This is a genomic window from Bacillus sp. AR13-1 (assembly GCF_008042285.1).
GTDB classification, from domain to species: Bacteria; Bacillota; Bacilli; order Bacillales; family Bacillaceae_G; genus Bacillus_A; species Bacillus_A mycoides.
Genome location: NZ_QNUA01000007.1, coordinates 343,800 through 401,470 on the forward strand (window position 1 = coordinate 343,800; position 57,671 = coordinate 401,470).

Annotated in this window: 62 protein-coding genes and 1 pseudogene (2 of these 63 cut by a window edge); 4 read left to right on the plus strand and 59 right to left on the minus strand. The window is 38.8% G+C overall.

The window, feature by feature from the left end; genetic code table 11:
* The 19 genes and pseudogenes from DN408_RS06175 to nuoA form a co-directional block, all read right to left on the minus strand.
* Positions 1-510, minus strand: partial view of a stage II sporulation protein SpoIIQ gene (locus tag DN408_RS06175; RefSeq protein WP_002143849.1) — the 5' portion only. 486 nt of this gene lie to the left of the window's left edge; 510 of the gene's 996 nt are visible here — the first part of the coding sequence; its start codon is at positions 508-510; the stop codon falls past the left edge of the window.
* Between the two features lie 162 nt (positions 511-672).
* Positions 673-1,377 carry an ABC transporter permease gene (locus DN408_RS06180; protein ID WP_033731102.1) on the minus strand — a complete coding sequence of 235 codons (705 nt, stop codon included), beginning with the start codon at positions 1,375-1,377 and terminating at the stop codon, positions 673-675.
* Positions 1,377-2,219, minus strand: coding sequence for an ABC transporter ATP-binding protein (locus DN408_RS06185; protein ID WP_147740012.1), 843 nt, complete (start codon positions 2,217-2,219; stop codon positions 1,377-1,379). Before DN408_RS06185 ends, DN408_RS06180 begins: the two co-directional genes overlap by 1 nt.
* A 178-nt stretch (positions 2,220-2,397) precedes the next feature.
* The gene (locus tag DN408_RS06190) at positions 2,398-3,405 is read right to left on the minus strand and encodes a LytTR family transcriptional regulator DNA-binding domain-containing protein (RefSeq protein WP_002143852.1); all 1,008 of its coding nucleotides are present in this window, start codon (positions 3,403-3,405) and stop codon (positions 2,398-2,400) included.
* A gap of 102 nt (positions 3,406-3,507) precedes the next feature.
* Positions 3,508-4,527 (minus strand): stage II sporulation protein D, encoded by a 1,020-nt coding sequence (gene spoIID / locus DN408_RS06195; RefSeq protein ID WP_002035202.1) that lies wholly within the window; start codon positions 4,525-4,527, stop codon positions 3,508-3,510.
* A 253-nt stretch (positions 4,528-4,780) separates the two neighbouring features.
* A complete protein-coding gene (gene murA / locus DN408_RS06200; protein ID WP_002068497.1) occupies positions 4,781-6,085 on the minus strand; it encodes a UDP-N-acetylglucosamine 1-carboxyvinyltransferase in 1,305 nt (434 codons plus the stop codon).
* A gap of 39 nt (positions 6,086-6,124) precedes the next feature.
* Entirely contained in the window at positions 6,125-6,829 is a 705-nt protein-coding gene (locus DN408_RS06205; protein WP_002139032.1) for a YwmB family TATA-box binding protein, read from the minus strand.
* Positions 6,830-6,880: 51 nt separating this feature from the next.
* The gene (locus DN408_RS06210; protein ID WP_002016201.1) at positions 6,881-7,117 is read right to left on the minus strand and encodes a DUF1146 family protein; all 237 of its coding nucleotides are present in this window, start codon (positions 7,115-7,117) and stop codon (positions 6,881-6,883) included.
* A 208-nt stretch (positions 7,118-7,325) separates the two neighbouring features.
* Positions 7,326-8,840: an NADH-quinone oxidoreductase subunit NuoN gene (gene nuoN / locus DN408_RS06215; protein ID WP_078178201.1), complete on the minus strand. Its 1,515-nt coding sequence runs from the start codon at positions 8,838-8,840 to the stop codon at positions 7,326-7,328.
* Between the two features lie 7 nt (positions 8,841-8,847).
* Positions 8,848-10,350, minus strand: coding sequence for an NADH-quinone oxidoreductase subunit M (locus DN408_RS06220; protein WP_078178187.1), 1,503 nt, complete (start codon positions 10,348-10,350; stop codon positions 8,848-8,850).
* Positions 10,347-12,209, minus strand: coding sequence for an NADH-quinone oxidoreductase subunit L (gene nuoL / locus DN408_RS06225; RefSeq protein ID WP_002130047.1), 1,863 nt, complete (start codon positions 12,207-12,209; stop codon positions 10,347-10,349). Before nuoL ends, DN408_RS06220 begins: the two co-directional genes overlap by 4 nt.
* A gap of 29 nt (positions 12,210-12,238) precedes the next feature.
* A complete protein-coding gene (gene nuoK / locus DN408_RS06230) occupies positions 12,239-12,553 on the minus strand; it encodes an NADH-quinone oxidoreductase subunit NuoK (protein ID WP_000100081.1) in 315 nt (104 codons plus the stop codon).
* Positions 12,546-13,070, minus strand: coding sequence for an NADH-quinone oxidoreductase subunit J (locus tag DN408_RS06235; protein ID WP_001012819.1), 525 nt, complete (start codon positions 13,068-13,070; stop codon positions 12,546-12,548). Before DN408_RS06235 ends, nuoK begins: the two co-directional genes overlap by 8 nt.
* Positions 13,067-13,486: an NADH-quinone oxidoreductase subunit NuoI gene (gene nuoI, locus DN408_RS06240; RefSeq protein ID WP_002016193.1), complete on the minus strand. Its 420-nt coding sequence runs from the start codon at positions 13,484-13,486 to the stop codon at positions 13,067-13,069. Before nuoI ends, DN408_RS06235 begins: the two co-directional genes overlap by 4 nt.
* Before the next feature lie 25 nt (positions 13,487-13,511).
* Positions 13,512-14,513, minus strand: a complete 1,002-nt coding sequence (nuoH, locus tag DN408_RS06245) for an NADH-quinone oxidoreductase subunit NuoH (RefSeq protein ID WP_002068471.1) — start codon at positions 14,511-14,513, stop codon at positions 13,512-13,514.
* Positions 14,513-15,613 carry an NADH-quinone oxidoreductase subunit NuoD gene (nuoD, locus tag DN408_RS06250; protein ID WP_033731107.1) on the minus strand — a complete coding sequence of 367 codons (1,101 nt, stop codon included), beginning with the start codon at positions 15,611-15,613 and terminating at the stop codon, positions 14,513-14,515. The genes nuoH and nuoD overlap by 1 nt, the downstream gene beginning before the upstream one ends.
* A 3-nt stretch (positions 15,614-15,616) precedes the next feature.
* Positions 15,617-16,721, minus strand: a pseudogene (locus DN408_RS06255) (NADH-quinone oxidoreductase subunit C).
* Positions 16,718-17,236 carry an NADH-quinone oxidoreductase subunit NuoB gene (gene nuoB, locus DN408_RS06260; RefSeq protein ID WP_002089729.1) on the minus strand — a complete coding sequence of 173 codons (519 nt, stop codon included), beginning with the start codon at positions 17,234-17,236 and terminating at the stop codon, positions 16,718-16,720. The pseudogene DN408_RS06255 and the gene nuoB overlap by 4 nt, the downstream one beginning before the upstream one ends.
* Positions 17,227-17,595, minus strand: coding sequence for an NADH-quinone oxidoreductase subunit NuoA (gene nuoA, locus DN408_RS06265; RefSeq protein WP_000179270.1), 369 nt, complete (start codon positions 17,593-17,595; stop codon positions 17,227-17,229). Before nuoA ends, nuoB begins: the two co-directional genes overlap by 10 nt.
* Positions 17,596-17,901: 306 nt before the next feature.
* Here nuoA and DN408_RS06270 point away from each other — a divergent pair, with 306 nt between their 5' ends.
* Positions 17,902-20,631, plus strand: coding sequence for an EAL domain-containing protein (locus tag DN408_RS06270; RefSeq protein WP_078178189.1), 2,730 nt, complete (start codon positions 17,902-17,904; stop codon positions 20,629-20,631).
* 17 nt (positions 20,632-20,648) lie between these two features.
* Here the strand turns inward: DN408_RS06270 and DN408_RS06275 are convergent, their stop codons facing one another.
* The 19 genes from DN408_RS06275 to DN408_RS06365 all read right to left on the minus strand — a co-directional run bounded on the left by DN408_RS06275 (position 20,649) and on the right by DN408_RS06365 (position 35,331).
* Positions 20,649-21,302 carry a DUF975 family protein gene (locus tag DN408_RS06275; protein ID WP_002016276.1) on the minus strand — a complete coding sequence of 218 codons (654 nt, stop codon included), beginning with the start codon at positions 21,300-21,302 and terminating at the stop codon, positions 20,649-20,651.
* A 44-nt stretch (positions 21,303-21,346) separates the two neighbouring features.
* Positions 21,347-22,132: a DUF975 family protein gene (locus DN408_RS06280; RefSeq protein WP_078178190.1), complete on the minus strand. Its 786-nt coding sequence runs from the start codon at positions 22,130-22,132 to the stop codon at positions 21,347-21,349.
* A 317-nt stretch (positions 22,133-22,449) separates the two neighbouring features.
* On the minus strand, positions 22,450-22,851 hold the full coding sequence (atpC, locus tag DN408_RS06285; protein ID WP_002016279.1) for a F0F1 ATP synthase subunit epsilon: 402 nt from the start codon (positions 22,849-22,851) through the stop codon (positions 22,450-22,452).
* 20 nt (positions 22,852-22,871) lie between these two features.
* Positions 22,872-24,281: a F0F1 ATP synthase subunit beta gene (gene atpD, locus DN408_RS06290; protein WP_002016281.1), complete on the minus strand. Its 1,410-nt coding sequence runs from the start codon at positions 24,279-24,281 to the stop codon at positions 22,872-22,874.
* Positions 24,282-24,526: 245 nt separating this feature from the next.
* Entirely contained in the window at positions 24,527-25,387 is an 861-nt protein-coding gene (gene atpG / locus DN408_RS06295) for a F0F1 ATP synthase subunit gamma (protein WP_002016283.1), read from the minus strand.
* 289 nt (positions 25,388-25,676) lie between these two features.
* Entirely contained in the window at positions 25,677-27,185 is a 1,509-nt protein-coding gene (gene atpA, locus DN408_RS06300; RefSeq protein WP_002016284.1) for a F0F1 ATP synthase subunit alpha, read from the minus strand.
* Positions 27,186-27,196: 11 nt separating this feature from the next.
* A complete protein-coding gene (gene atpH / locus DN408_RS06305) occupies positions 27,197-27,739 on the minus strand; it encodes a F0F1 ATP synthase subunit delta (RefSeq protein ID WP_002130060.1) in 543 nt (180 codons plus the stop codon).
* On the minus strand, positions 27,736-28,242 hold the full coding sequence (gene atpF, locus DN408_RS06310; protein WP_002016287.1) for a F0F1 ATP synthase subunit B: 507 nt from the start codon (positions 28,240-28,242) through the stop codon (positions 27,736-27,738). Before atpF ends, atpH begins: the two co-directional genes overlap by 4 nt.
* 129 nt (positions 28,243-28,371) lie before the next feature.
* Positions 28,372-28,590 carry a F0F1 ATP synthase subunit C gene (gene atpE, locus DN408_RS06315; protein ID WP_000052064.1) on the minus strand — a complete coding sequence of 73 codons (219 nt, stop codon included), beginning with the start codon at positions 28,588-28,590 and terminating at the stop codon, positions 28,372-28,374.
* A gap of 56 nt (positions 28,591-28,646) precedes the next feature.
* A complete protein-coding gene (gene atpB / locus DN408_RS06320) occupies positions 28,647-29,366 on the minus strand; it encodes a F0F1 ATP synthase subunit A (protein ID WP_000399874.1) in 720 nt (239 codons plus the stop codon).
* A 7-nt stretch (positions 29,367-29,373) separates the two neighbouring features.
* A complete protein-coding gene (locus DN408_RS06325) occupies positions 29,374-29,766 on the minus strand; it encodes an ATP synthase subunit I (RefSeq protein ID WP_002016288.1) in 393 nt (130 codons plus the stop codon).
* Positions 29,766-29,990: an AtpZ/AtpI family protein gene (locus DN408_RS06330; RefSeq protein ID WP_002089742.1), complete on the minus strand. Its 225-nt coding sequence runs from the start codon at positions 29,988-29,990 to the stop codon at positions 29,766-29,768. Before DN408_RS06330 ends, DN408_RS06325 begins: the two co-directional genes overlap by 1 nt.
* 26 nt (positions 29,991-30,016) lie before the next feature.
* The gene (locus tag DN408_RS06335; RefSeq protein ID WP_000232963.1) at positions 30,017-30,130 is read right to left on the minus strand and encodes a DUF4024 domain-containing protein; all 114 of its coding nucleotides are present in this window, start codon (positions 30,128-30,130) and stop codon (positions 30,017-30,019) included.
* 375 nt (positions 30,131-30,505) lie between these two features.
* Entirely contained in the window at positions 30,506-31,135 is a 630-nt protein-coding gene (upp, locus tag DN408_RS06340) for a uracil phosphoribosyltransferase (RefSeq protein ID WP_002034907.1), read from the minus strand.
* Positions 31,136-31,407: 272 nt separating this feature from the next.
* The gene (gene glyA / locus DN408_RS06345; RefSeq protein WP_002016291.1) at positions 31,408-32,649 is read right to left on the minus strand and encodes a serine hydroxymethyltransferase; all 1,242 of its coding nucleotides are present in this window, start codon (positions 32,647-32,649) and stop codon (positions 31,408-31,410) included.
* Between the two features lie 253 nt (positions 32,650-32,902).
* Complete coding sequence (locus DN408_RS06350) at positions 32,903-33,475, minus strand: TIGR01440 family protein (protein WP_002130064.1); 573 nt, start codon at positions 33,473-33,475, stop codon at positions 32,903-32,905.
* Positions 33,476-33,541: 66 nt separating this feature from the next.
* The gene (gene rpiB / locus DN408_RS06355; protein ID WP_000869917.1) at positions 33,542-33,985 is read right to left on the minus strand and encodes a ribose 5-phosphate isomerase B; all 444 of its coding nucleotides are present in this window, start codon (positions 33,983-33,985) and stop codon (positions 33,542-33,544) included.
* 96 nt (positions 33,986-34,081) lie between these two features.
* Positions 34,082-34,522, minus strand: coding sequence for a low molecular weight protein arginine phosphatase (locus tag DN408_RS06360; RefSeq protein ID WP_147740013.1), 441 nt, complete (start codon positions 34,520-34,522; stop codon positions 34,082-34,084).
* A gap of 311 nt (positions 34,523-34,833) precedes the next feature.
* Positions 34,834-35,331: a PTS sugar transporter subunit IIA gene (locus DN408_RS06365; RefSeq protein ID WP_002016294.1), complete on the minus strand. Its 498-nt coding sequence runs from the start codon at positions 35,329-35,331 to the stop codon at positions 34,834-34,836.
* Between the two features lie 387 nt (positions 35,332-35,718).
* Between DN408_RS06365 and DN408_RS06370 the strand changes: the two genes are divergently transcribed.
* Positions 35,719-36,105, plus strand: a complete 387-nt coding sequence (locus DN408_RS06370) for a DoxX family protein (RefSeq protein WP_078178191.1) — start codon at positions 35,719-35,721, stop codon at positions 36,103-36,105.
* A 167-nt stretch (positions 36,106-36,272) separates the two neighbouring features.
* The gene (locus tag DN408_RS06375; RefSeq protein ID WP_078178192.1) at positions 36,273-36,884 is read left to right on the plus strand and encodes a flavin reductase family protein; all 612 of its coding nucleotides are present in this window, start codon (positions 36,273-36,275) and stop codon (positions 36,882-36,884) included.
* A 428-nt stretch (positions 36,885-37,312) separates the two neighbouring features.
* Here the strand turns inward: DN408_RS06375 and DN408_RS06385 are convergent, their stop codons facing one another.
* From DN408_RS06385 to spo0F, 15 genes are all read right to left on the minus strand, one after another.
* Positions 37,313-37,591 carry a DUF3935 domain-containing protein gene (locus DN408_RS06385; protein ID WP_002016297.1) on the minus strand — a complete coding sequence of 93 codons (279 nt, stop codon included), beginning with the start codon at positions 37,589-37,591 and terminating at the stop codon, positions 37,313-37,315.
* An 81-nt stretch (positions 37,592-37,672) separates the two neighbouring features.
* Complete coding sequence (locus tag DN408_RS31920; RefSeq protein WP_002139014.1) at positions 37,673-37,804, minus strand: hypothetical protein; 132 nt, start codon at positions 37,802-37,804, stop codon at positions 37,673-37,675.
* Positions 37,805-37,823: 19 nt separating this feature from the next.
* Positions 37,824-38,372, minus strand: coding sequence for a manganese efflux pump MntP (locus DN408_RS06390; protein ID WP_002016298.1), 549 nt, complete (start codon positions 38,370-38,372; stop codon positions 37,824-37,826).
* 77 nt (positions 38,373-38,449) lie between these two features.
* Positions 38,450-39,490 (minus strand): L-threonylcarbamoyladenylate synthase, encoded by a 1,041-nt coding sequence (locus tag DN408_RS06395; RefSeq protein ID WP_002016299.1) that lies wholly within the window; start codon positions 39,488-39,490, stop codon positions 38,450-38,452.
* Positions 39,491-39,598: 108 nt separating this feature from the next.
* A complete protein-coding gene (locus DN408_RS06400; protein WP_002016300.1) occupies positions 39,599-40,057 on the minus strand; it encodes a GNAT family N-acetyltransferase in 459 nt (152 codons plus the stop codon).
* 49 nt (positions 40,058-40,106) lie between these two features.
* Positions 40,107-40,967 (minus strand): stage II sporulation protein R, encoded by an 861-nt coding sequence (gene spoIIR, locus DN408_RS06405; RefSeq protein ID WP_002130069.1) that lies wholly within the window; start codon positions 40,965-40,967, stop codon positions 40,107-40,109.
* Between the two features lie 244 nt (positions 40,968-41,211).
* A complete protein-coding gene (gene prmC, locus DN408_RS06410) occupies positions 41,212-42,063 on the minus strand; it encodes a peptide chain release factor N(5)-glutamine methyltransferase (RefSeq protein WP_078178193.1) in 852 nt (283 codons plus the stop codon).
* Positions 42,063-43,130 (minus strand): peptide chain release factor 1, encoded by a 1,068-nt coding sequence (gene prfA, locus DN408_RS06415; RefSeq protein WP_002113060.1) that lies wholly within the window; start codon positions 43,128-43,130, stop codon positions 42,063-42,065. The genes prmC and prfA overlap by 1 nt, the downstream gene beginning before the upstream one ends.
* A 476-nt stretch (positions 43,131-43,606) precedes the next feature.
* Positions 43,607-44,191, minus strand: a complete 585-nt coding sequence (locus DN408_RS06420; RefSeq protein WP_002016305.1) for a thymidine kinase — start codon at positions 44,189-44,191, stop codon at positions 43,607-43,609.
* 110 nt (positions 44,192-44,301) lie between these two features.
* The gene (locus tag DN408_RS06425) at positions 44,302-44,547 is read right to left on the minus strand and encodes a type B 50S ribosomal protein L31 (RefSeq protein ID WP_000643447.1); all 246 of its coding nucleotides are present in this window, start codon (positions 44,545-44,547) and stop codon (positions 44,302-44,304) included.
* Between the two features lie 443 nt (positions 44,548-44,990).
* A complete protein-coding gene (rho, locus tag DN408_RS06430; RefSeq protein ID WP_002016308.1) occupies positions 44,991-46,262 on the minus strand; it encodes a transcription termination factor Rho in 1,272 nt (423 codons plus the stop codon).
* A 503-nt stretch (positions 46,263-46,765) separates the two neighbouring features.
* Positions 46,766-47,731, minus strand: a complete 966-nt coding sequence (glpX, locus tag DN408_RS06440) for a class II fructose-bisphosphatase (RefSeq protein ID WP_002016310.1) — start codon at positions 47,729-47,731, stop codon at positions 46,766-46,768.
* A 183-nt stretch (positions 47,732-47,914) separates the two neighbouring features.
* Positions 47,915-49,204, minus strand: a complete 1,290-nt coding sequence (gene murA / locus DN408_RS06445) for a UDP-N-acetylglucosamine 1-carboxyvinyltransferase (RefSeq protein WP_002034893.1) — start codon at positions 49,202-49,204, stop codon at positions 47,915-47,917.
* Between the two features lie 347 nt (positions 49,205-49,551).
* Positions 49,552-50,409: a class II fructose-bisphosphate aldolase gene (locus DN408_RS06450; protein ID WP_002016312.1), complete on the minus strand. Its 858-nt coding sequence runs from the start codon at positions 50,407-50,409 to the stop codon at positions 49,552-49,554.
* 211 nt (positions 50,410-50,620) lie between these two features.
* Positions 50,621-50,989 (minus strand): sporulation initiation phosphotransferase Spo0F, encoded by a 369-nt coding sequence (gene spo0F / locus DN408_RS06455; protein ID WP_000398592.1) that lies wholly within the window; start codon positions 50,987-50,989, stop codon positions 50,621-50,623.
* Between the two features lie 202 nt (positions 50,990-51,191).
* On the opposite strand from spo0F, the gene DN408_RS06460 reads away from it, so the two are divergent.
* A complete protein-coding gene (locus tag DN408_RS06460; RefSeq protein ID WP_078178194.1) occupies positions 51,192-51,716 on the plus strand; it encodes a DUF2529 domain-containing protein in 525 nt (174 codons plus the stop codon).
* 32 nt (positions 51,717-51,748) lie between these two features.
* On the opposite strand, the gene pyrG is transcribed toward DN408_RS06460, so the two are convergent.
* The 6 genes from pyrG to DN408_RS06490 form a co-directional block, all read right to left on the minus strand.
* Complete coding sequence (gene pyrG, locus DN408_RS06465; protein WP_002016314.1) at positions 51,749-53,356, minus strand: CTP synthase; 1,608 nt, start codon at positions 53,354-53,356, stop codon at positions 51,749-51,751.
* 257 nt (positions 53,357-53,613) lie between these two features.
* Positions 53,614-54,144 (minus strand): DNA-directed RNA polymerase subunit delta, encoded by a 531-nt coding sequence (rpoE, locus tag DN408_RS06470; RefSeq protein ID WP_002016316.1) that lies wholly within the window; start codon positions 54,142-54,144, stop codon positions 53,614-53,616.
* A 165-nt stretch (positions 54,145-54,309) separates the two neighbouring features.
* Positions 54,310-54,939 carry a TetR/AcrR family transcriptional regulator gene (locus DN408_RS06475; protein ID WP_002034889.1) on the minus strand — a complete coding sequence of 210 codons (630 nt, stop codon included), beginning with the start codon at positions 54,937-54,939 and terminating at the stop codon, positions 54,310-54,312.
* Positions 54,940-55,003: 64 nt separating this feature from the next.
* Positions 55,004-56,143 carry an acyl-CoA dehydrogenase AcdA gene (acdA, locus tag DN408_RS06480; protein ID WP_078178195.1) on the minus strand — a complete coding sequence of 380 codons (1,140 nt, stop codon included), beginning with the start codon at positions 56,141-56,143 and terminating at the stop codon, positions 55,004-55,006.
* Positions 56,144-56,165: 22 nt separating this feature from the next.
* A complete protein-coding gene (locus DN408_RS06485; RefSeq protein ID WP_078178196.1) occupies positions 56,166-57,296 on the minus strand; it encodes an acyl-CoA dehydrogenase in 1,131 nt (376 codons plus the stop codon).
* 72 nt (positions 57,297-57,368) lie between these two features.
* A protein-coding gene (locus tag DN408_RS06490) for a 3-hydroxybutyryl-CoA dehydrogenase (protein WP_002016322.1) crosses the window boundary here: on the minus strand, positions 57,369-57,671 show its final stretch. It continues 549 nt past the right edge of the window; the window shows 303 of its 852 coding nt (coding positions 550-852); its start codon lies off the right edge, out of view; it ends in the stop codon at positions 57,369-57,371.

Here is a 57,671-nt window from a genome sequence, read left to right on the forward strand (position 1 = left end):
TACTTTCACACTGCCTAAGCTTTGATAAGATGCTGCTACACCATTTCCACTATCTACTGTTACAACATAACCAAGAAGTGAATCTTTTTCAGCTTTCGTTACTGTACCACTTAAAGCAGCTGTAACATCAAATTCTTTTCCGTTTTTCGCAGCAATGTCAATTCCTTTATTCGGGGAATATGTGTTGTTATAAAAGACAAGTGCTTTTTCTTGTTCCGCCTCTGATGCTGCATCTTCATAGAATTTCTTCTGTACTACTACTTCTGCATTTACTGCAGCTGGCATTTTCACTACTTCTGAAGATTTTGTTACTGGTACTGCCGGATCTTCCGTTTGTGTATACGGTGTTGCTTGATCTTGGTTCGGAGCTTTCTTTGGATTAGCTCCCTGGAACCATAGCGCAACCATTAAGATTACCGCTGCACAAGCAATGTATAGTGCCGGAAACACCCATCTTTTTTGAAATAAATGTACTACTTTTTGCGACTTTTTACTATTTCTTCCTCGCATTCCATCATCACCTCAGCAATCATTTTGAACAATATTCACTCATCCTATACAACCTATAACTAATTACTTTTCGACAAAATCTGTAAAAATATGTATAGGAATTGCAAAATTTCCGAGGAAATGATAGAAAAAGGAAAAAACTGAGCACTTTTGGCTCAGTTTTTAGTCTAATTGTTTCTTTTTATATACGATTAAACATACAATAAGCGAAATGATAAGCCAAACTGCAATATTTAATACATGCCCACCAATACTACTAAATCCTGCCCCACCTACTAAGCTGTTAATTGCTTTTACAATATGAGATGTTGGAAGATATTCAATCATCGTCTTAATTGTTTTATTTTCAACTAGTGACTCAAATTGTACAGCTAAATACATCGTCATTAAAATAGGCATTCCAATTAATGATGTTTGTGGTACAGAAGATGCAAGTAATCCGATCATTGTTCCAAGCACGATAAATAAAATAGTTCCACATAGGAATATCAATCCTACCAATGGAAGATTGATATTTAACTGATCTAAAATGAATAAATTTGCAATACAAATGACCATCGTCAGACCCGCTGTTAATAAACTCTTTCCAAGAAGAACTTCAACAGATGATGCTGGTGATAACATTAACACACGTAGTGTATGTTTTTCTTTTTCTTCTGCGATTACCATAGATTGAACAAAGCCTGCGACAAATAGGAAGGCCGTTATAGTAGTAGTGCCTAACATTTCCTTTCCCGCTCCAAATCTGCTAAATAAAAATGAAAATATAATTGGTAAAAATGCCATTAACAACACTTGTGAATTCGTCTTAAAATCTTGTACTTCTTTTCTAAAAATAGCTGATACACGTCTCATTGAAAATGTCATTATAATCCCCTCCCAGTAACTTCAATAAAGATATCACCTAAAGTTGGTTCGTGTGAATGAATGGATAGTAATTCTCCTTTGTTCATCCATTCTGAAATACGTTTTGCACCTAATTCGTCTTTTTTCACTGTTTCTTTTTGTTTATCTTTTAACACAACTTGTATTTGATCTTTCGCGTATTTTAATCGCAAGTTTTCTGGTGTATCAAGCACTACAATTTCTCCGCCGCATAGAAAGGCAATACGGTTACAAAGCGTTTCTGCTTCATCCATGTTGTGCGTCGTTAAGAAAATCGTTGTTCCTTCTTTATTTAAGTCTTTTAAGATTTTATGAATGTTTTGTACGTTTACTGGATCAAGTGCAGATGTTGGTTCATCTAAGAAGAGGATATCTGGTTTGTGAAGAATCGCTCTCGCTAGTGTGACACGCTGCTTCATTCCTTTTGATAATTTTTTCACTTGTGTTTTTTTATCATCCAATAAGTTCACTTGTGCTAACACTTCATCAATTCGTTCTTTTTTGCAATCGTATAAGTCACAAAATAATAGTAAGTTATCATAAATGCTAAGTCTTTCGTATAAGCCGCTATTGTCTGTTAAAATGCCGATTCGTTTGTAATCGATGCTGCTTGGTCCTGTAATGTCTTTCCCCAACACTCGTACCGTTCCAATACTATGAAGCAATTGAGAAGTTAAAATCTTTACTGTTGTCGTTTTCCCAGATCCACTCGGTCCGAGGAATCCAAAGATTTCTCCTTGCTTCACCTCAATATTTACATTTCGAAGGGCCGTTTTTCCATCGAAACTTTTCATTACATCTTTCATTTCAATTGCCAATGTCATTTCGTCATCCCCTTTGTTTTTCTTTTATAGATGAAAGTCGCTTTAGCGCTTTTCGTTTGTTTGTTTCGCTTTTCTTGACTCAATCATATGAAAAACAAAGGGTTTACGCAGTAAAATACCAGTAAAAGGAGTATTTTTACTGTTGAATGAATCGTATTTTGAGCTTATCGGAGCATTTTTATATCCCAATTACACCCTTTAACTCATCCATTCTTCCTTTTGAAAGCGGGATTGAACTTTTTCTTTCGTCATCCAAAATTAAACTAAAACTATTACGTGTCCACGTAATGACTTCTCGTACTCTTTGTAAATTAACGAGGTACGAGCGATGACATCTGAAGAACCCGAATCCTGTTAATCTCACTTCTAGTTCACTTAATGTTAATGCACATACGAAATCACCTTCGCGCACATGAATATGTGTCACTCCATTTTGTGTTTCAATGAAATGGATTTCCATCGGATCCAGTAAAATGATTTTATCATTCACTTTCGCTGGTATCCTTTCTAATTTCATTTGCGGAATCATTTGAATGACCTTTTCTTCGTCAACTTCTTTCACTTCTTCTTGCTCAATTTCTACCTTTTTCACACCATTGTTATTTAATATGTATACATCTTCTGTTAGCGAGAGCGCATCTGATAAAAAAGATGACGTAATAAAAATCGCCTTTCCTTGCTCCTTCATTTTCATAATCGCTTTTCGAATAATAATCGTACTCTCTGTATCTACATTTTGCTCCGGCTCTTCCAAAATAACTAAATCTGGATTATGAATCATAACTCGCCCGATATGAAGGCGACGTTTCTCTGAAAATGATAGTTTTTCTATTTTAACGTTCAACTTATCTAGGAGACCGACATATTGTACTACTTCTTCCATACTCATGTTAGATTCATAAAGCCCTAATATAAACTTGAAGTACTCCCTCACCTTCAAACGATCGTATGCTTCATCTTTCAAAAAACAAAAGCCGATGCGGGAATAATTCTTCTTTCCAATCGCTGTGCCTTCAAATAGTACATTGCCAGTTGAAGCTGCTTCTTCACCGATAATGATGCGGTGCAACACTTTAGCTGTATGATTATTGCATTGCAAAACAACACATTGTCCTTTTTCAACCTCCAGTTCAATTGCCGGTAACTGGTTCGTCTTCCCTACCTGTTTCAACTCCAGTAGCGCCATTCTGTCTCCCCCAAATGTTTTTCCCTAATTATACCAAATGATTAATGGAAGATTATGATATTTTAAACAAAAAAGAAGTAGGTATCAGGAAACCCCTGACACCTACTTCTTCACCATCAATTTTCCTTCATAATCATTCATCGTCTTTATTTCAATGCCTTTATAGTAATGAGCGACTATCTCTGTATATTTCTTACCTTCCGCTGCCATACCATTCGCACCGTACTGGCTCATACCGACGCCGTGACCGAATCCTTTCGTTGTAACGGTGATGTTATCCCCTTCTTGTTTCCACGTAAAGTCTGAGGAGCGTAAATCTAACTTTTCACGAACTTGTTTTCCTGTTAATGTTTTCCCTTGGAACTCTACATCCTTTACTCGCTTTCCTTCCGTAAGGTCTTTAATATTACCAACCTTTCCGTTTGCTAGTACTTTCACACCGAGACGTTTTTGAAAATCAGCTACTGTGAATTTTTGCTCACTCGTAAATTTTGGAGAGGCTTGATCCCACGGACTATCTACGCTTTTCAAGTACGGATAATCATTTCCCCAATAATCAGCTGCATTTTCTGTTCGTCCGTTACTCGTTGAGAAGAAGGATGCTGAAATTGGTTTTCCATCATACGTTAAAACTTGTCCTGCGGTTTTCGAAACGGCTTCCTCAATTTTCTTTAAATTATTTTCGTAGTTATTACCCCATTGTTTCTTTAATTCCTCTTTGCTTTTGTACACTTGATCTTTCACTGTATCTGTCACGTCCGCATTGTTTTTCTTACCTCCGCTTAGCATACGCTGCACTACAAATGTTCTTGCTGCTAATGCCTGCGCCTTTAGCGCCTCTATTTCAAAGCTGGCATTCATCTCAGAAGCTACTACACCGGCCACATACTCCTCCATAGGTAATGTTTCTACCTTCTTCTGCTGATCACGATATACAGCAACTTGAACCGCTGTATCCACTTTCCCTGGAGCTGGTATACTTTCTATCGCTGGAGGAGTTTTAGAAGCTGCTTCTTCCCCTACTTTTGCTTTCGCAAACGGAATAACAAGAGCAGCAGGTACAATGATAACGAGCGCTATTAAGAGCGCTACTGTAATGAAAAGTGGCTTTGAAAATTTCATCCTATTCCCCCAATATAAAGTTGGATTCCTTTCATTCTTATGGAAATACGGGATCTTTTAGAACATACTTGGGGGTATCGATATAAAGTGAAACTATAATCAGTGGGGTTTTACTGACCGCAAATAGTGGAATAAAACAAAAATTTTCTAAATATTTTCACTGAGACGTGCATAAGTATGGAATTTATTGACTATAACAGTAATAACCCAAAAAAAATAGCCCCTATGTCAAAAGACATAGAGACTACTTCAATTAAGCGTGAAGATCAGAAACTTCTTGTTCTTTCACTTCTTCTACTTTTTCGTTTACACGTTCAATAGTTGCACCTAATGCAGCTAATTTCTTATGGAAGTCTACATAACCGCGGTCAAGATGTTTTAACTCTGTTACACGAGTATAACCTTCTGATACTAAACCAGCTAAGATTAATGCTGCTGCAGCACGTAAATCAGTTGCGCCAACTTCAGCTCCTTGCAAGCTACTTGGACCGTTCATAATTACAGAACGACCTTCGATTTTAATATCAGCATTCATACGACGGAATTCTTCAACGTGCATAAAGCGGTTTTCGAATACCGTTTCTGTAATCATACTTGTTCCATCAGCATGTAGTAATAATGCCATCATTTGTGATTGCATGTCTGTTGGGAAACCTGGATGAGGCATAGTTTTAATATCAACCGCTTTTAACTTATCTGGGCCGATAACACGTACACCTTCATTTTCCTCAATAATTTTAACACCCATTTCTTCCATTTTCGCTGTAATTGAGCGTAAATGTTCAGGCACAGCATTTTCAATTAAGATGTCTCCACCTGTAATTGCCGCTGCAACCATGAATGTTCCTGCTTCAATACGGTCAGGAATAATAGGGTGGTTTGCACCATATAATTTTTCAACGCCTTCAATACGAATCGTTCCAGTTCCAGCTCCGCGTACTTTCGCTCCCATTGCATTTAAGAAGTTAGCTAAGTCAACGATTTCTGGCTCTTTCGCTGCGTTTTCAAGGACTGTTGTCCCTTTTGCTAATGTAGCTGCAGACATAATGTTTTCTGTCGCGCCTACGCTTGGGAAGTCTAAATAAATTTTAGCTCCTTTTAGTTCGCCCTCTACGTGTGCCTCAACAAATCCGTTACCAACTTTTACTTTCGCTCCCATTGCTTCGAAGCCTTTTAAATGTTGGTCAATTGGACGTGAACCAATTGCACATCCACCAGGAAGTGCAATACGAGCACGACCGTTACGTGCTAATAATGGTCCCATTACTTGAACAGATGCACGCATCTTACGTACATACTCAAATGGTGCTTCAATGTTTAATTCTTTAGAAGAATCGATTGTTACTTGGTTATTTTCAAATACGACTTCAGCATTTAAATGACGTAATACCTCGTTAATTGTGTATACATCAGATAATACTGGTACTTCAGATAGTACATTTTTTCCGTCACTCGCTAATAGGGCTGCAGCGATTATAGGTAATACAGCATTTTTTGCGCCCTCAACACGCACTGTGCCGCTTAACCGCTTTCCGCCACGGACGATGATCTTTTCCAAATTATTCCCCTCCGTGTCCTTTTTTCAGTATCTATTCACTCAATACTCAGAAGTTATGATCGGTGTGCCAACCACAATTGTATCTTTGTTGTTTGTAGAACGTATTGCTATTTGCACATTTATTTTCTCTCTATTTGTTGAAAGAGCGTCATTCCACTTTTTATTATATGCGGAGACTGATACAAATGCTCTTTCTTCTATCTGTTCGATCGCTCTTGCTGAAAGATCTTTCAAAACCTGATTGGTTTTATTTTGCAAAACACCTTCAATCTTATCATTCAGTACACCTTGAACACAAGTGTAAATTATAGGTTTTTCACTAAAAATTTTATCCATGTTCTGAACGTACTTCGGGTCCCATTTCGCCCCGCTCACTTCAAAAATAATAAAAGTGTTTTCTTTAGTATTTTCCTTACTCCAAGTTACTACTATTCGTTCTTCATGTGAAGAAGATTTTTTATAGGATGTAGCCTTATATCCATCTGGAGATTGTTCTAATTCCCAACTTTCGATGTTTGCCTCTTCCTTCACATCATTTAACAGTTTTTGAAACGTATGTATATTAGAAATTGTTTTCGTTTCTCGCGCTAACCATGACCACCGCTCTACTTTTGCATCGTTCTTCTCTAAAGCTGCAATCATGCTCTCCATTTTCTGTTCATCGCTTATAGGTTTCATCTCTTTATATCCAACCAAAAATAAAACAACACTTACGATAACAATAAGAATGGCTTTAAACTTCAATTTCATCCCCTCCTATCCCCATTGTTAACGGAGATATGAGGTTCTATACACTTACTTTACTAAATACGTTAAACTCTTTGAATAGCCTAAATAATCAAGGAAAAAGTTACTTACAGATGTCCCAATTGCAATTGTAATTAGGATAAGTAATACCCTCGTCTGCATCACTTTTCCAGACTTCATTAAGCGCTCAATGTGAATACCTTGTAAGGCCCACCACGTAATGGTAATAAACAATAAATGCGAAACAATGGCAATCAGTGCTTGTTGCCCTAAAAGATGTGCCAAAAAATCGACCCCTTTTTTTGCTTGGCTACTACTTACGCAAAATGTAAAAAACGATACCATAAATAAGTAGGAGCCACACTTTTTCAAACGCAAATAAGCATCTTACATCGTGATTTTCTCTCGGAAAACATATGCCTATAGACGTTTTCATTTGCTGTCACTCCAAAATAAAAAGCGTAGAGTACGGACTCTACACCTTTTATTTCCACTATTGTACCACGTTCCCCAAGAAGAAGAAATCCTTCATTAATGGAAAATGTTCATAAAAGAAATTGTAACCAATCATCGGCATAATTCCTAGTATTACAATTGAAATTGCGCAAAGACTCATGACAATCTTTATATTTAACGGTAACTGAAGCTTTTCTTCTGCCCCTTCTGTGCGGAAAAACATTTGCTGTAATATCCGGAAGTAATATACGAATGAAATAACTGTTGTCCCCATCATAATAGAAGCTAATACGTAATGAGCAGGCTCAACATGAAGTGCCCCTAAAAAGATGTTAATTTTTCCGATGAAACCTGCTGTCCCCGGTATTCCAGCTAATGATAAAATAAAGATCGTCATCACTATAGCTGTAAATGGGGATCGCTTGTATAACCCTGTAAAAATAGTCATATTTCCCTTATCGTTTTGTAAGATTAATCCGTGGATGATTGCAAATGCTCCTATATTCATAAGCATATATGCAAGCATATAAAACCACATACTATCCATCGTAAACTGCGATAGTGCTACAAGAGGGACTAGCAAATACCCAGCATGCGCGATACCTGAATAGGCAAATAGACGTTTTACGTTGTATTGCTTTAATGCTACTACGTTCCCAACAATCATCGTAATACTAGCTAGTACCGCAATGTATATACTCATACGCCCGTACAAAGATTGTGCGTCTCCTTGGATTGCCACACCTGCAAACACCATAAGAAACAAACGCGTAATGAGTAGAAAACCAGCAATTTTAGAAATCGTTCCGAGAAAAGCAGTGACAGGTGTAGCCGCTCCCTCATACACATCTGGTGCCCACATATGAAATGGCACTGTTGCAATTTTAAATGAGAGTCCAACGAGCAGTAGTAGAAATGCGAGAGCTAACAATAACTGAATGCCCCCAGCCAATCCTTGCGTAAATACCTTTTGCATTTCCACTATGTTGGTCGACCCTGTAATACCGTATAAATAACTCATTCCAAAGAGTGTAATTGCTGTTCCAATTCCTCCGTTAATGACATATTTCATTGCAGCCTCATTCGATGCGCGGTTTCTTTTTCGGATTCCTACTAAAATATAGGAAGAAAGCGAAAGCAACTCTAAACCAACGAACAATGTGATGAAATCAACGCTAGAAGCCATGAACATCGCTCCAAGAAGCGCCATTAAAAACAAATAATAGTATTCTCCTTTATCTTGAATAGGCTCCTTCTTGTCATCGCTTATTGCCATACATAAAACGAGAGCTGCTCCGCCTAATAACAACGTTTTAAATCCTTTTGAAAATCCATCTAGTACAAACGATCCATTTAAAATATCTCCTGCCGGTTCGCTATATAGCGTCATTAATGACACTATCGCTAACAAGGCAGCGGCAATTGCACCAATCGCTACGTACCTATGGTTCAGCTTAAAAAACAAATCACATATGGAAAGAAGGATGGCTGCCCCGAGAATAATGAATTCTGGTACCATAAGATGCCATGATAAACTAAGTAACGTGTTCATATCCATCCTACTTCACCCCCAATGTTTTCAATGTAGTTTGAAGTGGATCCCCTAGTAGTTCCGGCATTACCCCAATTGCAATAATACAAACGATAAGCACTATAACAGGAACGTACTCCCATCCGTGTATATCAAATTTCGCTTCCCATTCTTTCTTACCAAATATCACTTGAAGTGTCGCTCTTAATACGTATACAGCGGTTAAAATAATTCCAATTACACCGACAGCGGCGATAACAGGTTTCCCTTGGAATAAACCGAGAAAGGCAAGGAATTCGCTAATAAATCCGGACATCCCTGGCATTCCAAGCGATGCCATACCGCCCGCTAGGAAGAAACCGCTAAGCACCGGAACACTTTTGGCAAGTCCACCAAGTGCTGTAATATCCGAAGTCCCGAAACGCTCTTCAATAATGCCAAGCAAGAAGAAGAGTAAGGCCGCAATTAAACCGTGAGACACAACTTGGAACAATGCCCCTTGTGTACCTGGTGCATTTAACGCCGCAAGCCCCATTAATACAATACCCATATGCGAAATACTAGAGTAAGCAAGTACCTTTCTAAAGTCCGTTTGGATGAGTGCTAGAAAGGCCCCATACAATAAATTAATTACCCCTAAAATCGCAATTAGCGTTGCAAAATCACGAAAATATTCTGGGAATAATCCTTTCCCGAAGCGAACAACACCGTACGCGCCAATCTTCAGCAAAACCCCCGCGTGAAGCATAACTACAGCAGGATGCGCTTCTATGTGTACATTGACCATCCAGCGATGCAAAGGGAAAACAGGGAGTTTAATCGCAAAAGCAATCATTATGGCAAGAAACAAGCCGAACTGTACGCTACTTGAGACGGCCATTTCTCTCCCAGCACCTACACTCGTTAATATTTCTTTAAGCTCCGCAATATTTGTTGTACCTGTTTTCGCAAATAAAACCGAGAAAACGATAAGTAAAATAGCTGATCCAATACCGTTATATATTAAATAACTATATGCAGCCTTTTCACTCGACAATTTCCCCCACTTGCCAATTAATAAAAACATTGGTGGCAACGTAATCTCAAAGAACATGAAGAACAACATTAAATTTTGAGCAGCGAAGACACCGAGCATACCTATTTCTAACATGAGTAACAGCATGTAGAATGCTTTCAAATTTCTTTTAATAGAAAATGCCGCAATTGCTGCAAGCATCGCTAGAAGGGCTGTGAGCACCATCATTACAAGCGATAAACCATCAATGCCGAGCTCGTAATAAATTGAAAACCACCTTTTGTCCACTGCTGTGAAATCCCCAAATTGAATCCATTTCACCTTTTCATCAAATATCGATAAGCTCTTTCCTGAAGCGTATGTACAAGCAAGGACGATAGCAATTCCAAATGGAAGCGCCGTTCCGAATAAACCAAGCGCCTGCACTGTACGCGATTCTCGTTTCGGCGTTAATAAAAGCAAGAGAATTCCTAAAAGCGGGGAAAAAATGAAGAACGTTAATAGCAATCCATTCACCGTAAATCCCCTCCCGTATATAACAAAATAATTAGGAGCACTGCGAGCGAAACTGCTGTTACAGTTCCATACACTTGTACATTCCCGTTTTGAAGCCGCGATCCTAGTCCACTCATACCTTTAACGAGTCCAGCAATTAAAACTGCGATTCCTTCTACAACGTATACCTCAAATAAGCGAAGCACATGAGCGATTCCTTTCGTAATAGGAAGTACTGCCGCATTGTATAGTTCATCCACATAATATTTTTCTTTCAAAAGGTTATAAAAAGACGTCCCTTCTCCGCCGGCCCAATCTCTAGAGATAGATTTCTTGCCATATATGAAATATGCGAGGGCAATTCCCGCAAATGAAACGAGCGTCGCAACAACCATAATCCAAACAGGTCCATGCACTTCCTTCACCTGGAATCCTATATCTTTCGTAAGCCAATCCCCAAGAAACGTCCCGAACCACGGTGTATTTATATAACCTGCCACTACCGCAAGAACACCAAGGACAATCATCGGATACGTCATGGTGCGAGGCGATTCATGCACCTCTTCCTTCGTCTTCGTTTCCCCCGTAAAGACAAGAAAATATAGACGGAACATATAAAATGCTGTTAGAAATGCCGCAATTACTGCTAAAACGAATAGAAAGTAATTGCCATTCATCCAAGCCGCCGCTAAAATTTCATCTTTACTAAAAAATCCGGAAAGAAGAGGAACACCACTAATTGCAAGTGTGCCTATTAAAAATAGTGCACCGGTTACTTTCATCTTTTTCTGTAAACCGCCCATTTTATTAATGTTTTGCGTATGGACTGCATGAATTACACTTCCTGCTGCCAGGAACAATAATGCTTTAAAAAAGGCGTGTGTCGTTAAGTGAAAGATACCAGCTACATAACCAGCCGAGCCGAGCGCAAGCATCATATACCCGAGCTGACTAACTGTAGAATAAGCAAGAACCCTCTTAATATCTGTTTGCACTAGACCGATAGAGGCCGCAAAGATTGCGGTGAAAGCCCCAACGATTGCCACAGTTTGCATCGCTACCGCACTTGCTGAAAATAGCGGGAACATCGTCGCTACTAAATATACGCCGGCTGCAACCATCGTTGCCGCGTGAATAAGCGCCGAAACAGGCGTCGGTCCTTCCATTGCATCTGGCAACCATGTATGAAGCGGGAACTGACCCGATTTCCCCATCGCACCGATAAAAATTAATATCGCCGTTATTGTAATCATAGAAGGAGAGAGGTCGCCCGTATGAATCGCTTTAAAAATCGCGTCATATTCAAAACTACCTGCGTGCCAAAAAATTAATATCATCCCAATAAATAGCCCAACATCCCCAATGCGTGTCATAATAAAAGCCTTTTTCGCAGCAGCCTTCGCTTCTTCTTTAAAGAAATAAAAACCGATAAGTAAAAACGAACCAAGGCCGACTAACTCCCAAAATATATAAAGCTGTAATAAATTCGTCGATATAACTAGCCCAAGCATCGCAAAGGTAAAGAGCCCTAAATATGCATAAAAGGTTGGTAATCTGGTGTCACCTTTCATATAACCTTTTGAGTACACATGTACAAGAAAACTCACAAGTGTAACGATAAACAACATTAAAGCCCCTAATGCGGTAACTTCAAAACCAAATGATATGTCTATATCTCCTACCCTAAGCCATACCCACTTATGCTTCACTGCCTCGGATGAAAATCGTTCTATTAGTACCACTACCGCGGATATAAAGGAGAGAAAGGTAAAGAAAATACCTAGTACACTACTTCCCTCTCTAATTTTCTTCCCGAACACAATAAGTAACAAAAACGAAACAAGCGGGAAAAGCGGTATGAGCCATGCATAATCGATCATTGTTTCCTTCCCCCTTTTCGGTCACAATGCTATCCTTTGAGCGTATCCATCTCATCTACATGAACTGTCGGGCGATTACGGTACAAAGCAATCAAAATTGCAAGACCTACCGCTGCCTCCGCTGCCGCTACAGACATCGTAAACAGCGAAAAAATTTGTCCTGTTAAATTCGGAAACAAGCCTAATTTACTAAACGCTACTAGATTTAAATTGGCGGCGTTTAACATCAATTCGATACAAACTAGTACAATTACTGTATTTCGCTTTGTTAAAGCTCCAAATAAGCCGATGCAAAACAAAATAATCGCAAGTGTTAAATACGCAGAAGCCGGAACGCTACTCATGGGAATCCTCCTCTCCCTCATCCTTCTTCGCAAGGATAATCGCTCCTACAAGTGCTACAAGTAAAATAACTGAGGTTAATTCGAATGGAATAATATATTTTGAATAGAGAAGTGTACCGATTTGAAGTGTGTTATTTTCATGGAGAGGTAAACTTCCTTGTGTGCTTTGATTTGAAAAATCGATACTATTAACAGCGAAATACATAACTGCTCCAAATGCTACAACCGCAAAGAAGATAATCCATTTTCGAAGAGTAAGGCGCGATTCATTTTCCGCGTTATGTTTCGTTAACATAATGCCAAAAATCATAATAATAGTGATTGCACCAGAGTAAAGTAAAATTTGTGCCACTCCGATAAATTCGGCTGATAAGAGAAAGTACAAACCCGCAATGCTAAGGAACGTAAGTACAAGGGCCAGCATCATATGCATTACTTTCGTTAAATTCAGCATAAGAACGCCGCCGATAATCGCAGACAAGGATAATATAAAGAAAGCTACAAACTCGCCGTTCATGCTTTATTCTCCTTCCTGATGTTCTCGTCGTTCTCGTCAAGCCACTGCAGATTTTTAAATAAATCATCACGTGAATACTCTGCAAGTTCAAAGTTATTTGTCATTACAATCGCCTCTGTCGGACAAACTTCTGTACATAAATCGCAAAGAATACAAATTTCAAAATTAATATCATACGTGTCGATAATTTTCCCTTTTTTCGTAGGATCAGGATGTTTTTTTCCTGTTAATTGAATGCAATCTGTCGGACAAATGTTGGAACACTGATTACAAACAATACATTTCTCTGGATAAAACTTTTGAATACCTCGAAATCGGTCTGGTAATGGCAACGGTTGATTTGGATAATCATACGTCACCTTTTTCTTACTCAAATTACTAAGCGTATATTTTAACCCTTTAAATAGTCCTTTCATCTCTTACTGGCACCCCCTTTATAGATTAGAAGAATAGCTCCTTAATCAATGCCGTTAAGAAAATATTTGCAAGTGCGATTGGTAATAATACTTTCCAACCAAACTCCATTAACTGGTCACCTCTTATGCGCGGGAACGTAACGCGGAACCAAATCAATAGAAAGACCACACTGCTGAATTTCAAAGCAAACCATACGGCTCCTGGAATAAACCCAAGGAACATAACTGGATTCCAGCCTCCTAAAAAGAGTACTGTAATTAAAGATGACATCCCGAAGAAATACACATACTCTGAAAGCATGAAAAACGCCCAGCGAAAACCTGAGTATTCCGTATGGTATCCTGAAACAAGTTCTGACTCCGCTTCGGGTAAATCAAACGGTGTCCTATTTAACTCTGCAACTGCAGCGATTAAGAAAATGACGAAACCGATTGGCTGTGCGAAAATGTACCATACCTTTTCCTGCGCCGCTACAATTTCATTCAAGTTAAGACTACCAGCTAACAAAACGACGCCAATTACACTCATCACAAGTGGAATCTCATAAGAAATCATTTGCGCTGCCGCACGCATCCCTCCTAAAAGGGAATATTTATTATTTGATGCCCATCCCCCAGTTACGACGCCGATCGTCGTAATCCCAGAAACAGCAATGTAATACAGTAACCCTACGCCAATATCCGCGAACTGAAATTTATCAGTAAATGGGATAACCGCAAGTACCATAAATGCTGGTGCGAATGCAATAACAGGTGCTAATATAAACAACGGTTTATCAGCAGCTTTCGGAATGCTATCTTCTTTTAATAATAGTTTCAAAACATCAGCTACCGTTTGGAGTAAACCGAACCGGCCCCCAACTTGGTTTGGTCCAATCCGCCCTTGCATAAATCCCATCACTTTCCGTTCTGCCAAAATACCGTATGTAACGAAGCCAAGGACTGCAAATAATAGAAGCACCGCTAATCCGAAAAAAATGAAGAAATTCGTCCAGCTTGAAGGTGATTGTAAGAGCGTCTCAATCATTAGCCGTCAACCTCCCCAAGTACAATATCAACCCCACCTAAAATCGTAATTAAATTGGCGATGTTTTCACCTTTCAATAACTTCGGTAAGATTTGCAAATTATAAAAAGACGGTCTACGAAATTTCAAGCGGTACGGCTCTTTCTTTCCATCACTAGCAATATAACAGCCAATCTCTCCCCGCGGTGACTCTATACGGACGAACGCTTCTCCCTTAGGTGCTTTAATAATTTTCGGCACTTTCGCCAGCACAGCGCCGTCTTTCGGGAACTGTTCGGCTGCTTGCTCAATAATTTTCAATGACTCCTCAATTTCCTCCATCCGGCAAACGTAGCGATCCCAAGCATCTCCCGAGATCCCAACAGGAATATCAAAGTCAAAACGATCATAAATAGAATACGGCTCATCTTTGCGAAGATCCCAGTGGACTCCCGTGCACCGCAAATTTGCGCCACTTAAAGAATACGAGATCGCCTCTTCCGCGCTATATACGCCAACGCCTTTCACACGATTTAAGAAAATTTCATTTCCGCTAACGAGGTCGTGATACCCTTCCAACTGCTCTCTCATATACGGAACAAACTCTTTCACCTTTTCAATCCAGCCGTCTGGTGCATCCCACTTCACGCCGCCGACTCTCATATAGTTGAAAGTAAGCCTTGCACCGCACAATTCACTTAATAAATTTATAATCATCTCTCGTTCACGAAAGGCATATAAAAATGGACTAACCGCTCCTATATCAAGCAGGTTCGTTCCCCACCAGACGAGATGGCTCGCAACTCTCCCAAGCTCCATCGCAAGCACCCGTAAATATTCAGCACGCTCTGGAATCTCAAGATCCATCATCGTCTCTACAGCGTGGCAAAGGACGTAATTATTCGTCATTGCTGATAAATAGTCCATTCGATCTGTATACGGGATAATTTGTGTATATTGCAAGCTCTCAGCTATCTTTTCTGTTCCGCGATGCAAATATCCGATAACCGGTGTAGCCTCTTTAATAATTTCTCCGTCAATCTTAATCACAAGCCGAAACACACCATGTGTACTCGGATGCTGCGGCCCTACATTTAAGAGCATCTCTTCCGTACGGATCACAAGCTACACCTCCACATCATACGGTTCATAATCCTTCCTAAGCGGATACCCCACCCAATCATCCGGCATTAAAATGCGGGATAAATTAGGATGACCTTCAAATACAATACCGAGCAAATCATACGTTTCACGCTCCGGCCAATCTGCCCCTTTCCAAAGCGGCGTCACCGATTTTACTTGCGGCGCTTCCCTATCGAGCTTTACCTTCACTGCTACTGACTGTTTCTTTCCATATGAAAATAAATGAACGTATACTTCCATATGTGTCACAAAATCTGTCGCATGTAGCTCTGACATATAATCAAAAGCAAGCCCCTCATGGAATCGCATTAATTCCATCACTTCATAATATTTCGAAGGCTCCGCCACAAGAGTTGGAACATCTTTTGAAAGCTTATTAATATAGGAATCTACTAATGCATATCCTCCTACCCTCTCCTTAACAACCTCCACATAGCGATTTAAATATGGTTGGTTAACTGATGGTTCTTCCTGCTGCGGTTCGTCTTCTATCTTATTTACAGATCCCTTTGCCCTTGCCGCAGCAGCGGCTTTCGCTTTCGCGGCTGCAATTGCCTTTGCTTTCCCATCTCCAGAATCCCCCTCACCTTGTGAGGCTTTCTGCTTCGCTAACGCTGCTGCTTTTGCTTTTGCAGCTGCTACGGCCTTCGCTTTAGCTTTTTCTTCGTCCGTTACTTCTTCTGATCCTTCTCGCTTTTGCTTCGCTAATACCGCTGCTTTTGCTTTTGCGGCTGCTGCGGCCTTCTCGCTTTTGCTTCGCTAATGCCGCTGCTTTTGCTTTTGCAGCTGCTGCGGCCTTTGCCTTCGCTTTGGCTTTTTCTTCGTCCGTTACTTCTTCTGATCCTTCTCGCTTTTGCTTCGCTAATACCGCTGCTTTTGCTTTTGCAGCTGCTGCAGCCTCCACCTTCGCTTCTTCTACATTAATCTCCTTATCTTTTGGTAGCGCTTTCTCTTTTTCTCGATGTTCTCCTTCAAGTTTAGACATTTCCGCCCCATGTTTCGCAGCAAGACGTTTTCGCGCTTCCTCTTTCGCATGACGGGCTGCTTCTCTTTTCATACTTTCTAAGTCTTTATTTAGATCACTCATTTATTCGTCACCTGCTTCCCGGTCCTCGCCTCGTAACGAATTTTTTCTTTTAATTTATTAATTCCATAAATTAAAGCAGCAGGATTTGGAGGGCATCCAGGAATATACACATCAACTGGTACAATTTGATCTACACCTTTCACAACAGCATACGAATTCACATACGGACCACCGGCCGTTGCACAAGATCCCATCGCAATTACCCACTTCGGTTCAGGCATTTGATCATATAGGCGCCGAACAATAGGTGCCATTTTCTTCGTTACCGTTCCTGACACAATCATGACGTCCGATTGTCTTGGTGAAGTCCGAAAAAATGACCCAAATCGATCTAAATCGTAATGTGATGAGCCTACTCCCATCATTTCAATCGCACAGCATGCCAGTCCAAATGTCATCGGCCATAAAGAGTTGCTCCGCGCCCATCCCTTCAACTGTTCCAATGTAGAAAAAAAGATATTCCTTTCTAATTCCGCTCGCTCCTGTGGGTGTAATTCCTCAAAATTTATAACCATTGTAACACCTTCTTTTTCCAAGCATACGCTAATCCAACTAGCAACATCACAACAAAAATGAGCATTTCAATCAGTGCAAATAAACCAAGCTTGTCATATGCAACAGCCCATGGGTATAAAAATAAAGTTTCTACATCAAAGATGACGAACAATAAAGCGAAAATGTAATAACGAGCATGAAACCGAATATTTGCATCATGAAAAGGCTCAATTCCACTCTCATACGTCGTCGCTTTCGCTGCACTCGGTTTGTTTGGACGCAGCATTTTCCCTAATGTAAGAGCCACTACCGGCAGCAATATACCTAATAGCAAGAAAATCAAAACGATCATATAACTATTTTCATATACACTTGCCATTGTGAAACCCTCCCCCCTGAATTAAGAACAAGTTCACATAGTAAACAATATGTCTTACTTGCATTATTTATTATTTTTAAATTTTTCTAAATAATGCAACTATTTAATTCATTATAGCAAACTTCAAATTCCTATGTCGATATATTGGGAACAGAAACAACAATTAATACTTGCTGAGCAAATCTATTTTTACAACTCATTATAAATGTGTAAAATAAATATAGAAATTCTATATGTTTTCAAGCAATCATAAAAAACATAAACTACAAAAAGGTGGTTCTTATGTATATACAGTGGGTGATATAAATGAAAAAACAAACACATGTAAGTATTCTTATAAGCATTTCATTATTGTATATAGCTATTCATTACGTATCAATGTCCGTTTTATATGAGTACGCACTCCCATTTCAAATATTAACTGGAATAAGTACCATATTAATTGATATTACAATTTGCAGTTATATATTTTATTTTTCAAATATAAAACAAGGGTTATCTCGTTTGTTTTGGATAACATTAACTATCGGATCCTTCTCTTATTTCATCGGCGATATAGTAGTTGCTTATCAACGCTTAATTCTGCATGACTACTATACATTCGTTGATCCATCAGACTTTTTTTACTTATTATTTTTAATTAGCTTTGCATTTGCCTTTCTATATGAAATTATTTATGGCCGAGATTTATTGGAACAGCTTTTTACGATATGTGATATTTGTATTATTGTTACTGCTCAATTTACTTTAAGCTACTATTTACTTATTGAAAGAACCATTCATATTTTTACAACATCATATATCGACATGTTTGTTCAACTCACGTATCCAATGGCTGATCTACTCTTTCTTTTAATAGGAATCAACCTTTTATTCAGACCATTATCCTTACTACCAAAGCAAGTTGGTGCTCTTCTTGGCAGTGCTTTAATTTTGTATGCTACTACGGATTCTATTTATGCTTATATAAAATACTTCCAGCCTGAGCACTCTATGTTCACAGTTGCTCCATTATATCAAGTAACCTTATTATTGGTAGCAATCGCTTGTATACTTCACACAAAAGACCCCGAAAAACAAGAGCAAATATTACTAACGCCTCAATTTGGTGAATCAATCCGATTATCATTACCGTATATTTCTGTCGTGATGCTTATTGTTTTTATATTGGTCGAAAATGTTTTTGCACCTATCGTAGTAATTGGACTTATGGTAACTTTCGCCTTCGTTCTCATACGCCATACGTTAGTTCGAAGACAAAATAAAATATTATTGCTAGCACAAATGCAATTCAGTTTAGAACTCGAGAAACAAATCGAACTACGTACAGAAGATTTAGTAGAACAAAAAAATGAGTTATATCATAACCAACAAATGTTTAAATCTTTATATGAGCATCATCCAGATCCAATTTTCACATTAGATTTGTACGGTAATTTTCTCAATGTGAACAACGCTGGAACTACTTTACTCGGTTATCAAACGAATGAATTATTAAACCAACCATACTATTCACTTATGTATGAACAAGATTTGGAAGAAATCATTACTGCCTTTCATCACGTGAAAAAAGGGAAATCTATTTCTTTAGAAATACGGGCATATCATAAAAATAGAGATATTTACTACTTACATGTTACAGCTGTTCCCATCTTTTTAAAGGAACATATTTCTGGGGCCTATTTAATGATTAAAGATATTACAGAAAGCAAGCAGCAACAAGAGCAAATTAATTTCCTAGCATATCACGATACTTTAACGGAACTTGCGAATCGCCGTTCATTTCATCAACAGTTAGAAAAGGCAATTGCACGAGCAAAAATATCAAAAAGACCTTTTGCTGTTATGTTTCTCGATTTAGACCGTTTTAAAGTTATTAACGATACTCTCGGTCACCGGGTAGGAGATCTTCTTTTAATTGCTGTAGCAAAAAGACTAGAACGAATATCGACGTCAAATATGAAACTTGCTCGGTTAGCTGGGGATGAATTCACAATTCTTATAGAAGATTATAAAGAAGATAGAGATGTACAAAAAATAGCTGATATGATTGTACTATCTATGAATGAGCCATTCGAAATTGAAAATCAACATTTACAAATCTCGCCAAGTATCGGGATTGCAATATACCCAGAAGCAGGCGAAGATCCGTTATCTATTTTACAACATGCTGATATGGCCATGTACGAAACCAAAAATAAAGGAAAGAATGGTAGCTCACTTTATACGAAAGAGTTATATAAAAAAATGGAGCGAAAAGCTCGAATTGAAAAAGATTTACCACTTGCTTTAGTAAATAAAGAATTCTTTCTCGTCTATCAACCACAAGTTGACATTACAACGAATAAAATCATCGGTGCCGAAGCTTTAATCCGTTGGAAACATCCACTATTAGGTGACATTTCACCATGTGAGTTCATTCCAATTGTGGAAGAGACTCCGCAGGTCATCCCACTTGGGCATTGGGTGCTACGAGAGTCTTGTCGTCAACTAAAAATATGGCAAAGTTTTGGATACACAAACTTAAAAATGAGTGTCAATTTATCAGCGAAAGAATTTCAACAAAATCAATTAATCGAAAATATTTCACAAATACTAAAGGACGTTAAAATTGACCCGAAAGATGTAACACTTGAACTAACAGAACGAATTGCGATGATTGATGAAAAAGAAACATTATCGAGACTAAAGCAATTAAAAGAATATGGTATTCAAACGTCCATTGATGACTTCGGTACCGGCTACTCTTCTCTTGCTTATTTATCAATTTTCCCTATCGATACATTAAAAGTACCAAAAGAATTTACACAACTAGCCGATCATCGGCCTGAAGAAAGAGCCATCGTTTCCACTATCCTTTCCCTTGCAAATACTTTAAATCTCTCTGTCGTTGCTGAAGGAATTGAAACAGAAAAACAGCTTAAGTTTCTGCAAAAAAACAACTGTAAATACATGCAAGGTTACTATTTCAGTAAACCTCTAACAAGTAAACAGTTTATAAAATTCCTACAAAAAACACCCAGTATGAACCAATAGTTCACACTGGGTGTTTTTTAAAGTGTCGGAATTCTTTTTTCGTAATATTCTTCTGCAATCTCTTCGTAAAAAGCTGCTGTCGTTGTATAAAAATATGGAATCAGCCATAAAAATCCAATCCCTAATGTAATACAACTTAATATAAACCAACCAATAAAACTTAAACATAAAATGAAATACTCCATCTTATGTCCAGCCATCATACGACGACTTTCTGTAATAGCTTGATTTATTGAATACTCAGGATGATCATTTATAATAAAATACGTCATCGCATAAGAAAATGATTTAATAATGCCCGGAATAATAAATAGTAAGCACCATAAGAAAATATAAATGTTTACTACTATATATAATAAAAATGACTTTATAAACTTACTTCCTTCCGTAAACCATCTGAATATATGCCCAATACGCGCTTCTTTTTCACGAATTATATATAGTGCTAAACAATAACCACCTAGCGTTAATGGACCTACCATCAATATTGTAATAACATCTACTGAAAGTGAGTTATCTACTTCTTTCCAATCCCAAACCTGAGAGAAAATGAAATCAACACTAAAACTAAAAGCTGAAATAAGAATCGAAATAAGTAATGTTGCCCCAACAGCTAAGCCCCATTTTCCTTCTAGTGAATCTAGTGCTTCTCCTTTTAAATCACTAATCATAATTAGCCTCCAATACGTAATAATTCTATTAGTATAGCATGTTCCTACTGCAATTCACCTTTTGCAATATAGCGATAAAAATGTGCTGTCGTTGTACCTACATATGGACTAAGCCAAAGAACTCCTATTCCAAGAGTAAGAATTGCTAAAATAGCCCATCCTATGAAGCTAAGCCATAAAAGAAATAAATCTAGTTTATGCCCCTTCATAAAGTTCTTACTTTCTTTCATCGCCTGTGAAACGCTATAATCTGGATTTTCAACCATAACATAATACGTCATCGCATAAGAAAAATACATCACAATCATTACAACAATCGAAATAGCTAATAGTACAAAGAAAGCAATTGTTAACGATACATTCCCTTCCTCACCAAAAAACGCGAATACACCTAGTAACAACATCGGAATCCACGTACCTGTATATAACAAAATCGCAAGCATAGCCCACATTGTTTTCATCATTCTTTTAAAGCCACGAAATCCTTCAAATAAATAATCTACTCTAGCATCTTCTCGTTTACTAATTTGTAGCAACACATTCGTATAACCGTATGATGTAATACCATAAGATGCATTACTCAAAATGATTATTATGCAATAAAAAATTCCAAATGTAATACCTGCCCCGACTGATATCGCTTCCTCTTCAATTGAACCCGCTAAACCAACAACTAAGAAAAATATAATAATTCCTGGAATTAAAAGTATAAGCATTGCAGCCATTGAAACAACATAACTTAAAATAATATGTAAAATCGTTGATCCAACACCTAGTCCCCATTTTCCCTTTAAAGAGTACAATGCTTCTCGTTTCATTTCACCGATCATTTGTTCATCTCCTTTATGAAATATAAATTGTTATATATTTTCTACTTATACAAACAACAATATAATTATACCAATTTTGTAAGTTTATTCTATCTATTAAATTGAGTTTCAGTTTCGACATTTAAATAAAACACATCTATGCATAACAAAAAACGAACCTGCAGTTCTTTTTATTTCTTGATTTTCACTTGGCATCGGGCAAAAAAAGGCTCTGACGGCTAAATGCTCTCTCCTACCTAAAGAGAGGCATTTTTTCCCCTTTTTATTTATATCCATAACAAAAAATCCGTAAAGGCAAGAGCCCTTACGGATTTTTTTTACTTCATATCTGAAACGTTTAAACGGTTCACAGCACGCTGCAAAGCCATTTCTGCACGTCTAAAGTCAACATGCGCTTGTTTATCTTGCATACGTTGCTCAGCGCGACGTTTCGATTCATTTGCACGATGGATATCGATATGGTTTGCTTCTTCAGCAGATGATGATAACACAGTTACTTTATCTGGACGAACTTCGATAAAGCCACCGCTTACTGCTACATAATCAGTGTGCCCACCATTTTTCAGACGGACCGCACTAATTTTTAAAGGTGCAACAGTTGGAATGTGACCTGGTAAGATCCCCATTTCCCCACTCTCTGCTTTTACGCTTACCATTTCTACTTCTTTTTCGTAAACCGGTCCATCAGGAGTTACAATACTGACTGGAAATGTCTTCATAATTCGTCCCTCCTAAGGCCTTACGCCATCATTTTCTTCGCGTTTTCAATAACTTCTTCAATGCTACCAACAAGACGGAACGCATCTTCTGGAAGGTCATCATATTTTCCTTCTAGAATTTCTTTGAAACCACTAACTGTATTTTTTACAGGTACGTAAGAACCTTTTTGACCTGTAAACTGTTCAGCTACGTGGAAGTTTTGTGATAAGAAGAATTGAATACGACGAGCACGATGTACAACTAACTTATCTTCTTCAGATAACTCATCCATACCTAAGATAGCGATGATATCTTGAAGCTCTTTATAACGCTGTAAAGTTTGCTGTACTTGACGAGCTACTCCATAATGCTCTTCTCCTACGATTTCTGGAGAAAGCGCACGAGATGTAGATGCTAATGGATCTACGGCTGGGTAAATACCCATTTGTGTTAAACGACGCTCTAAGTTTGTTGTTGCATCTAAGTGAGCGAACGTTGTAGCTGGTGCTGGATCCGTATAGTCATCGGCTGGTACGTATACCGCTTGGATAGACGTGATAGATCCTTTATTTGTAGATGTAATACGCTCTTGTAATTGACCCATTTCTGTTGCAAGTGTTGGCTGGTAACCTACCGCAGATGGCATACGACCAAGAAGGGCAGATACTTCAGAACCCGCTTGCGTGAAACGGAAGATGTTATCGATGAACAATAGTACGTCTTGTCCTTGCTCATCACGGAAATGTTCAGCCATTGTTAAACCTGTTAATGCAACACGTTGACGTGCTCCAGGTGGCTCGTTCATTTGTCCGAATACCATCGCAGTTTTCTTAATTACGCCAGAATCGCTCATTTCGTGGTATAAGTCGTTACCTTCACGAGTACGCTCACCTACACCAGCGAATACAGAGATACCACCGTGCTCTTGTGCGATGTTGTTAATTAATTCCTGAATTAATACTGTTTTACCTACACCGGCACCACCGAATAGACCGATCTTACCACCCTTAATGTAAGGAGCAAGTAAGTCTACTACTTTAATACCAGTTTCAAGAATTTCTACTTTAGTAGATAACTCTTCGAACGCAGGCGCTTGACGGTGAATTGGATCACGACGTACATCCGCAGGAACATCACCATCTAAGTCAATTGCATCACCTAATACGTTAAATACACGACCAAGTGTTACATCACCAACTGGTACAGAGATTGCTTTACCAGTATCTTCTACTTCTGTGCCACGAACAAGTCCATCTGTGGAAGACATTGCAACTGTACGAACTGTGTCATCACCTAAATGAAGTGCAACTTCAAATGTTAAGTTAATGCTTGCTCCGTTTTCGTTGCTTTGTTTTACCGTAAGGGCGTTGTAGATTTCTGGTAGCTTTCCGCCATCAAACTTAACGTCTACAACCGGACCCATGATTTGCGTAACGCGCCCTTTATTCATCGGGTTCCCTCCTAGCTTTCTTTTAATTAGCCAGCTTTCTAAGAGAAGTCGGCTTTTAATTTTTATTAGTTTATAGCTTACGCGACTCTCCTGTTCTGGACGAACCGCTTCCGCTTTTTATTGAATCTAGTTCCGGTGGCTAGAAGGGTCGGTCATTTCACCCCTTCCTACGAGGCAAAGAACGCCTCTTTGTCAGGAGTTCCAATGCCCTCCCCTTCTGAGCAAGCCACCTACGCTTTTTAATACTATTCTAACGCTGCTACTCCACCAACGATTTCCGTAATTTCTTGCGTAATCGCTGCTTGACGCGCACGGTTGAATGAAAGTGTAAGTGAATCGATAACTTCCATTGCGTTGTCTGTAGCACTCTTCATTGCTGTCATACGCGCCGCGTGCTCACTTGCTTTACCGTCTAGTAATGCACCGTACACTAAGCTTTCTGCGTATTGTGGCAATAATACTTTTAAAATTTCTTCTTCAGAAGGTTCGAATTCATAAGCTGTCGTCGGTTTATCAGACGCCACATCCGTAAGCGGTAAAATTTTATTTTCCGTTACTTCTTGTGAAATTTTACTTACATAATGATTGTAGTAAATATACAGCTCATCATAAGCACCATCTGCGAACATCGCAATTGCTCGAGAAGCAATATCTTTAATATCAGTAAATGATGGGTGGTCAGATAATCCAACTACTTCATCAATAATGTTAAAGCCGCGACGTTTTAAATAATCACGTCCTAGTCGTCCAAGCACAATAATTGAATATTGGTTTGAATCCATATTATGACGTTCACGAATTACGTTACTTACTGTACGTAATACGTTACTGTTATAACCACCTGCTAGTCCGCGATCAGATGTAATAACGATGTACCCTGTACGCTTTACAGGACGCGCATTTAGCATTGGATGATTAATCCCTTTACTTCCTTGCGCAATGCTCGCTACTACTTCTTGAATCTTTTCCATATACGGAACGAAAGATTTAGCATTTTGTTCTGCACGGTTTAACTTAGATGCAGATACCATCTCCATCGCTTTCGTAATTTGACTCGTTTTCTTTGTCGAGTTAATCTTCGCTTTTATATCGCGTAAAGATGCCACAGGTTTTCACCACCTTTTTTCCGGAAGTTGGCACGATTAGTAAGAATCCTCTTCCTAATCTACGTTGCAAGATATTCTTGCTCATGATTGAAGGAAAAGAATAGGTGCACCTACTCTTTTCCTTTACATAACCGTCAGCAATCTCAAAGTTTGAGATGCCTTTATATTATCTAGCTCCAGCGGCTTGAATGCTCGGTGACTTCACTTCTTCCTACGAGGCAAAGACCGCCTCTTCGTCAGAAGCTCCATCCCCCTCACATTCAGAACGAGCCGCTTCCGCTTTTATTTATTATTCAGAAGCTACGAATACTTTTTTAAATCCGTTAATTGCTGCTGCAAATTTGTCGTCATCCGCAAGTTTCTTAGTTGTGCGAATTTCGCTTAATAAGTCAGTTGCATTTGAATCTAACCAAGCATGGAATTCTTCTTCGAAACGAGTGATATCTACTACTGGGATATCATCTAGGAATCCACGTGTTAAAGCGTAAAGAATGATAACTTGTTTCTCTACACGTAACGGTTTGTGTAATCCTTGTTTTAATACCTCAACTGTACGAGCACCACGGTTTAATTTCGCTTGTGTTGCTTTATCAAGGTCAGAACCGAACTGAGCGAACGCTTCTAACTCACGATAAGATGCAAGGTCAAGACGAAGTGTACCTGATACTTTACTCATCGCTTTAATCTGAGCTGATCCACCTACACGAGATACAGAAGTACCCGCATCGATTGCTGGACGTACGCCAGAGAAGAATAGGTCAGATTGTAAGAAGATTTGTCCATCCGTAATAGAAATTACGTTTGTTGGGATGTAAGCTGATACGTCCCCTGCTTGTGTTTCGATGAAAGGTAGTGCAGTTAAAGAACCGCCGCCTCTTGCATCACTTAATTTTGCTGCACGCTCTAATAAGCGAGAATGTAAGTAGAATACATCCCCTGGATATGCTTCACGACCTGGAGGACGACGTAATAGTAATGAAAGCTCACGGTAAGCCGCTGCTTGTTTTGATAAGTCATCATATACTACTAATACGTGTTTACCATTGTACATGAACTCTTCACCCATTGTTACACCAGCGTAAGGAGCTAGGTATAATAATGGAGCTGGTTGAGAAGCTGATGCAGTTACAACGATTGTGTAATCTAGTGCACCGTGCTTACGTAGTGTTTCTACTACGTTACGTACTGTTGATTCTTTTTGTCCGATAGCTACATAGATACAAATCATATCTTCATCTTTTTGGTTAATGATCGTATCAAGTGCAACTGCTGTTTTACCTGTTTGGCGGTCACCGATGATTAACTCACGTTGACCACGGCCAATTGGTACAAGAGCATCGATCGCTTTAATACCTGTTTGAAGTGGTTCATGAACAGATTTACGATCCATTACACCTGGTGCTGGACTTTCGATTGGACGAGTGTTTGTTGTATTGATTGGGCCTAAACCATCAACTGGTTGACCTAATGGGTTTACAACACGACCGATTAGTTCTTTTCCTACTGGTACTTGCATGATGCGACCAGTACGACGAACTTCGTCACCTTCACGGATTTCTGTGTAAGGTCCTAAAATAATGATACCTACGTTGTTTTCCTCTAAGTTTTGTGCTAGTCCCATAACGCCATTAGAGAACTCTACAAGTTCACCAGCCATAACGTTATCAAGACCATGAGCACGCGCAATACCGTCACCAACTTGGATAACTGTACCAACATCACTAACTTCGATTTCAGACTGATAGTTCTCGATTTGTTGCTTTATCAGTGCGCTAATTTCTTCAGCTCTGATGCTCATGTGCTTCACCCCTATCTATTCTTCATTAATTCACGCTGAATACGTGCTAATTTTCCTTGTAAGCTTCCGTCGTAAATGCGATTTCCAATACGTACTTTAATGCCGCCTAGTAAATCTTCATCCACAACATTTTTCACGCGAATTGCATCTTTTCCTGTTTTTTTTGCAAATGCTTCTGCAATGTTAAGTTTTTCTTCTTCCGATAGAAGACGAATAGAATATACAGTTGCATCCGCTACGTTACGTTCTTCATTAGCAAGAACAACATATTCATTTGCAATTTCAGGTAGGATATCAATACGCTTGTTATCAATTAAAATATATAACGTATTTAAAATAGATTCAGAAACAGATGCGAATACGTTTGCAAGAAACGTTTTCTTCTGCTCTTTTGAAATGTTCGGTTGCGTTAAAAAGCTATGTAGTTCTCCGTTCTTTGTAAAAACGTTTTGTACAAGGCGTAATTCCTCTTCAAACATTTCTAATACGTGTTTTTCTTTTGCAATTTTGAAAAGAGCGACAGCATAACGTTTTGCTACAATCCCATTGCTCATCGCGCTTCTCCTACTTCTTTAATATAATCGCGAATTAACTTCACTTGATCTTCTTCTTTTAATTCTTTTTCAATTACTTTAGAAGCAATATGAACAGATAAAGAAGCAACTTGTTCTTGTAAAGCAGCAATCGCTTGCTCTTTTTCGCGTTGAATTTCTTGTACAGCAGATGTTTTAATTGATTCTGCTTCTTCTTTCGCAGCAGCAACAATAACATCCTTTTGATCTACAGCTTGTTTCTTCGCTCTTTCGATTAACTCTTGTGCTTCAACACGCGATTGTTTTAACATTTCACGTTGTTCTTCTACTAATTTCTTCGCTTCAGCATTACTTCTTTCTGCAGCGTCGATTTCATTAGTAACATGCTCTTCACGTTCTTTCATAATTCCCATTAAAGGACCCCACGCGAATTTGCGTAGCATTACTAATAGAAGTAAGAAAATGAACAATGTATAAGCAATCGTTCCAAATGGAATGGAAGCCCCTAATAATAAAGTTGGCACAAGGATTCACTCCCTTCAAAATATCTAAATTGATCATATGAAAAAAAAAGACATACGTTTCGTTCATAAAGCAATGGCGAAGAAAGTTCGGAAAAACACTCTTCGCCATCTATGTAAGGGGAGTCTCCCTTATTTGTTCATTACGATGAAAGCAATAACTACACCGATAATTGGAAGTGCCTCAACTAATGCAACCCCGATGAACATAATTGTTTGAAGTGCGCCTTTTAATTCTGGTTGACGAGCAACACCTTCGATTGTACGTGATACGATAAGACCGTTACCAATACCTGCACCTAATGCTGATAAACCAATTGCAATTGCAGCTGCGATTACACCTAAACTCATTTAATTTGTCCTCCTTTGTATTATAAAAAAATAAATTTTTTCTTACTTAAATTATATTAATGGTCATGGCTTACTTTATGAGCCATATAAACCATCGTTAACATTACGAAAATAAATGACTGGATTGAACCAACGAATACGCTGAATCCCATCCATGCTAACATCGGTACAAGTGCACCTAATGCTCCTAAGAATGATGCCCCGCCTAACTTAGCAAGTAATCCTAATAAGATTTCACCTGCGTAAATGTTACCAAATAAACGAAGACCTAACGTTAATGTGTTAGCAAACTCCTCAATAACCTTTAATGGGAATAAGAATTTCATAGGTTGGAAATAACCTTTAACATATTCTTTCGTACCCTTCATCTTAATTCCATAATAATGGGTGAGGGTAACTACCATCACGGCTAATGTTAATGCAACTGCTGGATCAGACGTTGGTGATCTCCACCATGCAATATGTTCGCCAGCCTCAACTGTTGAATACATGAATGGTAAACCAAGGAAGTTCGATACGATGATAAACATGATAAGCGTAACGCCAAGCGTTAAGAAACGTCCACCTGTTTTCCAATCCATCGTACTATTGATAATCCCTTTCACGAAGTCAAACACCCATTCCATGAAATTTTGCATCCCGGTTGGGCGAAGCGCTAAGCTGCGAGTTCCGATAACAGCGATTAAGAAAACAATAACTGCTGCTACAGTAACCATCATAACTGATGACAAATCGAACGTTAAACCTAGAAATTCAACTAATTTACCGTGTTCCACTAGTAATTCACCTCTCTTCCCTGCTCGTATACTCTAAATAAAGAAAATCTATGATCATGACAAGGTATCCTGTCAGCAATCCTACACCTAAGCCCCACATCGCAATTAACTCTTGATATTTGGCTGCAAATAAAATTAATAACCCAATCGTGGCGAATCTTGAATATGTACTTACCGCTGTCGCCTTAAACTTCACGTTTTCTCCATTTGTTACGCGATCTAATAGCTTGTCTGTTCTACGTGCAATGATGCGCAAACTAAGAAAACTGAAAATCGTTCCGATAATCAGCCCAAGAAATACATCCTTGTAAGAGGTAATTCCCCATCCTAGCACTAGAAGCGCAAGCAAGTAGTACATATATTTCTTTTGTCGTTGGACAAGTCCATGTACGTCTATCATCATTGCTCTCCCGAATAGTAATGTTGAATGAGTCGAATCATTGCGTATACCCCTGTTCCTAACCCGAGTAATAACCCTATAATAAGAAACAACGGAAACGTTCCAACCTTATTATCAATCCATTGCCCACCAAAGATTCCGATAAGAATAGAACCAACTAACTGAGCAAGTATTCCTGACATTAAAGCATACGCTTTTATATGGCTGCGATCGTTTTTTTGCAAGGATTCATCCCTCCAATATGTAACCCTCATTCACGATGTGTTAATAATAACTCATTTTTCTGCATAAATTCTATACAAAATAAAAAGTTTACATTTTCGTCACGGAATAGATGCATTTTTGTCACTGAAAGCCCTACCATCTATCCCCGTTGTTAGCATACAATAGGGTATTAACAGTGTCAACGAGAAATCGTAAAAAATCAAAAAATTTGAGTATTAGGCATTTCCTCCCAAAAATGAAAACGTTCCCCTTCTAAATACTGGCTAGAGATATGCAATTTCTAACAGTTTTCTCTTTATAATAGAAGAAAATGTTCACAAGTTTGTCACTATTATATTTTTAAGATATAGCGCTTTTCTTCCATAATATAGTGTCCCCGAGACGTAAGACTTCTATATTATATGTGATGTGTATATAACTTATGTTGTATATACCCTGTATATTTATCTCCCCCTCCCCCGTGCGCTGAGGGCAAAAAAAAAACGAGCGGGGAATCCCCCTCTCGTCTGTTGTCTTACTTTGTTCCGAATAAACGGTCACCAGCATCACCAAGACCTGGAACTACATAACCATGGTCATTTAACTTCTCATCTAATGCCGCTACATAAATATCAACATCAGGATGCTCTTCCTGCACTACTTTTACTCCTTCTGGAGCAGCTACGATACACATTAATTTAATTTGCTTTGCACCGCGCTTTTTCAGAGAATTAATTGCTTCAGCCGCAGAACCACCTGTTGCTAGCATCGGATCTAGTACGATAAAGTCACGCTCTTCTACATCCGTTGGAAGTTTCACATAGTATTCTACCGGTTGCAATGTTTCAGGGTCACGGTATAAACCAACGTGTCCTACTTTTGCTGCTGGAATTAATTTCAGAATTCCATCAACCATTCCTAAACCTGCACGTAAAATCGGAATTAAACCAAGTTTTTTACCAGCGATCACTTTTGTTGTCGCTTTGCTTACAGGCGTTTCAATTTCAATGTCTTCAAGTGGAAGGTCACGAGTAATCTCGAAAGCCATTAAGCTTGCTACTTCGTCCACTAATTCACGAAAATCTTTCGTACCTGTATTCTTATCGCGAATATATGTAATCTTATGTTGAATTAACGGGTGATCAAATACATACAGTTTTCCCATGTGAATCTCTCCTTTAGATGATATTCATGCGTTTACACGCTTCTTTACACTATTTACGATTGTAAAGAAAACGCTACTAATATTCAAGGGCAAATTTGGCAAAATCATGATTTTGCGATGAATCTATCTAGTATCTTTACCAATTATGGGAGCTGTATCCTTCATTATATCGCCAAAATTTATTCATCATTTGTATACATACTTTAAAAATAATATATGTCCACAAAAAAGACTGCCAAAACAATTACGTTTCAGCAGTCTTTTTCAATCTATTATAGATCTGTATACATTGGGAATTTGCTCGTTAACGCTTCTACACGCTTACTTGCTTCTTCTAATGCAACTTCATTCTCATGATTTTTTAATGTATAAGCAATAAGTGCCGCAATTTCATCCATTTCTTCTAAACCGAAACCACGAGATGTTACAGCTGCTGTACCGATACGTACGCCGCTTGTTACAAATGGGCTTGCTGTTTCAAATGGAATTGTATTTTTGTTCACTGTAATACCAACTTCATCTAATACGTGCTCTGCTACTTTACCTGTAATTTCTAAGTTACGAACATCAATCAAGATTAAATGATTGTCTGTTCCACCAGAAACAAGTGTAAGTCCTTCTTTTTGAAGACCTTCAGCTAAGCGGTTCGCATTATTAATGATATGTTGTGCATATGTTTTAAACTCATCTTGTAGTGTCTCACCAAATGCAACAGCTTTTGCAGCAATTACGTGCATAAGTGGGCCACCTTGAATACCAGGGAAGATTGATTTATCAATTTGTTTTGCAAATTGCTCTTCACATAAAATCATACCGCCACGTGGACCACGTAATGTTTTATGTGTTGTCGTTGTAACGAAATGTGCATGTGGTACTGGGTTTGGATGTAAACCAGCAGCTACTAAACCAGCGATATGTGCCATATCAACCATAAAGTATGCACCCACTTCATCTGCAATCTCACGGAATCGTTTGAAATCGATAACACGAGGATATGCACTTGCACCTGCAACGATTAATTTTGGTTTATGTTCTTTCGCTTTTGCTAATACATCATCGTAATTAATACGGTGAGATTCAGCATCCACGCCATATTCTACGAAATTATATTGTACTCCACTGAAGTTAACAGGGCTTCCGTGTGTTAAGTGACCACCATGAGATAAATTCATACCAAGTACTGTATCGCCTTGCTCTAAAATCGTAAAGTATACTGCCATGTTCGCTTGTGCACCAGAATGTGGTTGAACATTTACATGCTCTGCGCCAAAAATTTCTTTCGCGCGATCACGTGCGATATCTTCTACTACGTCTACGTGTTCACAACCACCATAGTAACGTTTTCCAGGATATCCTTCAGCATACTTATTCGTTAAAACAGAACCTTGCGCCTCCATTACTGCTTCACTTACGAAGTTTTCCGAAGCAATTAACTCGATCTTTGAACGCTGTCTTCCTAGTTCTGCCTCAATTGCAGCAAATACCTTTTCATCTTGACGTTTTAAATGATTCACCAAAATCCCCCTTTTCTGAACGAATTACATCAATTCCCAATAGTTTTTTCTCATTTATTCAGAAAAAACGAAAATTCAGGTTGTAATTCTTTCGAACCTTCATGTTTTCAACTACATTCTAACATGACTTTCTATATCATAAAAGAAAAAAAAAGACCAAAATTGGTCTTTTCTTTCTTCTATTATAAAGTCAGACCACATACCTTTTACCTTTCGATATACAGCTGTTATAAGACTTTATAATTTTTCATGTTTAACGGCAAGGAATAGCTTCTTCATTTGCCGCATAAACGGCACGTGCTCCACCTATTAGTTTCCCACGTGTTTTCGCCATCGTTACATGCGCACTTCCTATTTCCTTCACACTTGTACGAACCGGTACAGCTACATGCTTTAAATGCATACCGATAAATGTATCGCCGATATCCATTCCTGCATCTGCTTTAATAAACTCAATTACTACCGGATCTTTAAAATTGTGATACGCATACGTCGCTAATGCACCACCTGCTGATCTAACAGGCGTAACTGTTACAATTTCAAATTGATATTTCATCGCTACATCTCTCTCAACTACTAAAGCACGATTTAAATGCTCACAACATTGAAATGCCAATTCAATACCTGTTCTCTCTTGAAATTGTTTTAACTCAGAAAAAATCGCCTCTGCCACTTCCATCGTTCCTGATGTTCCAATTCTTTCACCTAGCACTTCGCTCGTGCTACACCCCACTACAAAAATTTGACCACTTTGCAGCGTGGCTTGTTCTTGGAAATCAGAAAGCGACATTTGTAGCTGTTCTCTTACCTTTACGATTTCTGTCATTACGCCTCTTCCTTTCACAGGTTGGTTCACCAAATTATATTTCATACTACTTATAGTTAGAATCTATTACTTTGTTTCGTAAGTTTTAATTTTTCCTACTCGGTTTTCGTGACGGCCACCTTCATAGTCAGTTGTTAGCCAAATTTTCGCGATATCACGCGCTAGACCAGCTCCAATTACACGCTCGCCCATCGCTAACATGTTAGTGTCATTATGCTCTCTCGTCGCTTTCGCACTGAAAGTATCATGAACTAATGCACAACGAATACCATTTACTTTGTTTGCTGCGATTGACATACCAATGCCTGTCCCGCAAACTAAAATACCACGATCCACTTCACCATTCGCGACCATTTCTGCTGCTGGAAACGCAAAATCAGGGTAATCAACAGAACCAGCTTCACATTCACAACCTAAATCAATATATTCAATATTTAACTCTTCTAATAAACTTACAAGTTCTTTACGGATATTCATACCGCCGTGATCAGATGCTACTACTACTTTCATTTTTACCCCTCCGAAGTTTCAATCAATTATCTTCATTTCACACTCGCTACCTTAATGGAACAAAGTGATCTCCAATATCGTATTATACACGAAACATCAACCTTCTGAATGTTTTTTCAGTAAAGTTTGTACAAGTTTTTCCATCTCTTCTAACGTTTCTTTATAAATAGAAAGCGATCCGCCAAATGGATCTGAAATATCCTTACTTACACCCTCAGCTAATCCATATAATGTATCCAATTTCTTTTCCACGCTCGGATAATACCCAAGTACAATTTGCTTATGGTTTTCCGTCATTGTTACTACAATATCCGCCCAATCAACCAAAGTATCGTTTACCTGCTGCGCGGCATGATCGATTACAATTCCTTTTTCAGCTAAAGCTTCCTTTGCATGTATCGACACATCGCTTCCAGGATAGGCGAAAACACCAGCAGATTGCACTTCAAATTTACCTTCTCCATAATGACGAAGCAAAGCCTCAGCCATCGGACTACGGCATGTATTTCCAGTGCAAACAAATAACACCCGTTTCATCTAAACCCACCCCTTTTTTTCTGTTTCCTACATTTATCCCGATTGGTGAAGGCTAATAATCAGCGGGGGATGAACACCCTCCACTCATTAAAGTTTCACTTTATCATAGCGTACATTAGAATAGAACAAAAGGAATGTGAATATACGAAAGGCGCATTTCTCTTATATTTTTTCTAAGAAAAATGCGCCTTATCCACATATATGAAACCCTATTTCCAAGTGCCCAAAGTATTTTACCATACATAATGAACACACTACGAAACAAAATAAGGAATCCATTTCATATGAAACGGATTCCTTCTATCAAATAATTATTTCATTGTAACTTTCATTACTTCTGTTGAACCTTTTGTAGCTGTTACACCTACAGTTGTCTTAATAGACTCAGCTGCATCAGTGTTTGTAATAACGATTGGAGTAATTGTGCTTTTCGCTTTTTCACGAATTAATTCTAAGTCGAATGAGATTAATTTATCTCCAGCTTTTACAGCTTGTCCTTCAGAAACGTGAGCTTCGAAACCTTCACCTTCCATTTTTACAGTTTCTAATCCAACGTGGATTAAAATTTCTGTACCGTTTTTCGCTTTAATTCCAATAGCATGTTTCGTGTGGAATAATTGTACGATTTCACCATCAACTGGAGATACAACTACACCTTCAGTAGGATCGATCGCAACACCGTCACCCATCATACGACCAGCGAATACTGGATCTGGTACTTCTTCAATATTTTTCACTGCTCCAGTTAATGGAGCTACGATTGTTTCTTCATTTGTTTTTGAACCAAAACCGAATAATTTTTTAAACATAGGATAGTCCTCCTTATAATTTACCTAAAAGTTTATAGGGCAATCTCTATTCAAGATCGAAATACACGTAAGACTTCATACTTCGAATGTTATACTGTAAAAACTCTTTCGAAATAAATCATGTCATTACTACTAGACTCTTATTGTAGCGCTTCACAAAATTCCAGTCAATTCTGATTGTCTGAATAACAATGAGAATTTAACTTCTACTTATATTTTCTCTTTTTTTCACTTACTTGTCTAGAGGTCTTTACTACATTTTATTTTTTGTTGTTAATTTGTAAAATTCCTTTCAAATTTTTGTTAAAATCTACTTAACTAAAGTAAGTAACTATTTTATTATTACTTACATAAGATAAGTTAATAACTTTTAGGAGGTTTTTTAAAATGATGGATATCGGTCTTCTTATTATTCGTCTTATTATAGGAATTACATTCATGGGTCATGGTGCTCAAAAATTATTTGGTTGGTTCGGCGGTTACGGCTTAAAGGGAACTGGCGGCTGGATGGAGTCAATCGGCTTACGTCCTGGTGTATTTATGGCATTTATGGCTGGCGCAACTGAACTATTAGGTGGTTTCTTATTCGCAGCAGGTATTTTCACTGTATTTGGTTCTTTATTTATCGTAGGAACAATGTTAGTAGCAATTTTCACAGTTCACGGAAAAAATGGTTACTGGGTAACACAAAACGGATTCGAATATAATTTAATGTTAATCGCTGTCGCTATCGGTGTAGCTTTAATTGGACCTGGCGCTTACGTTTTACTTTAATATTTATCTCTATTTCAAGATATTTACCAAAAAAGAGATTACTTCAGTACAATCGAGGTAATCTCTTTTTTTTACATCATCAAAAAAATATTATTTTCAGCAGGAGATTCCCATTGATATCTTGTAAAGGAACAATAAGTATTCATATTTAGAAAGGGGATTACAACATGTTATCCATTAATCCAAACGAACAAACCGAAAAAGATAATTACAAATTACTAACAGGAAGTATCATTCCACGTCCTGTTGCATTCGTTACTTCTGTAACTAAAGATGGCGTATTGAACGGTGCGCCATATAGTTATTTCAATATCGTCGCTGCCAATCCACCACTTATCTCAGTTTCAGTACAACGCAAAGGAGGAAAACCGAAAGACACTTCCAGAAACGCAATAGAAAAAGGGGAATTTGTCGTACATATTTCTGATGAATCTTACGTAGAAGCGATCAACGAAACAGCAGCGAACCTACCTCCTAATGAAAGTGAAATCGAATTAGCAAAACTAACACCGATTGACAGTGATGTCATTTCAGTACCAGGGGTTAAAGAAGCAAACATTCGAATGGAGTGCATATTAGAACGCGCTATCCCACTCGGCGGAACCGAAGACTCGCCAGCTTGTGACCTACTAATCGGCCGCGTCGTTCGCTTTCACGTCGCTGAACACTTATACGAAAACGGTCGAATTCACGCCGAAGAACTAAAACCAATAAGCCGCCTAGCAGGACACAACTACGCAAAACTAGGAGAACAATTTGAATTAGTGAGGCCTATCTAAAAGTGGAGGCGACTCGTTCAGCTCTGACCAGCTAAGGTTCTTTCGTCCTAAAGGCGCTTTTTGCCTTTCGGGCGGAAGGTTCTTAGATGCGAAGAGCTAGTCGCCGGAACTGGATATCACACCCTAAAGGCGGAAGCGGCTCGCTCAGAATGAGAGGGGGATGGAGCTTCTGACGTAGAGGCGCTTTTTGCCTCGCAGGAAGACGCGAAGCCACCGACCATTCTAGCCGCTGGAGCTGGATACATTTAAAAGCGGAACCGACTGCCCAGGCCCGGTGGCTAAGGTTCTTCCTCACAGAAGATGCTTTTTATCTTCTCGTGGGGAAGGTTCTTAGCTGGCCACTGGAACTGGATATATCCCCTAAAAGCGCAAGGGGCCCGTTCACTTCCATCACCTAAACATAACCCCCGCTGAAAGCGGGGAATTTTTTATCGTAATTCTTCGTTCTTCTCCTCTAATGACGGGAATTTCTCTTTTTTAGATCTACTAAGCTTTATTACAAAGAAATATAAGGAAAGTAACGTAATAAGGAAAACAATTAAAAACGGATACGGAGAATAAAAAGTACGCGCCGCCTCCGATTTTCCTGCAACAAACTTCAATGACTCAATATCTAAAAACTCAGCAAACATTTGTACACCGAGCATACTGAACCAAAAAACAAAAAAACTAATAATAATACCAAAAACTTGCTTTAATCTCGTCATTCATCTCATCCTTTCTATATTTGTAATTTTTTAGTGTGATCAATATAGTACAAACGAAACTATGCACAGAAAGGAACTATCTCACCATTCACGAATTAACTTAATCCAACCTAACATCGAAATTTGCAAAATAACACCCAATATTATAAGTCTTCTTAGCCATCGAGGAAAGAAGGTTAAAAGCTTAACATACCATTCCAATAGCTTGTTCATAATTCCCTCCTACATAAAATTATATAGGAAAAAGGAGATACAATCCAAACCCAACAAGAATAATACCACCTACTATTTCACCGTATGTGCCAAGTATATTTTTGGCATGGCTACCAAGCAATAAACCCATCCAAGCCAGTAGCATACTTATTAGTCCGAACAATAATATCGTAATAATTGTCTCTGCTCCGTAAATTCCAAGACTAAGACCTACTGAAAAACTATCTATACTGACACCAAATGCAAATACAAATAAACTAATTCCAATTGGAGCAGTTCTAGTCTCTTCCCCTTCTAAAATAGACGAATATACGATATAGAACCCTAGCCCAATTAATAAAATAGCTCCTGCAAAATTTGCGACATCCCCATACCTCTCTGATAGAAAACGTCCTAGTACCATTCCGATAAATGGCATAATAATATGAAATATCCCAATCGTCATACCTATATAAAGGATTTGTCTTAACTTTAATGTTACCATCCCCATACCGAGGCTCACTGAAAATGCATCCATCCCCAGGGCAAATGCCATAATTATTAAAGGTATTAATTGTTCAAGTGTCATTCATATCCCCCCTCGGACGTGCTACTTCACAATATGCTTATCCGAGGAGAAATATTCTGTTTGCTAAAGGTACATTATCATTCAATAATAATCTGATGTCCCGCAGCTTTTGTTAAACGATTCATAATTGCATTTCCTATGCCTTCATTCGGGAATGATTCACTAAAAATAACATCTACTTCACTTGCATCAAACGTTCTAAGCACATCATATAACTTAGTCGCAACGCTGGCTAAATCGCTTCGTACACCACAAGACAATACAACATCTGCACTATACACATGCTGATACTCTTCTGTCGTTAATACACCTACTTTAAATCCTTCTTTCTTTTTCTCATCCACAATACGTTGAATAAACTCACGGGACCCTTCAACAATACTAAGTGGCGCTTTCGGTGCATAATGTGTATATTTCATTCCAGGTGATTTTGGCTTTTCTTTCTCATCCTTTAAAGCTGGATCTAAAGAAACATTTCCTATCACGGCCTCTAATTGCTCCTTCGTAATCCCACCTGGACGTAAAATCGTCGGAACCTCGCTCGTACAATCAATTACAGTTGATTCAACGCCTACTCCTGTTGCCCCGCCATCAACAATACCAGCAATTTTCCCATTTAAATCTTCATACACATGAGAAGCTAACGTTGGGCTTGGGCGTCCTGAACGATTCGCACTCGGTGCCGCAACAGGCACGTTTGCCTCTTCAATAAGGGCGAGCGCTACTGGATGATCCGGCATCCTCACTCCGACTGTATTAAGTCCTGCCGTAACCCTCTCTGAAATCCCTTTTTTTCTCGGTAAAATGATTGTTAATGGTCCTGGCCAAAAATGCTCCATTAACTTTTCTGCAACCGGCGGAATTTCTCTTACGATACCATCTAACTGAGATTTTGTTCCTATGTGGACAATCAGTGGATTATCGCTCGGTCTCCCTTTCGCTTCAAAAATTTTCGCTATCGCTTCATCATCCATTGCGTTTGCTCCTAACCCATATACCGTTTCCGTTGGGAAGGCCACCGCTTCATTTTCTCTTAATAATCTCGCTGCTTCTTTTAATTGTGGATAATATTTTTTTCTTTCCACAACATTATCCACAACCCACATATTTGTATGCATTTTTTCCCACGTCCTTTTCTACCATGAAATACTTGTCTATTTTTAGTTTACTATGAGATTTATCCAAAAGACAAACAAGGTTTATCCACAAAATGTGGATAAACCTTGTTAATCCGTGGATAACTTTGTGAATAGCTGACAATTTAGTATTATTGCATTTAGCTCTTTTATATTTTTACAAAAGTGTTCTAACTGTCGAATTTCCTCTGGCACTTCCTCTTTCTCTATAATGACAAAGTTAAAAAACTGAAAGATGGTCACAGATTGTGGATGATTTGTGAGTAAGTACAATTGTCGAATATCTTTTTCTTTCATATACTGCAAAAACATCTCGAAAAAATATAAGAAAGTCTGTTTATCCACATTGGGTGTGAATAAACAAGAACGGATAAGTGCATTTTCTCCACTTTGTTCATATCCAATTACCGCTCGTATTTCTCCCGCCTCTTCCAAGATCATAAATTGTGCGTACAACTCATTTATTTTATCATCTTTTTTATTAGCTTGTCCGAAAAAAGAATGTAATCTTTCTACATCTGCTTTCGTAGCAAAATACACGTTCTTCATAATAAATCCCTCCTCATTGATATATATGAGGAAGGATTTATTAATAGCACTATTTAGAGAATAAAGATGTAAAAGCTTCGACGATAAATAATTTAACCTCTGGTTTCTCTTCCTCTTCTACTGTTACATACTCATTTTGCTTTTCTTGTTTTTGCTCCACAGGTTTCTCCACTTTTTCCACAGTTTTTGTTTCTACTTTTTTTACAGGCTGTTCTTCTACTTGTGTTTCGTGTTTTACTACTTTCTTTTCCTGTGCTGTTACTTTTTCAGCTTTTTCCGGCTTTACTACTTTCTTTTCTTTCACCTTATCCTCTTTCTTCTCCGGTACATCCACTACTTCCTCATCTAATTGTCTCACTTGCTCCTCTTCAGGAGATTCAGCTTTCACAACATGTTCTTCTTTCCTTACAGCTGTACCACTTGAAAAATCTAAGAAACACATCGGTGGAAATAATACACACCACCAGTTTGCACCTTCACCTTTTCCAATTGTAATAAGTACCGCTTCATATTCTCCTGCCGGATAAATAAAATTCCCATATACCTTTGTAGGAAACTTCACATTCTTACCGAATTTCACTTGAAACGCCTCTTTACTTCCTTCTCTTTTCAGTGTATTTGCCACTGTCTTTTCAATTTCAGGAATATGATTTTGAATTACTTTTCGAGCTTCTTCAAATGACGTTAAATCCGCTACCCATCCATCAATTTGCGCTTTTACTTCATCGCGTACTTTACGCTTTAACGCCTGATCTTTATCGGAATCACTATTAGCTAAAATACGTAATCGAACGGCCTCTTTCGGAATAACAGTAGGCCCTTTTGCATCAGCTTTCATATATCCAAACTGCACAAGTAACTGTGCACCAATTAATAATAAAAGAAAGTAAGCAATAACTTGTTTTTTCATTTCCTCCACCGTCCCCTCTAGAAACAGTGTGGACAGACTTTCATCTTTCTAAACTATTAAATTCAAAATCTATATAAAAAACCGATAGAAAAGCATTTTTTTAATTGGCGAGAGGAACTGGCTATGTATAGGTAATAAGGTGCGTATTTTCGCTGAAATAATTCCCCTTACCAAAATTCTAAATAAAATGTATGGCTGAGTAGTTGCGAATTTTTCATACAAAAAATAGAGTAAGGCTTATGCCTTACTCCATCTCTGCAAATACCATGCGATCTTTTCCATTAATATCAAATACAACTTCAACTTGAGCGCGCGGGAAAGTTTGCTGTAATAATGCTTTCACATCTTCACCTTGCCCTACACCAATTTCAAACGCCACAATCGCCTTGTTCTGTAATACATTCGGCAATTCCTCCATAAAACGACGATAGAAATCTAGTCCATCTTCCCCACCAACAAGCGCACGCTTCGGCTCATGCTCCTTCACAACAGTAGAAAGACCACGCCAATCTTCCTCTGGTATGTACGGAGGATTGGAAACAACAACATCTAACTTCTGACCTGTTTCATAAAACGGAGACAGTAAATCGCCGTGATAGAATGTTACATCCGCCCCTAAAGTTTTTGCATTTTCTTTTGCAACTTCAATCGACTCCTGTGCGATATCTACTGTATACACATGAAGATTTTTATTTTCTAAAGCGAGCGTAATAGAAATCGCTCCACTACCTGTTCCAATATCCGCTATGTGAAGCTCCTCATTACCGAAATGGCGCTCAATTCTCTCTAGTACTCCAACTATAAGTTCCTCTGTTTCCGGTCTTGGTATCAATACCTCTTCATTTACAAAGAATGATCGGCCATAAAACATTTCATAACCGAGCATATATTGGATCGGAATACCTTCTACATGCTTGCGGATAAATTCTGCAAAACTTTCCTCTTGTTCCGCAGTTATTTCTTCACGCATATTCATGAGCATTCCGGTTCTGTTCGTCTTTAATACATGACAAAGGACAATTTCTCCCGCATTTTCATCTCGTCCATTTTCCTGTAAAAAAGAAGAAGCCCATTTCAGGGCTTCATAGACACGCATTACTCAGCTGCCTCCATCTTTTGCGCCTGATCTTCCATCACTAAGGCATTGATGAAATCATCTAACTTACCTTGTAGGATTTGATCTAGCTTTTGAATCGTTAAACCGATTCGATGGTCTGTAACACGGTTTTGCGGGAAGTTATACGTACGAATACGCTCTGAACGATCTCCCGTACCAACAGCTTGTTTACGGTTTTGATCATACTCAGCTTGCGCTTCTTGTCTAAATTTATCATAAACACGTGCGCGTAATACTTTCATCGCTTTTTCTTTATTCTTAATTTGTGATTTCTCATCCTGACAAGATACAACTACACCAGTCGGTAAATGCGTTAAACGTACCGCTGACATCGTTGTATTAACGCTTTGTCCACCAGGACCACTAGAAGCAAACGTATCAACACGAACATCTTTTTCATGAATATTAATTTCTACTTCTTCTGCCTCTGGTAGTACAGCTACAGTTGCTGTAGATGTATGAATACGTCCGCCAGATTCCGTTTCAGGAACACGTTGTACACGGTGAGCACCATTCTCGAATTTCAGCTTCGCGAAAGCACCTTTACCGTTAATCATAAAGATAATCTCTTTATATCCGCCTAACTCTGTATAGCTCGCTTCGATAATTTCAGTTTTCCAACCTTGCACCTCAGCATAACGGCTATACATACGATATAAATCGCCAGCAAATAAAGCTGCCTCGTCACCACCAGCAGCGCCACGAACCTCAACGATAACGTTTTTATCATCATTAGGGTCTTTTGGAACAAGTAAAATTTTCAGACGTTCTGATAATGTTTTCTCTTGTCCTTCTAATTCAGAAACCTCTTCTTTTACCATATCACGCATATCAGCGTCTAACTTATCTTCTAACATTGCTTTTGCATCTCGTAATTGCTCACGAACATCTTTATACTCACGGTACACCTCTACCGTGTCCTGAATATCAGATTGCTCTTTTGAATACTCACGAAGCTTATTTGTATCGCTAATAACCTCTGGGTCACTTAACAACTCATTCAACTTCTCATAACGATCTTCTACAGCTTGCAAACGATCTAACACACCATTCACCTCTACATCCTAGTATCTAATACAAATAGTATATGGTACTTAATCAAAAAAACGCAAATTATATTTAAAAGCGTAAGCGGCTTGCTCAGGATCGCAGGACATTGGAACTCTCGACCTTGAAGCGCTTTTTGCTTCGAGCGAGAGAGTGAAATGGCCGGAGATTCTAGCCGCTGAAGCTAGATAATATTTAAAGCGCAAGCGGCTCGCTCAGAATGGGAGGAGGTTGGAGCTTCTGACAGAGAGGCGCTCTTTGCCTCGCAGGAAGAAGCGAAACCACCGACCATTCTAGCCGCTGGAGCTAGATAATATTTAAAAGCGCAAGCGGCTCGCTCAGCTCTGACTGGCTAAGGTTCTCTCGCACAAAAGGTGCTTTTCACCTTGAGTAGCGGCGGTTCTTAGACACGAAGAGCTTGCCACCAATCTTCATCTATTTTCGAAAAAAACCCGCTCTACATAGCGAGTTTCACTTATCTTTGTTTTGTAGGTACTGCATGACAATGACGACAACGTGGTTCATACGATTCTGAAGCCCCAACTAAAATAATTGGATCATCAAATGCCGCTGGTTCTCCATCGATTAAACGTTGCGTACGACTTGCAGGAGATCCACATTCAGAACAAACTGCCTGCAATTTAGTTACATGTTCAGCAATCGCCATCAGCTGAGGAACTTGTCCAAATGGTAGACCACGGAAATCTTGGTCTAATCCAGCTACAATGACACGATAGCCACGATTTGCCAATACTTGCACCACTTCCACAATGTCCCCATCAAAAAATTGTACCTCATCGATTGCAATAACATCCATTTCTTCTGTTACATGGTTAAATATATCTTTTGAAGCTGAAACAGGAACTGCTTTAACCTTTAATCCATTATGTGATACAACATCTTCTTCACTATAACGATTATCAATACATGGTTTAAATACAATCGCATGTTGTTTCGCAAATTGTGTACGGCGTATACGGCGGATGAGCTCTTCTGATTTCCCAGAAAACATACTCCCGCAAATCACTTCAATCCAACCATTTTGATTCATTAAGTACATTGAGCTCTCCTTTCATCTACTTTCCTAATCCAAAGTAGGGTAAAGGTTTAATATTTTCGCAAAAAAAACAGACAAGCGAATACATACACTTGCCTGTTTTATGTTCTTTATTACTTGATGCCGTATTTCTTATTGAAGCGGTCAACACGTCCGTCTGCAGTAGCAAACTTCTGACGTCCAGTGTAGAATGGGTGAGAATCAGAACTGATCTCAATTTTTAGTAATGGATAAGTGTTACCATCTTCCCACTCAACAGTTTCGCTAGAGCCTTTTGTAGACCCGCTTAAGAATTTGAAGCCAGTGTTCGTGTCCATAAATACAACTTTATTGTAATTTGGATGGATTCCTGCTTTCATTCTTTTCATCTCCTTCCGCCCTGAATCATTTTCGAAACAGAGTTTTTCATCTTCAGCTGCTTAAACAACTATATTGATGAAACACATATGATGAAATTATAACAAGGCTAACTCCATTTTGCAACTACCTGTTTTTGTCTTTTTAAAATTAAAAGTGGAGGCGGCTCGCTCAGCTCTGACTGGCTAAGGTTCTCTCGCACAAAAGGTGCTTTTTACCTTGAGTAGCGGAGGTTCTTAGACACGAAGAGCTAGCCGCCAGAACTGGATATCAATTAAAAGCGCAAGCGGCTCGTTCAGAATCGCAGGACACTTCAAGCTCTCAATCCAAATATGATTTCCATCTTAAAAAACAAATTTTTTCCATATATTACTCTCTCTAATATTCCCTTAAAAACATAAAAAACTCGCTTACTACGAAATAAGCGAGTCCCCATCTTTTCCCTTTACTTAGTGGTTACATACCTTTTTGAGTCTGCAACAATGTTTTGTAAAAATTCTTCATTTGTCTTTGTTTGACGAAGTTTACGTAAGAAGCCTTCAACAAAGTCTGGTGTATCACGCATTGTTTTACGAATACCCCACAGCTTGTCTAAATGTTCTTTCGGAATTAATAGGTCTTCTTTACGCGTACCAGAGCGACGAATATCAATCGCTGGGAAGATACGGCGCTCAGCTAATGAGCGATCTAAGTGAAGTTCCATATTTCCAGTTCCTTTAAACTCCTCGTAAATTACATCATCCATACGAGACCCTGTATCAACAAGCGCTGTTGCTAAAATCGTTAGGCTACCGCCCTCTTCGATATTACGCGCAGCCCCAAAGAAACGCTTCGGTCTATGAAAAGCAGCAGGATCAATACCACCCGATAAGGTTCTACCACTTGGCGGAATAACAAGGTTGTAAGCACGCGCTAAACGGGTAATACTATCCATTAAAATGACAACGTCCCTTTTATGTTCTACAAGACGCATTGCACGCTCTAATACAAGCTCCGCTACTTTAATATGATTCTCTGGCACTTCATCAAAAGTAGAACTTACAACATCACCTTTAACAGAACGTTCAATATCTGTTACTTCCTCTGGACGCTCATCAATTAAAAGTACAATTAATTCTGCTTCCGGATGATTTGTTGTGACACTGTGTGCAATTTCTTTTAACAGACTTGTTTTACCAGCCTTTGGAGGCGCAACAATTAAACCACGTTGTCCAAATCCAACTGGTGCGATTAAATCCATGATGCGTGTCGGTAACTTTTTCGTTTCCGTCTCCAATTTCATTTGGCGATCTGGGTATAACGGTGTTAATGCAGGGAAATGTACACGCTCTTTTGCTGAGTCTGGATCATCTCCATTTACAGCTTCAACTTGTAACAATCCAAAATAGCGCTCATTTTCTTTCGGAGGTCGTACTTTACCAGAAACCTTATCTCCATTACGTAAATCGAAACGACGAATTTGCGAAGCCGAGATATAAATATCTTCTGAGCTTGGAGAATAATTGATAGGACGTAAGAATCCAAATCCTTCTGATTGAATAATTTCTAATACGCCTTCCATGAAAAAGAAACCTTCTTTTTCTGCTCGAGCTTTTAAGATAGAGAAGATTAGCTCTTTTTTCGTTAACTTGCTGTAATACGAAATCTTAAATTCCTTCGCAAGCTCGTATAACTCTTTTAATTTCATGTTTTCTAATGCTGCAATTGACAAATTCATTCAGACACCACACTTTAACTTTATTCTCTTTTCACATGGGTAAAGGGAAAAATACGGAAGGCAAATAAATAATAATGAAAGGCAATAAGTTCAAGTAGGATAATATTCACTATTGTAACCCTTTTATCTAGTTTTAATCAATACGTTGAAACACAAATACAAGAAGCGAAGACAAGAAAATTTGTCTTCGCCTTTTCATATTTCTTTCTTTTTTCTACTCACCTGATTTTAAGGCAGAATAGATAAGGCATTTCTGCTTTTATTTAATCCAGCTTCAGCAGCTAGAATGGTCGGTGGTTTCGCTTCTTCCTGCGAGGCAAAAAGCGCCTCTTCGTCAGGAGCTCCATCCCCCTCCCATTCTGAACGAGCCGCTTACGCTTTTTACTTAATCCAGTTCCAGCGGCTAGAATCTCCGGTCATTTCACTCTCTCACTCGAAGCAAAAAACGCTTCAAGGTCGAGAGTTCCAATGCCCTGCGATTCTAAACGAGCCGCTTACGCTTTTTATTTAATAACCAAATTCGGTTTTTTATTTAAGCTATGGCGGCCGTCTACGAAACGTACTGTGCCTGATTTTGCACGCATAACAAGGGATTGTGTTGTTCCGACGCTACCTTTAAATTGAACGCCTCGTAATAGTTCTCCGTCTGTTACACCTGTTGCTGCAAAGATTGCATCGTCACCTTTTACTAAGTCTTCCATACGAAGGATACGATTGATATCTTCAATACCCATTCTTTTACAACGAGCTAGTTCAGCTTCGTTTTGAGGTAAGAGCTTCCCGTGAATTTCTCCACCTAAGCATTTTAATGCGACCGCAGCTAATACACCTTCAGGTGCTCCACCAGAACCGAATAGAATATCTACACCAGTACGGTCAAATGCTGTATTGATTGCTCCAGCTACATCTCCATCGTTAATTAATTTAATACGAGCACCAGCTTTACGAATTTCTTCGATAATTGCTTGATGACGTGGACGGTTTAAAACTGTCGCTACAACATCTTCGATATCTTTATTTTTCGCTTTCGCAACTGCACGTAAGTTGTCGATAATAGGTGCGTCAATATCAACTGCACCAACTGCTTCTGGACCAACCGCTATTTTATCCATGTACATGTCAGGAGCATGTAACAAATTGCCGTGATCTGCAATTGCAATAACAGCAAGCGCATTCCAGCCGCCAGCCGCTACGATATTTGTCCCTTCTAAAGGATCAACTGCAACGTCTACGCGTGGTCCATATCCTGTACCCAATTTTTCTCCGATATATAGCATTGGCGCTTCATCCATTTCACCTTCGCCAATTACAACTGTACCTTTCATCGGAATTGTATCAAATACATCACGCATAGCTGATGTTGCTGCACCATCTGCCTCATCTTTTTTTCCGCGCCCCATCCAACGCGCTGATGATAATGCTGCAGCCTCTGTTACACGTACTAACTCCATAGATAAACTTCTTTCCACGATAATCCCTCTCCTTTAAGTCTTTATATTTCTGCCGTATTTTGTGAACCTTGTTTTTCTATAAAGTATACTTCCGTTAGTAGTGATTCTTCGCTCCCCATTAACGGAAGTATCACCACCTTATCCCGATTGGTGAGGGTTAATAATCGGCGTGGGATACCCCATACTGATTAAAGTTTCACTTTATGCATTCTTCATTTCTTCAATTTCTTGCTTTGTCATTTGTTCTCGCCAAATGTTTGCACCAAGCCCTTTAAGCTTGTCTACTATATTTTCGTAACCTCGATCAATATGATCAAGTCCCGTTACTTCTGTAATGCCATCTGCCATTAAACCCGCAATAACAAGGGACGCACCAGCTCGTAGGTCACTCGCTTTCACCTTCGCACCTTGCAATAAAACCGGTCCAGTCACAATTGCTGAACGGCCTTCTACTTTAATTTGCGCGTTCATACGGCGCAATTCATCAATATGCTTGAAACGTGCGCTGTAAATTGTATCAGTTACAACTCCTGTTCCATGCGCTTTTGTTAAAAGCGTTGTAAACGGCTGTTGTAAATCCGTTGGAAACCCTGGATATACAAGCGTTTTTACATCAACTACTTTTAACCTTCTATTGCCGTTCACTGTAATTTGGTCATCGTTCGTTTCAATTTGAACACCAGCTTCTCTTAGCTTCGCAGTAACGGATTCTAAATGCTGAGGAATAACATTATCAACTGTTACTTCTCCTCCTGACGCAGCCCCTAAAATCATATACGTACCAGCTTCAATACGGTCTGGAATAATAGTGTGGTGACAACCGTGCAGTGAATCCACACCATCAATTCGGATTACGTCTGTACCAGCACCTTTAATACGTGCTCCCATACTCGTTAACAATGTAGCTACATCAATAATCTCTGGTTCTTTCGCTGCATTTTCAATAACAGTTCTACCTTTCGCTCGTACAGCCGCTAGCATAATATTAATCGTAGCTCCTACACTAACAACATCTAAATAAATACGTGCCCCACGTAGTTCGTCTGCTCTTAAATAAATGGCACCTTGTTCATTTGTAACATATGCCCCTAACGCTTCAAACCCTTTAATATGCTGATCAATCGGTCGTGGCCCTAAATGACATCCACCTGGAAGCCCAATAACAGCTTTTTTAAAACGGCCAAGCATTGCACCCATTAAATAATAAGAGGCGCGCAATTTTTTCACTTTTCCATTTGGTAAAGGCATCGCAACCATGTTAGAAGGATCGACTACCATCTCTTCTTCCTGCCCATAAGTTACTTTCCCTCCAATTTCCTCTAGTAAGTCTCCTAACATTTTCACGTCCGAAATATTAGGAACACCGCCAATAGTTACTGGAGTATCTGCTAAAATTGTCGCTGGAATTAGTGCAACAGCACTGTTCTTTGCACCACTCACACGAATCGTTCCATTTAAAGCTCTTCCGCCTTCAATTAGCAACTTTTCCATATTGAGCTCCCTTCTTGTGAATGTATTTATCTTCTACTTCTTTATAAGAAGTAGAAGATTCCCCCTTAAGAATCTCAATCACTCTTTCCATCCTGAAACTCAATAAGTAGAAAACCATCACCTGTAGCTCCCCTGCTGTACAAATAGATGAAGATTAACTATTCATCGAATCAAATTACTCAATTCAGATACTTACCACATTTATTAATAGGACTATGCACATTATTTTCTATATTTGCAAACCAAAAATTCACTTTATAAAATCTTTAGACTTGTTCGCGCTTTCATTATACAACGAAAGGAAACCGTCTAAAAGACTAGACGGTTTCCAAAACGGAATTTTATTCTTACGCTTTACCGTTAGAACCGAACTCACGCATTTTACCAGCAACAGTTGCTTTGATAGCGTCGCGGCCAGGTCCAATATATTTACGAGGATCGTAAACTTCTTGGTCTTTGTTTAATGCTTCACGAACAGCTTTTGTAAACTCAATTTGGTTCTCAGTGTTTACGTTAATTTTTGAAGTACCTAGAGAAATAGCTTTTACGATATCAGCAGTTGGGATACCAGTACCACCGTGTAATACTAAAGGTACGCCAGTGAAGTCACGAACTTGTTCCATTTCAGCGAATCCTAAGTTAGGCTCACCTTTGTAAGGACCGTGTACAGAACCTAAAGCTGGCGCTAGGCAATCGATACCTGTTGCTTCAACAAGGTGCTTACACTCTGCTGGATCAGCGTAAATTACGCCTTCAGCGATGATGTCGTCTTCTTGTCCGCCAACTGTTCCAAGCTCAGCTTCAACAGATACGTTACGAGCGTGTGCGTATTCTACCACTTTTTTAGTAGTTTCAACGTTTTCATCGAATGGGTGGTGAGAAGCGTCGATCATTACAGATGTGAAACCTGCATCAATTGCTTCTTTACATTTTTCGAAGCTTGAACCATGGTCAAGGTGAATCGCTACAGGAACAGAAATGTTCATTTCTTCGATTAAAGCTTTAACCATAGCTACAACTGTTTTGAAACCAGTCATATGACGAGCTGCACCCTCAGATACACCTAAGATTACAGGAGATTTTTCTTCTTCCGCAGCAGCTAAGATAGCTTGAGTCCACTCTAAGTTGTTCATGTTGAATTGACCAACTGCGTATTTTCCTTCTAGTGCTGTGTTTAGCATTTCTTTCATAGAAACTAAAGGCATGGTGAATCCTCCTAAAAAACGTTTTTTGTATCCGATAAATTCTTATCGCTGGTAGTATGACCAGAATAAGGTAAAATATGTATATTTACATACCGGACTTCTTTCTACACTCAATAGGATAACAACTTGTACTCAAAAACTCAACTGTATTCACCTGCTCAATAGTCCATGTAAACGCTTTTTTCCATATTTTTTATAAAAAATTCATTTTTTACGCCTCTACAGCAAGCTGATCTCTCACTGCTTGACGAATCTCATCAATATCAAACGGTTTAGCAAAGTGCATTAAAGCTCCTAAATCTTTCGCTTCTTGAATCATATCCAATTCTCCATAAGCAGTCATTAAAATCACTTTAATACTCTCATCAATTTCTTTTACATGTTTTAAAATCTCTATACCATCCATACCTGGGATTTTCATATCTAACACTACTAAATCCGGATTATCTTTTTTCACGATATCTAAAGCTTGAAATCCATTCGCTGCTTGGAACGTCTGATAACCTTCTTTTTGGAACACTTCATGCAATAAAACACGAATGCCATATTGATCATCAACGATTAAAATTTTCCCTTCCATAACTCCCAACCTTTCTGTGTAAGTACAAGATTTAAAGCTTCTTATATCTTATCGGTTTATTTTCGCTACTCTTTGCCAAATCCCTTCCTATTCTTTCTTATTTTACCGTTTCCTATTTTGTTATGCCACCCTACTATTTCCCCTTTCCAAAAAAAATAAGCTATAATGAGAACCAGCTAACACGAAAGAAAGGAGCAACAACATGTTAAAAATTTTCTCGACTCAATTAAGTGGATATTTCTCCCGAATTTTTCAAAAAGAGGAAATGAATATAGAAGATAGCGCTCGTCTACTTGCCCAGGCGTTAGTTGGCGATGGCTTCATTTACTTGCATGGTACAAACGAAATGGAAGGTATTGTTTCAGAAGCATTATTTGGCGCCGAACCAATGAAACAAGCAAAACGTTTAATAGAAAACGGTGAACCGGCGGCAGTGACTTCTGCGGACCGCGTACTTCTTATTAGTCGTTTTTCGACAGATGAAGAAATTATAAAAACCGCGAAAAAACTTCATGAAGAAGGCCAATCTATCGTTGCAATCTCGGCTATTCAAGAAGGTGTTGAATCACTGGAACAATATACAGATGTACATATTGATACAAAGCTGTTAAAAGGTCTTATTCCAGATGATGAAGGTAACCGCTATGGGTTCCCAAGTTTAATTATAGCTTTATTTGCTTATCACGGATTGAAATTTACAATTGATGAAATGTTAAACGAATATTAAAAAAAGCGCCCTATTTCAGGCGCTTTTTTTTATTACTTGCTCTCTTTATTCGTAATAGAAGCACTTACGAAGTCATGGAACAATGGTTGTGGACGGTTTGGACGAGATACAAGTTCTGGATGGAACTGTGCTGCCACGAACCAAGGGTGATCTTGTAATTCAATAATTTCCACTAGACGACCGTCTGGGCTTGTACCAGAGAATACAAATCCTGCTTTTTCCATATCTGGACGGAATTGATTGTTGAACTCATAACGATGACGATGACGCTCATATACAACCGGCTCATTGTAAGCATTGTAAGCATTTGTTTCTTCAGCAAGCTTACATGGATATAGACCAAGACGAAGTGTACCACCTAAATCTTCTACATCTTTTTGTTCTGGTAATAAATCGATAATTGCATAAGGTGTGTCAGGATTAATTTCAGAAGAGTTAGCTCCTTCTAATCCTAATACGTTACGTGCAAATTCGATTGATGCAAGTTGCATACCTAGGCAAATTCCTAAGAATGGAACTTTGTTTTCACGAGCATATTGAATTGCAACGATTTTACCTTCTACACCACGATCGCCGAAGCCACCTGGTACAAGGATACCATCTGTGTCGCCAACTAATTCTTTTACGTTCTCTGCTGTTACGTGCTCAGCATTTACCCATTTCACTTCTACATCTGTGTCGAATGAATAACCTGCATGACGAAGCGCTTCTACAACAGAAATGTATGCATCTTGAAGCTCTACGTATTTACCAACAAGAGCGATTTTTGTTTTCTTAGAAAGGTTACGTACTTTATTAACTAGCGCAGTCCAATCTGTCATATCTGCAGCTGGATTGTCTAACTTCAAGTGATCACAAACGATTTGGTCCATGTTTTGTTCTTGAAGAGATAATGGAACCGCATATAAAGTATCTGCATCGCGTGCTTCGATAACTGCTTTTGTATCGATGTCACAGAATAATGCAAGCTTGTCTTTCATGTCCTGAGAAACAGGTAGTTCTGTACGAACAACGATAATATTTGGTTGAATACCTAAGCTGCGAAGCTCTTTAACGCTATGTTGCGTTGGTTTTGTTTTCATTTCACCCGCTGCTTTTAAGTACGGGATTAACGTACAGTGAATGTACATTACATTGTCACGACCGATGTCGCTCTTAATTTGACGAATTGCTTCTAAGAATGGTAAAGACTCGATATCACCAACAGTTCCACCGATTTCTGTAATAACAACGTCGGCATTTGTTTCGCGACCAGAACGATATACACGTTCTTTAATTTCGTTAGTAATGTGAGGAATAACTTGAACTGTTCCTCCTAAATATTCACCACGACGCTCTTTTTGAAGAACTGAAGAGTAAATTTTACCTGTTGTTACGTTGCTGTATTTGTTTAAGTTGATGTCGATAAAACGCTCATAGTGACCTAGGTCTAAGTCCGTTTCTGCACCATCATCTGTTACGAATACCTCACCGTGTTGGTAGGGGCTCATAGTCCCTGGGTCTACGTTAATGTATGGATCAAACTTTTGAATAGTTACGTTTAAACCACGATTCTTTAAAAGTCTTCCAAGAGATGCTGCTGTAATACCTTTACCTAAAGACGATACTACACCGCCTGTTACAAAAATATACTTAGTCATGAAAATACTCCCTTCTACTTCGTTGTTATATAATCACCGTTGCAAAGCGCAACGTATGTAGATAACACTGTATCTATCTTATTGTTAGGCTCTTTTTATTTTCTAAACAAAAAACAAAAAAGAAAATTGCTCCCCTCATCACATAAAGTAATAAGTAGGGAGCAATTTTCTTTTATATTTACACTTTAAAAGTATTATCGTCTTTTTTTAAAGAGCCCAAAAATGATTCTACATGGACGATAATGAAAAGTCAAGAACTACCGCTCTTCCTCTTCTTCTTCTTCAGTTTCATCATACTCAAGTTCTTCTTCTGCGAAGTCTTCATTATCTTCTTCTAAATCATCAAGATCATCATCTTCATCGTCTGCGTCTTCGTCTTCAAGAACTTTGTCCAAATCTACTACATCTTCTTCTACTTCTTCTGCTTCTTCTTCTTCTACATCATCTTCTTCAATGTAGTCGTCAAAACCGTCTTCTTCAACTTTGCGTTTCTTCTTCGGTTTTGGCTGAGGCAGAATTTCTTCATCAATTTGCTCATATGGGTACCAGCTACGTAGCCCCCAACGATTTTCTCCTAAATTAATGAAACGTCCATCGATGTTTAAATCTGTATAAAATTGTGCGAGTTTCGTATTAACTTGCCCTTGAGATAGTCCCAGCACTTGAGCGATTTCTTGAACCAACTCGTTGAATGTCGTTGCTTGTCTTTTATTCCCTAAAACACTATGTACAACTTCAATCATTGAACATTCTTTTAGCTCTTCTGGTGAATATTGCTTAAAACCCACTTATGCGGCACTTCCTTTCTTCAAATATAAGCTTATATATAACGGTCTGCTTAAAAAAATCCATACTATTCATTATAAACAAAAGTCGCACAAATATGCTACAAAAAAAACGGGAAACTTTTATCCCGCTATTTACGGGCAATAAAATTATAATTTGTCCATTCTTTATTTCGGAGACATATGTGCTCCTTGCAGTACATACCTAATTTGCATTTCTGTATATTCTTCGAGAGTATACAGTTTTTGCAGGGCCCAACGTCTAAATCCCCACATTTGTCCTTGTATGAAAATATTATGTGCAAGAAGCTGTATTTCCTTTTTATTTAGTGTAAATGTCCCATTTTCCGTACACTGCTCTAAAATATCCTCAAACATCCCGACCATTTGAAACTCTTTTTCTAATACATATGGGAGTGATTCTTTCGGTAAAAAACGTACCTCTTGATACATAATTAATACTTCTTCTTGCAATTCATCCATCACTTTAAAATAATTCATTATCGCTATCTTTAAGCTTTCTATACTTCCCTTCTCTGTACACACTACTTCCTCTAACCGCTCTTTTACATGTTCATAAATACTATCACAAACTAAATATAATACATCATCTTTTGTGCGAATATACTCATAAAGTGTTCCGATACTAAATCCAGCCGCTTTCGCAATTTCTCTCGTTGTTGTACGTGGGAATCCTTTTTGCTTAAACAGCTGCACCGCACCTTTAATCATTTGTTCACGTCTTAACGCAACTAATTTTTCATCTTTCACTGACGCATGTACATTATGTTTAACCATCCCTTCACCTCTCTCTATTATTTTTGGAAGTAAAAAGCGTAGGAAAATACCTACGCTTTTGTTCCTACTTCGTTAACATACGAGAAATTACAAGCCTTTGAATCTCTTGTGTTCCCTCATATATTTGTGTAATCTTTGCATCGCGCATATAACGCTCTACTGGATAATCTTTCGTATAACCATAACCACCAAATACTTGTACCGCTTCAGTCGTTACCTTCATCGCTGTATCACCTGCAAATACTTTTGACATCGCTGACTCTTTCCCATACGGAAGCCCTTCAGATTCAAGCCAAGCCGCTTGATATGTTAAAAGACGCGCTGCCTCTACATCCGTTGCCATATCCGCAAGTTTAAAGCCAATTCCTTGTTGCGCCGCAATTGGCTTCCCAAACTGATGACGTTCTCTTGCATATTCTACAGAAGCATCTAAAGCGGATTGTGCAATACCGACTGCTTGTGCCGCAATACCATTACGGCCACCATCTAATGTCTGCATCGCAACTTTAAATCCTTGGCCCTCTTCCCCTAGTAAATTCTCTACAGGAATACGGCAGTCTTCAAATATAATTTCAGTTGTTGGCGAAGAACGAATTCCTAGCTTGCTTTCCTTCTTCCCAACCGAAAATCCTAGCGTATCACTCTCCACAATAAATGCACTCGTGCCGCGCTGCTTCGAATCAGGATCTGTTAATGCAAAAACAACATAAATATCAGCAATACCGCCATTTGTAATAAAAATTTTCGAACCATTTAAAATGTAATGGTCTCCATCTCGTTTTGCAGTCGTCCTCATTCCACCAGCATCTGATCCAGAGCTTGGTTCTGTTAAGCCATATGCACCAATTTTCTTCCCTTCAGCCATTGGGCGCAAAAACTTTTGTTTTTGCTCTTCCGTTCCAAATCTAAAAATTGGCCATCCAGCAAGTGAAGTATGTGCAGACAACGTTACACCTGTAGAAGCACAAACGCGGGATAATTCTTCAACGGCAATTACATACGCCAAGTAATCGCTTCCAATTCCGCCGTATTCTTCAGGCCACGGAATACCGGTTAAACCAAGCTCTGCCATTTGATCGAATAAAGCGCGATCAAATCGCTCTTCCTCATCACGCTCTGCTGCTGTCGGTGCTACTTCATTCCTTGCAAAATCCCGAACCATTTTTCTTATCATTTCATGTTCTTCTGATAATTTAAAATGCATTCCCGTCTCCCCCTCTGCCTTTTTATAAAGCTCGACTAATTACAAGCTTTTGTATTTCGCTCGTTCCTTCATATATTTGCGTGATCTTCGCATCACGGAAAAATCTTTCTACTGGATAATCTTTCGTATAACCGTAACCGCCAAATACTTGCACCGCTTCAATCGCAACTTCAACGGCCGTCTTAGAAGCAAATAATTTCGCAATAGAAGCTTCTTTACCGCATGGTAACCCTTGTGCTCTTAGCGATGCCGCTCTGTATACAAGTAATCGCGCTGCTTCTACGCTAGTCGCCATATCTGCAAGTTTGAATCCGATTCCTTGCTGCGCCGCAATTGGCTTGCCGAATTGCTCGCGCTCTTTCGCATAATCAATCGCACATGCAAGCGCCGCTTCCGCGATTCCTAATGCCTGCGCTCCGATCCCAATTCGCCCAACATCTAAATTCGCCATTGCCACCTTAAATCCTTGTCCTTCTTCACCAAGTAAATTCTCGGCCGGCACTTTCATATCTTCAAACGTAAGTTGCACTGTACGAGAACCAAGAAGACCCATCTTATGCTCATCTTTTCCAATGATTAAGCCTGGTGTATCTTTCTCTACTATAAATGCTGAAATCCCGCTTTTCCCCGCATCTGGATTTGTAGACGCGAAGACGATATATGTACTTGCTTCACCACCATTTGTAATAAAGACTTTCGATCCATTAATGATGTAGTGATCGTCTTTCTTTACAGCTCTTGATTTCAAACTACCTGCATCTGATCCTGCATTCGGTTCTGTTAGAGCAAATGCGCCTAAATATTCACCAGTCGCCAATTTAGAAACATATTTCTGCTTCTGTTCTTCTGTTCCGAAGTATAAAATCGGATTCATTCCAACTGACGTATGTACAGCTAAAATTACACCAACCGTTGCACTTACCTTTGAAATTTCCTCAATTGCTAGAATGTAAGAAATAAAATCCATTTCTGCCCCGCCATATTTTGCAGGCGCTGGAATACCCATTAGTCCAAGCTCACCCATCTTTTGCAAAATCTCTTTCGGGAACACCCCTTGTTCCATACTAGAAACAAAGGGAGCTATTTCCTTCTGTGCAAAATCTCGAACCATTTTCCTCATCATTTGTTGCTCTTCAGTAAAGTGAAAATTCATGTACTTCGCCTCCGTTTGCTATATATCTTTTTAACAATCTGGTAAGACCACTACTTCAATAAAGGGAGGCCTTTATTCGTAAACGTAGAAACCACGACCCGTTTTACGTCCTAACCATCCTGCATTCACATACTTACGTAATAATGGACATGGGCGATATTTACTATCTCCTAATCCTTCATGCAACACTTCCATAATGTATAAACAAGTATCTAAACCGATAAAGTCAGCTAACGTAAGAGGTCCCATCGGATGATTCATACCGAGTTTCATTACTTCATCAATCGCTTCTTTCGTCGCTACTCCTTCGTATAACGTATAAATCGCTTCGTTAATCATCGGTAATAAAATACGGTTCGATACAAACCCTGGGAA

Coding starts and splice junctions, on each gene's coding strand:
- DN408_RS06180 (WP_033731102.1), bottom strand. CDS start 1,377: ATGACATTTTCAATGAGACGTGTATCAGCTATTTTTAGAAAAGAAGTA.
- DN408_RS06185 (WP_147740012.1), bottom strand. CDS start 2,219: ATGACATTGGCAATTGAAATGAAAGATGTAATGAAAAGTTTCGATGGA.
- DN408_RS06190 (WP_002143852.1), bottom strand. CDS start 3,405: ATGGCGCTACTGGAGTTGAAACAGGTAGGGAAGACGAACCAGTTACCG.
- spoIID (WP_002035202.1), bottom strand. CDS start 4,527: ATGAAATTTTCAAAGCCACTTTTCATTACAGTAGCGCTCTTAATAGCG.
- nuoN (WP_078178201.1), bottom strand. CDS start 8,840: ATGAACACGTTACTTAGTTTATCATGGCATCTTATGGTACCAGAATTC.
- nuoL (WP_002130047.1), bottom strand. CDS start 12,209: ATGATCGATTATGCATGGCTCATACCGCTTTTCCCGCTTGTTTCGTTT.
- nuoK (WP_000100081.1), bottom strand. CDS start 12,553: ATGAGTAGCGTTCCGGCTTCTGCGTATTTAACACTTGCGATTATTTTG.
- DN408_RS06235 (WP_001012819.1), bottom strand. CDS start 13,070: ATGAACGGCGAGTTTGTAGCTTTCTTTATATTATCCTTGTCTGCGATT.
- nuoI (WP_002016193.1), bottom strand. CDS start 13,486: ATGAAAGGACTATTTAAAGGGTTAAAATATACGCTTAGTAATTTGAGT.
- nuoH (WP_002068471.1), bottom strand. CDS start 14,513: ATGATTGAGACGCTCTTACAATCACCTTCAAGCTGGACGAATTTCTTC.
- nuoB (WP_002089729.1), bottom strand. CDS start 17,236: ATGGTTATAAATTTTGAGGAATTACACCCACAGGAGCGAGCGGAATTA.
- nuoA (WP_000179270.1), bottom strand. CDS start 17,595: ATGGCAAGTGTATATGAAAATAGTTATATGATCGTTTTGATTTTCTTG.
- DN408_RS06270 (WP_078178189.1), top strand. CDS start 17,902: ATGAAAAAACAAACACATGTAAGTATTCTTATAAGCATTTCATTATTG.
- DN408_RS06275 (WP_002016276.1), bottom strand. CDS start 21,302: ATGATTAGTGATTTAAAAGGAGAAGCACTAGATTCACTAGAAGGAAAA.
- DN408_RS06280 (WP_078178190.1), bottom strand. CDS start 22,132: ATGATCGGTGAAATGAAACGAGAAGCATTGTACTCTTTAAAGGGAAAA.
- atpC (WP_002016279.1), bottom strand. CDS start 22,851: ATGAAGACATTTCCAGTCAGTATTGTAACTCCTGATGGACCGGTTTAC.
- atpD (WP_002016281.1), bottom strand. CDS start 24,281: ATGAATAAAGGGCGCGTTACGCAAATCATGGGTCCGGTTGTAGACGTT.
- atpA (WP_002016284.1), bottom strand. CDS start 27,185: ATGAGCATCAGAGCTGAAGAAATTAGCGCACTGATAAAGCAACAAATC.
- atpH (WP_002130060.1), bottom strand. CDS start 27,739: ATGAGCAATGGGATTGTAGCAAAACGTTATGCTGTCGCTCTTTTCAAA.
- atpE (WP_000052064.1), bottom strand. CDS start 28,590: ATGAGTTTAGGTGTAATCGCAGCTGCAATTGCAATTGGTTTATCAGCA.
- DN408_RS06325 (WP_002016288.1), bottom strand. CDS start 29,766: ATGATAGACGTACATGGACTTGTCCAACGACAAAAGAAATATATGTAC.
- DN408_RS06335 (WP_000232963.1), bottom strand. CDS start 30,130: ATGGTAGGGCTTTCAGTGACAAAAATGCATCTATTCCGTGACGAAAAT.
- upp (WP_002034907.1), bottom strand. CDS start 31,135: ATGGGAAAACTGTATGTATTTGATCACCCGTTAATTCAACATAAGATT.
- DN408_RS06350 (WP_002130064.1), bottom strand. CDS start 33,475: ATGACAGAAATCGTAAAGGTAAGAGAACAGCTACAAATGTCGCTTTCT.
- rpiB (WP_000869917.1), bottom strand. CDS start 33,985: ATGAAAGTAGTAGTAGCATCTGATCACGGCGGTATGAATATCCGTAAA.
- DN408_RS06360 (WP_147740013.1), bottom strand. CDS start 34,522: ATGAAACGGGTGTTATTTGTTTGCACTGGAAATACATGCCGTAGTCCG.
- DN408_RS06365 (WP_002016294.1), bottom strand. CDS start 35,331: ATGTTTAAAAAATTATTCGGTTTTGGTTCAAAAACAAATGAAGAAACA.
- DN408_RS06370 (WP_078178191.1), top strand. CDS start 35,719: ATGATGGATATCGGTCTTCTTATTATTCGTCTTATTATAGGAATTACA.
- DN408_RS06375 (WP_078178192.1), top strand. CDS start 36,273: ATGTTATCCATTAATCCAAACGAACAAACCGAAAAAGATAATTACAAA.
- DN408_RS06385 (WP_002016297.1), bottom strand. CDS start 37,591: ATGACGAGATTAAAGCAAGTTTTTGGTATTATTATTAGTTTTTTTGTT.
- DN408_RS31920 (WP_002139014.1), bottom strand. CDS start 37,804: ATGAACAAGCTATTGGAATGGTATGTTAAGCTTTTAACCTTCTTTCCT.
- DN408_RS06390 (WP_002016298.1), bottom strand. CDS start 38,372: ATGACACTTGAACAATTAATACCTTTAATAATTATGGCATTTGCCCTG.
- DN408_RS06395 (WP_002016299.1), bottom strand. CDS start 39,490: ATGCATACAAATATGTGGGTTGTGGATAATGTTGTGGAAAGAAAAAAA.
- DN408_RS06400 (WP_002016300.1), bottom strand. CDS start 40,057: ATGAAGAACGTGTATTTTGCTACGAAAGCAGATGTAGAAAGATTACAT.
- spoIIR (WP_002130069.1), bottom strand. CDS start 40,967: ATGAAAAAACAAGTTATTGCTTACTTTCTTTTATTATTAATTGGTGCA.
- prmC (WP_078178193.1), bottom strand. CDS start 42,063: ATGCGTGTCTATGAAGCCCTGAAATGGGCTTCTTCTTTTTTACAGGAA.
- DN408_RS06420 (WP_002016305.1), bottom strand. CDS start 44,191: ATGTACTTAATGAATCAAAATGGTTGGATTGAAGTGATTTGCGGGAGT.
- DN408_RS06425 (WP_000643447.1), bottom strand. CDS start 44,547: ATGAAAGCAGGAATCCATCCAAATTACAATAAAGTTGTATTTATGGAC.
- rho (WP_002016308.1), bottom strand. CDS start 46,262: ATGAATTTGTCAATTGCAGCATTAGAAAACATGAAATTAAAAGAGTTA.
- murA (WP_002034893.1), bottom strand. CDS start 49,204: ATGGAAAAGTTGCTAATTGAAGGCGGAAGAGCTTTAAATGGAACGATT.
- DN408_RS06450 (WP_002016312.1), bottom strand. CDS start 50,409: ATGCCTTTAGTTTCTATGAAAGAAATGCTAAACACAGCACTAGAAGGA.
- spo0F (WP_000398592.1), bottom strand. CDS start 50,989: ATGGAAGGGAAAATTTTAATCGTTGATGATCAATATGGCATTCGTGTT.
- DN408_RS06460 (WP_078178194.1), top strand. CDS start 51,192: ATGTTAAAAATTTTCTCGACTCAATTAAGTGGATATTTCTCCCGAATT.
- pyrG (WP_002016314.1), bottom strand. CDS start 53,356: ATGACTAAGTATATTTTTGTAACAGGCGGTGTAGTATCGTCTTTAGGT.
- DN408_RS06475 (WP_002034889.1), bottom strand. CDS start 54,939: ATGGTTAAACATAATGTACATGCGTCAGTGAAAGATGAAAAATTAGTT.
- acdA (WP_078178195.1), bottom strand. CDS start 56,143: ATGCATTTTAAATTATCAGAAGAACATGAAATGATAAGAAAAATGGTT.
- DN408_RS06485 (WP_078178196.1), bottom strand. CDS start 57,296: ATGAATTTTCACTTTACTGAAGAGCAACAAATGATGAGGAAAATGGTT.